The organism is Amycolatopsis sp. lyj-109 (assembly GCF_046548995.1).
Classification (GTDB): domain Bacteria; phylum Actinomycetota; class Actinomycetes; order Mycobacteriales; family Pseudonocardiaceae; genus Amycolatopsis.
This window is the reverse complement of sequence record NZ_JAJPWR010000004.1, coordinates 1-57,671: the sequence shown is the minus strand read 5'-3', so window position 1 is coordinate 57,671 and position 57,671 is coordinate 1. Positions and strand designations below refer to the sequence as shown.

General features: G+C 73.6%; 36 protein-coding genes and 1 pseudogene (1 of these 37 running past the window's edge). 17 read left to right on the top strand and 20 right to left on the bottom strand.

The genetic code is table 11. The features are described 5' to 3' along the window. On the bottom strand, positions 1–1,043 hold the 5' portion of the coding sequence (locus ACLJQF_RS10065; protein WP_410607976.1) for an AI-2E family transporter. 169 nt of this gene lie to the left of the window's left edge; only the first 1,043 of its 1,212 coding nucleotides appear in the window; its start codon is at positions 1,041–1,043; its stop codon lies beyond the left edge, outside the window. 148 nt (positions 1,044–1,191) lie between these two features. Beyond that, positions 1,192–2,291 (bottom strand): annotated as a pseudogene (locus ACLJQF_RS10060) (epoxide hydrolase family protein). A 63-nt stretch (positions 2,292–2,354) separates the two neighbouring features. Between ACLJQF_RS10060 and ACLJQF_RS10055 the strand changes: the two are divergent. Beyond that, positions 2,355–3,305, top strand: a complete 951-nt coding sequence (locus ACLJQF_RS10055; protein WP_410607975.1) for a helix-turn-helix transcriptional regulator — start codon at positions 2,355–2,357, stop codon at positions 3,303–3,305. Between the two features lie 36 nt (positions 3,306–3,341). Here ACLJQF_RS10055 and ACLJQF_RS10050 read toward each other — a convergent pair whose 3' ends face one another. The 4 genes from ACLJQF_RS10050 to ACLJQF_RS10035 form a co-directional block, all read right to left on the bottom strand. After that, positions 3,342–3,830 carry a hypothetical protein gene (locus ACLJQF_RS10050; protein ID WP_410607974.1) on the bottom strand — a complete coding sequence of 163 codons (489 nt, stop codon included), beginning with the start codon at positions 3,828–3,830 and terminating at the stop codon, positions 3,342–3,344. A 9-nt stretch (positions 3,831–3,839) separates the two neighbouring features. Beyond that, positions 3,840–4,496, bottom strand: coding sequence for a DedA family protein (locus ACLJQF_RS10045; RefSeq protein WP_410607973.1), 657 nt, complete (start codon positions 4,494–4,496; stop codon positions 3,840–3,842). A 204-nt stretch (positions 4,497–4,700) separates the two neighbouring features. Further along, positions 4,701–5,081: a bacteriophage spanin2 family protein gene (locus tag ACLJQF_RS10040; protein ID WP_410607972.1), complete on the bottom strand. Its 381-nt coding sequence runs from the start codon at positions 5,079–5,081 to the stop codon at positions 4,701–4,703. Then, positions 5,081–6,016 (bottom strand): TerC family protein, encoded by a 936-nt coding sequence (locus ACLJQF_RS10035; protein WP_410607971.1) that lies wholly within the window; start codon positions 6,014–6,016, stop codon positions 5,081–5,083. The genes ACLJQF_RS10040 and ACLJQF_RS10035 overlap by 1 nt, the downstream gene beginning before the upstream one ends. 185 nt (positions 6,017–6,201) lie before the next feature. On the opposite strand from ACLJQF_RS10035, the gene ACLJQF_RS10030 reads away from it, so the two are divergent. Then, positions 6,202–6,492 carry a helix-turn-helix transcriptional regulator gene (locus ACLJQF_RS10030; protein WP_410607970.1) on the top strand — a complete coding sequence of 97 codons (291 nt, stop codon included), beginning with the start codon at positions 6,202–6,204 and terminating at the stop codon, positions 6,490–6,492. A 14-nt stretch (positions 6,493–6,506) separates the two neighbouring features. Here the strand turns inward: ACLJQF_RS10030 and ACLJQF_RS10025 are convergent, their stop codons facing one another. Continuing rightward, the gene (locus ACLJQF_RS10025) at positions 6,507–9,110 is read right to left on the bottom strand and encodes a hypothetical protein (RefSeq protein ID WP_410607969.1); all 2,604 of its coding nucleotides are present in this window, start codon (positions 9,108–9,110) and stop codon (positions 6,507–6,509) included. Between the two features lie 250 nt (positions 9,111–9,360). On the opposite strand from ACLJQF_RS10025, the gene ACLJQF_RS10020 reads away from it, so the two are divergent. Beyond that, positions 9,361–12,219, top strand: a complete 2,859-nt coding sequence (locus tag ACLJQF_RS10020) for a LuxR C-terminal-related transcriptional regulator (RefSeq protein ID WP_410607968.1) — start codon at positions 9,361–9,363, stop codon at positions 12,217–12,219. Positions 12,220–12,276: 57 nt separating this feature from the next. Here the strand turns inward: ACLJQF_RS10020 and ACLJQF_RS10015 are convergent, their stop codons facing one another. From ACLJQF_RS10015 to ACLJQF_RS10005, 3 genes are read right to left on the bottom strand one after another with little or no spacing between them, the layout of a single operon-like run. Next, the gene (locus ACLJQF_RS10015; RefSeq protein ID WP_410607967.1) at positions 12,277–12,471 is read right to left on the bottom strand and encodes a hypothetical protein; all 195 of its coding nucleotides are present in this window, start codon (positions 12,469–12,471) and stop codon (positions 12,277–12,279) included. Positions 12,472–12,481: 10 nt separating this feature from the next. Continuing rightward, the gene (locus tag ACLJQF_RS10010; protein ID WP_410607966.1) at positions 12,482–13,273 is read right to left on the bottom strand and encodes an ABC transporter permease; all 792 of its coding nucleotides are present in this window, start codon (positions 13,271–13,273) and stop codon (positions 12,482–12,484) included. After that, the gene (locus tag ACLJQF_RS10005; protein ID WP_410607965.1) at positions 13,270–14,205 is read right to left on the bottom strand and encodes an ATP-binding cassette domain-containing protein; all 936 of its coding nucleotides are present in this window, start codon (positions 14,203–14,205) and stop codon (positions 13,270–13,272) included. Before ACLJQF_RS10005 ends, ACLJQF_RS10010 begins: the two co-directional genes overlap by 4 nt. Before the next feature lie 132 nt (positions 14,206–14,337). Between ACLJQF_RS10005 and ACLJQF_RS10000 the strand changes: the two genes are divergently transcribed. The 9 genes from ACLJQF_RS10000 (at position 14,338) to ACLJQF_RS09960 (ending at position 41,538) form a co-directional block, all read left to right on the top strand. After that, the gene (locus ACLJQF_RS10000) at positions 14,338–26,592 is read left to right on the top strand and encodes an amino acid adenylation domain-containing protein (RefSeq protein WP_410607964.1); all 12,255 of its coding nucleotides are present in this window, start codon (positions 14,338–14,340) and stop codon (positions 26,590–26,592) included. Then, on the top strand, positions 26,589–36,707 hold the full coding sequence (locus tag ACLJQF_RS09995) for an amino acid adenylation domain-containing protein (protein ID WP_410607963.1): 10,119 nt from the start codon (positions 26,589–26,591) through the stop codon (positions 36,705–36,707). Before ACLJQF_RS10000 ends, ACLJQF_RS09995 begins: the two co-directional genes overlap by 4 nt. Further along, positions 36,707–36,916, top strand: coding sequence for an MbtH family protein (locus tag ACLJQF_RS09990; protein WP_410607962.1), 210 nt, complete (start codon positions 36,707–36,709; stop codon positions 36,914–36,916). Before ACLJQF_RS09995 ends, ACLJQF_RS09990 begins: the two co-directional genes overlap by 1 nt. A gap of 11 nt (positions 36,917–36,927) precedes the next feature. Further along, positions 36,928–37,179 carry an acyl carrier protein gene (locus ACLJQF_RS09985; protein ID WP_410607961.1) on the top strand — a complete coding sequence of 84 codons (252 nt, stop codon included), beginning with the start codon at positions 36,928–36,930 and terminating at the stop codon, positions 37,177–37,179. After that, complete coding sequence (locus ACLJQF_RS09980; RefSeq protein WP_410607960.1) at positions 37,179–38,402, top strand: beta-ketoacyl-[acyl-carrier-protein] synthase family protein; 1,224 nt, start codon at positions 37,179–37,181, stop codon at positions 38,400–38,402. Before ACLJQF_RS09985 ends, ACLJQF_RS09980 begins: the two co-directional genes overlap by 1 nt. Further along, the gene (locus ACLJQF_RS09975; protein WP_410607959.1) at positions 38,399–39,358 is read left to right on the top strand and encodes a beta-ketoacyl synthase N-terminal-like domain-containing protein; all 960 of its coding nucleotides are present in this window, start codon (positions 38,399–38,401) and stop codon (positions 39,356–39,358) included. Before ACLJQF_RS09980 ends, ACLJQF_RS09975 begins: the two co-directional genes overlap by 4 nt. After that, positions 39,355–40,089 carry a 3-oxoacyl-[acyl-carrier-protein] reductase gene (fabG, locus tag ACLJQF_RS09970; RefSeq protein ID WP_410607958.1) on the top strand — a complete coding sequence of 245 codons (735 nt, stop codon included), beginning with the start codon at positions 39,355–39,357 and terminating at the stop codon, positions 40,087–40,089. The genes ACLJQF_RS09975 and fabG overlap by 4 nt, the downstream gene beginning before the upstream one ends. A gap of 131 nt (positions 40,090–40,220) precedes the next feature. After that, entirely contained in the window at positions 40,221–40,829 is a 609-nt protein-coding gene (locus ACLJQF_RS09965) for a LuxR C-terminal-related transcriptional regulator (RefSeq protein ID WP_410607957.1), read from the top strand. 115 nt (positions 40,830–40,944) lie between these two features. Further along, the gene (locus tag ACLJQF_RS09960) at positions 40,945–41,538 is read left to right on the top strand and encodes a LuxR C-terminal-related transcriptional regulator (protein ID WP_410607956.1); all 594 of its coding nucleotides are present in this window, start codon (positions 40,945–40,947) and stop codon (positions 41,536–41,538) included. A 197-nt stretch (positions 41,539–41,735) separates the two neighbouring features. Here the strand turns inward: ACLJQF_RS09960 and ACLJQF_RS09955 are convergent, their stop codons facing one another. Together ACLJQF_RS09955 and ACLJQF_RS09950 are read right to left on the bottom strand one after the other, a co-directional pair. Continuing rightward, positions 41,736–43,403, bottom strand: coding sequence for a glycoside hydrolase family 13 protein (locus ACLJQF_RS09955; protein WP_410607955.1), 1,668 nt, complete (start codon positions 43,401–43,403; stop codon positions 41,736–41,738). A 100-nt stretch (positions 43,404–43,503) separates the two neighbouring features. Further along, the gene (locus ACLJQF_RS09950) at positions 43,504–43,794 is read right to left on the bottom strand and encodes a hypothetical protein (protein ID WP_410607954.1); all 291 of its coding nucleotides are present in this window, start codon (positions 43,792–43,794) and stop codon (positions 43,504–43,506) included. A gap of 276 nt (positions 43,795–44,070) precedes the next feature. Here ACLJQF_RS09950 and ACLJQF_RS09945 point away from each other — a divergent pair, with 276 nt between their 5' ends. Both ACLJQF_RS09945 and ACLJQF_RS09940 read left to right on the top strand, forming a co-directional pair. After that, positions 44,071–44,343 carry a hypothetical protein gene (locus ACLJQF_RS09945; RefSeq protein ID WP_410607953.1) on the top strand — a complete coding sequence of 91 codons (273 nt, stop codon included), beginning with the start codon at positions 44,071–44,073 and terminating at the stop codon, positions 44,341–44,343. 25 nt (positions 44,344–44,368) lie between these two features. Continuing rightward, on the top strand, positions 44,369–44,650 hold the full coding sequence (locus tag ACLJQF_RS09940; protein ID WP_410607952.1) for a hypothetical protein: 282 nt from the start codon (positions 44,369–44,371) through the stop codon (positions 44,648–44,650). Positions 44,651–44,704: 54 nt separating this feature from the next. On the opposite strand, the gene ACLJQF_RS09935 is transcribed toward ACLJQF_RS09940, so the two are convergent. The 3 genes from ACLJQF_RS09935 to ACLJQF_RS09925 all read right to left on the bottom strand — a co-directional run bounded on the left by ACLJQF_RS09935 (position 44,705) and on the right by ACLJQF_RS09925 (position 46,005). Beyond that, complete coding sequence (locus ACLJQF_RS09935) at positions 44,705–44,986, bottom strand: hypothetical protein (protein WP_410607951.1); 282 nt, start codon at positions 44,984–44,986, stop codon at positions 44,705–44,707. A gap of 197 nt (positions 44,987–45,183) precedes the next feature. Beyond that, on the bottom strand, positions 45,184–45,525 hold the full coding sequence (locus ACLJQF_RS09930; RefSeq protein WP_410607950.1) for a hypothetical protein: 342 nt from the start codon (positions 45,523–45,525) through the stop codon (positions 45,184–45,186). Positions 45,526–45,669: 144 nt separating this feature from the next. Continuing rightward, a complete protein-coding gene (locus ACLJQF_RS09925) occupies positions 45,670–46,005 on the bottom strand; it encodes a winged helix-turn-helix domain-containing protein (RefSeq protein ID WP_410607949.1) in 336 nt (111 codons plus the stop codon). Positions 46,006–46,315: 310 nt separating this feature from the next. Between ACLJQF_RS09925 and ACLJQF_RS09920 the strand changes: the two genes are divergently transcribed. After that, positions 46,316–47,407, top strand: coding sequence for a PucR family transcriptional regulator (locus tag ACLJQF_RS09920; protein ID WP_410607948.1), 1,092 nt, complete (start codon positions 46,316–46,318; stop codon positions 47,405–47,407). Here ACLJQF_RS09920 and ACLJQF_RS09915 read toward each other — a convergent pair. The 4 genes from ACLJQF_RS09915 to ACLJQF_RS09900 all read right to left on the bottom strand — a co-directional run bounded on the left by ACLJQF_RS09915 (position 47,394) and on the right by ACLJQF_RS09900 (position 53,302). After that, positions 47,394–48,800, bottom strand: coding sequence for an amino acid permease (locus tag ACLJQF_RS09915; protein WP_410607947.1), 1,407 nt, complete (start codon positions 48,798–48,800; stop codon positions 47,394–47,396). The two genes, ACLJQF_RS09920 and ACLJQF_RS09915, sit on opposite strands and share 14 nt — an antisense overlap. Positions 48,801–48,879: 79 nt before the next feature. Continuing rightward, positions 48,880–51,078, bottom strand: a complete 2,199-nt coding sequence (locus ACLJQF_RS09910; protein ID WP_410607946.1) for a SulP family inorganic anion transporter — start codon at positions 51,076–51,078, stop codon at positions 48,880–48,882. A gap of 91 nt (positions 51,079–51,169) precedes the next feature. Continuing rightward, entirely contained in the window at positions 51,170–52,204 is a 1,035-nt protein-coding gene (gene sbnB / locus ACLJQF_RS09905) for a 2,3-diaminopropionate biosynthesis protein SbnB (RefSeq protein ID WP_410607945.1), read from the bottom strand. Positions 52,205–52,216: 12 nt separating this feature from the next. Further along, positions 52,217–53,302 carry a PucR family transcriptional regulator gene (locus ACLJQF_RS09900; RefSeq protein WP_410607944.1) on the bottom strand — a complete coding sequence of 362 codons (1,086 nt, stop codon included), beginning with the start codon at positions 53,300–53,302 and terminating at the stop codon, positions 52,217–52,219. A gap of 233 nt (positions 53,303–53,535) precedes the next feature. Between ACLJQF_RS09900 and ACLJQF_RS09895 the strand changes: the two genes are divergently transcribed. Next, the gene (locus ACLJQF_RS09895) at positions 53,536–54,435 is read left to right on the top strand and encodes an aldo/keto reductase (RefSeq protein WP_410607943.1); all 900 of its coding nucleotides are present in this window, start codon (positions 53,536–53,538) and stop codon (positions 54,433–54,435) included. Between the two features lie 17 nt (positions 54,436–54,452). Beyond that, positions 54,453–55,931, top strand: a complete 1,479-nt coding sequence (locus tag ACLJQF_RS09890) for a gluconokinase (protein ID WP_410607942.1) — start codon at positions 54,453–54,455, stop codon at positions 55,929–55,931. A gap of 51 nt (positions 55,932–55,982) precedes the next feature. Here the strand turns inward: ACLJQF_RS09890 and ACLJQF_RS09885 are convergent, their stop codons facing one another. Further along, positions 55,983–57,383, bottom strand: coding sequence for a sensor histidine kinase (locus tag ACLJQF_RS09885; protein WP_410607941.1), 1,401 nt, complete (start codon positions 57,381–57,383; stop codon positions 55,983–55,985). Positions 57,384–57,671 lie beyond the last annotated feature (288 nt).

Sequence of the window (57,671 nt, the reverse complement as noted above, 5' to 3'; positions counted from 1 at the left end):
GTGGACAGACCGACCGAGCCGGCCACGAACCGCGGCTGGACCAGTGACTGCACCACGAAGTTCAGCCCGGCGTACACGACGAGCACCACGAGCAGGTTGCCCCACCCGCCGTCGAGGAGGGCGATGACCGCGGGCGGGGCGACCCCGATCACGAAGCCCACGTTCGGGATGTAGTTGGTGACGAAGGCGAGCAGCCCCCACAGGAGGGCACCCGGGACGCCGAGCAGGGCGAGCGCGGTCGTGTCGAGCGCCGCCACGAGCCCGCCGAAGACGGTCGTCACGACCAGGTACCGCCGGGTGCCCGACGCGAAGCCGCGCAGCGCGGCGGAAATCCACGGCCGGTCCCGCGCGATCCGGCCGAGGCGCTGCCCGGCCCAGGCGGTTTCGGCGCTGAGGAACAGCAGGAGGGCGAAGAGGAAGGCGAGGTTCGTGACGAGGCCGCCGACGCCGGCGAGCAGGGAACCGGCCAGGCCGACGAGTTTCCCGGTGTCGAGGGACGACAGCATCGCGCGCAGTTCGGGCTCCCCGACACCGAACCGGCCGAGGACGGTCAGGCCGTCGTGGAGCAGTTCGTCGACGCGCCCGGTGTAGCGGGGGAGCAGGGTGGACAGCTGCGCGACGGACACCACGAAGACGAGGAAGAAGCCGACCAGGATCGCGTAGACGGTCACGACCAGCACACCGACGGCCAGCCAGCGCGGCAAACCCTTGCGCCGCAACCAGGCCCGCACGGGATCGAGGGTGATGACGACGACCAGGGCGAGGAAGACCGGCCCGGCGAACCAGGCAACGGCCCGCACCCCGCCCAGCACGACCACCGCGGCGGCGGCGCCCAGCAGCACGACGAGCGCGCGGGGCAGCGGGGCACCGCCGGTCCCGGACCCGGTCTCGGGAGGCCACGGAACCGGCGGCGGTTGCGCGCCGCGGCCGAAGCGGTCGGCGAGTCCCCGGAGCGGGTGACGCGCGCGCCGATCCCGGCCCCGGCGCCGCCGGGGCTTGCGGAACCGGTGAGCCGGGACATCGGTGAGCGTGGCACGCACCATGCGAACCTCCGGAGACGAGCGGCGGCCATGCCACGGTGTCGTGGTCCGGGTGTTCCGGCTTCACCCGGTGCGGGGGAAAGCGAGCGTGGACTGCCACCGAGTGTCCTGAATGACTCATTCAGGACCTCCGAGGTCCTGAATGAGTCATTCAAGACGTTCCGGACCGCTCCCGGACGTCGTCCACCAGCAGGTCGGGCGCCTTCATCGCCGCGAAGTGGCCGCCACGCGAGAACTCCGACCAGTGGACGATCGTGTGCAGCGGGAACACCGCGACCCCGGTCGGCACCGGGGACCGCTCGCTCGCGCCCCACGCGCCGGCGTGCGCGGTCTCGTAATAGCAGTTGGCCGACGACCCACCCGTGCCGGTCAGCCAGTAGAGCATCACGTTGGTGAGCAACAGGTCCCGGTCCACCGCGTCCTCCGGCAGCTCGGCCGCCGGGTCGGTCCACTCCTTGAACTTCTCCACGATCCAGGCCAGCTGGGCCACCGGCGAATCGTGCAGCCCGTGCGCCAGCGTCTGCGGCCGGGTCGTCTGCAGCGCCACGTACCCGGCCTGCTCGGTACTCAGGTACTCGAAGTGCTTCAGCCGCGCCTTCTCGGCCTCGGTCGGCTCGACGCCGTCGTCCGGCGGGCCGAACGCGGCGAGCCCGTTCGCGTGCACGCCGACGACCCGGTCCGGGTTGAGCCGGCCGAGTCCCGGGCCGACGACGGCGCCGGTGTCGCCGCCCTGTGCGCCGTAGCGGTCGTAACCGAGCCGGTGCATCAGCTCGGCGAACGCGCGGGTGATCCGGCCGGTGTCCCAGCCCGCCTCGCGGGTCGGCCCGGAGAAGGCCGTGCCGGGGATCGAGGGGATCACGAGGTGGAACGCCTGCCCCGCGCTCGGGTCGGTCAGCGGGCCGATGACGTCCCGGAACTCCACGATCGACCCGGGCCAGCCGTGGACGAGGATCAGCGGCAGGGCGTCCGGCTCGGGGGGGAGCGGACGTGCAGGAAGTGGATGTCCTGCCCGTCGATCTCGGTGACGAACTGGGGGAACGCGTTCAGTTCCCGCTCGTGCCGGCGCCAGTCGTAGCCGTCGCGCCAGTACCCGGCCAGCTCCTTGAGGTAGCTCACCGGCACCCCGCGGCTCCAGCCTGCCCCGGGCAGGTCCGCCGCCCAGCGGGTGCGGGCGAGCCGGCCGCGCAGGTCGTCCAGGCCGGCCTGGGGGACGTCGATGGTGAAGGGCCGGATTTCGTCGTTGTTCTGCATGTCTCCCACCCTGGGAGCCGGTTAGGTCAGGTTCGGTCCTAGGCGACCGGCAGAATGACACTCATGTGGGATACCTCGGCGCGGCTGCTGCGTCTGCTTTCGCTCCTGCAGACCCGGCGGGACTGGTCCGGAGCGGAACTGGCCGAACGCCTCGACATCACCCCGCGGACCGTGCGCCGCGACATCGAACGGCTGCGCGCGCTCGGCTACCCGGTGCTGGCCAGCGCGGGCACCGCCGGCTACCGGCTGGGCGCCGGCGCGGACCTGCCGCCGCTGCTGCTCGACGACGACGAGGCCGTCGCCGTCGCGATGGGCCTGCGCACCGCGGCGGGCGGCTCGATCACCGGGATCGAGGAGACGTCGGTGCGTGCCCTGGCCAAGCTCGAGCAGGTCCTGCCGTCGCGGCTGCGCCACCGGATCAACGCCCTGCGGTCGGCGACGGTGCCGCTGGCGAACACCGGCCCCACCGCCGACCCGGACACCCTGACCGCCATCGCCGCCGCCGTCCGCGACTCGGTGCGGCTGCGGTTCGGCTACCGCGCCCACGACGGCACCGAAAGCGTCCGCACCACCGAGCCGCACCGGTTGGTGCACACCGGGCGGCGCTGGTACCTCATCGGCTGGGACGTCGACCGCGAAGACTGGCGCACCTACCGCGTCGACCGCCTCGAGCCCCGCACGCCCACCGGGCCGCGGTTCACCCCGCGCACCCCGCCCGACCCCGATCTCGGTGGCTACACCTCACGCGCGATCTCGACGTCGGCCTCCCGCTACCAGGGCCGGTTCACCCTGCACGTCAGCGCCGAGACCGCGGCGGAGCGGATCGCGCCCACCACCGCCGCGCTGGAGCCGATCGACGGGCACAGCTGCACCCTGCGCGCCGGCTCCGACTCGCTCGACGAGCTGGCGATCTACGTCGCCGGCAAGGGATTCGACTTCCAGGTGCACGAGCCACCGGAGCTCGTCGACCACGTCCGGGCGCTGGCGGCCCGGCTGGGCCGGGCGGCCGGCTGAGCCGGGGTGGCCGCGGCCGGGGCTGCCCGACCGGCTTCAGTGGGCGAGCAGCTTCACGCCCACGACGGCGAGGGCGATCGCCACCTCGCCGACGAAGAGCAGCAGCTTGGCCGGCCACCGGACGGTGGTGCGCCGCGTCGCGAGCAGGGCCAGCGCGGCGATGGTGAGTACCAGCGACAGGGCGGCGATCCACAGCGCGGTGTCCAGCGGCAGCCAGCCGAGCGCCGCGGCGCCGACGCTGAGTACGGGCAGCAGCGCGGTTTCCAGGACGTGGCCGGTCGCCGCGAGGATGTGGCGGAGGTCGTCGCCGCGCGGGAAGCGGCCGTGCGTGATGCGGTGTGCGCTCACGTCGGCGAACCCGCCGGCCAGGCAGAGGGCGCCCATCGCGGCCCCGATGTCGGCGACGGCTTCGCCCGCGGACGTGCCGGCGGTGTAGTTCAGCAGGAGCAGCACGGTCGACAGGCCGACCAGCGTCGCGTACACGCGTTCCCGCAGGGCGGACACGGGTGCCGCAGGTGCGTTCATGCCCGAACCTTAAACGGGCTTGCGTCCCCGGACCCGGCGGACCACGAACACCCCGATGGCGACGGCGATCGCGGCGAACACGACGTACTGGAAGATCGACGCATACCGCTCGACGACCGGCCAGTGTTCGCCGAGCAGGTAGCCCGCGACGACGAACCCGGTGTTCCAGATCAGGCTCCCGGCCGTGGTGTAGAGCAGGAACCGCCCGAACGGCATGCGCTCGACCCCGGCGGGCAGCGAGACGAGGCTGCGGAAGACGGGGATCATCCGCCCGAAGAATACGGCCTTGCCGCCGTGCCGGGCGAACCAGGCGGCGGTCTTGTCGAAATCGGCGGTCTTGACGAGCGGGATCCGGCCCACGAGCCGGCGCGTGCGGTCGTGCCCGAGCCGCAGCCCGAGCAGGTAGACGACGACGGCACCGGCCACCGACCCGAGGGTGGTCCAGAAGAGGGCGCCGCCGAGGGTGAAGGCACCCCGCCCGGCGGCGAACCCGGCGAGTGGGAGGACGAGTTCGCTGGGGAGGGGCGGAAAGAGGTTGTCCAGCCCGACGACGAGGGCGGCCCCGGGCCCTCCGAGCGACTCCATGAGCCCGACGGCCCACCCGGCCACCCCGGTCAGCTCCCCGGCAGGGGATGCGGTGGGGGACGCGGCGGGGGACGCGGTCATGGAGGCTCCAGGGTGGGTGTCACGGTCGGCGGGGTGCGCGCGGTGCGTGGTCTGCCGCGGCTGTTCCAGCGCCCCAAGGCGGCCTTGGTTGCGTCAGACGCACCGAAGGCCGCCTTGGGTGCGTCTGACGCACCGAAGGCCGCCTTGGGGCGCTTGGGTCGGGGGAGCGTCCTGATATGGCCGGAGAAGGCGAGGGGGCGGGGCTCAGCCGGCGCAGGCCTTGGTCAGCGCCGCCACCTGGTCCGCCTTCTTCCCGACCCAGTCCGCCGGCCGCTTCACCAGGTCGTCCACCGTCGTCTCGCGCATGGTCGTCGCCAAGCCGTTGATCGCGTCGGCCGCCGTGGTGTTCGCCGCCTTCGAGGCCAGCCCCGTCAGCTCGTCCGCGGCCGCGTGGGCCCGGTCGGCCGCGGCCTGGGGGTCGGTCAGGTCCGGGTTTGCGGTGGCGATCCGGACCGCGTCCGCGCAGACCGCCGCCGTCGAGGCCGCGTTGCCCACCTGCCCCGCCGTCTCCGCGACGCCGCAGCCGGTGAGGGCCAGCACCGCGCCGCCGGCCAGCACAGCCGTCGTGAAGCGAGTGAAGTTCATCATGATCCTTTCGAAGAAACGTCAAGCCGGGTACGAGTGCGGAGCAGGCTGGCGGTGACCGCCGTGGCGAGGATCGCCGCGACCACGCCCAGCGAGAGCGGCGTCGGGATCTTCCAGACGTCCAGCAGCAGCATCTTCACGCCGACCCAGACGAGCACCAGCGCCAGCCCGATCTTCAGGTACACGAACCGGTGCATCACGTCGGCGAGCAGGAAGTACATCGCCCGCAGGCCGAGGACCGCGAAGGCGTTCGACGTGAACACCAGGAACGGTTCCTGGGTGACCGCGAAGATCGCCGGGATCGAGTCGACCGCGAAGACGACGTCGGTGACCTCGATCAGCACCAGCACCGCGAGCAGCGGCGTGGCCACCCAGCGGCCGGCCTGCCGGACCAGGAACTTGCCGCCGTGGTCGCCGTCGGTGGACGGGACGATCCGGCGGAAGACCCGCAGCACCACGTTCTGCTCGTAGTCGACCGTCTCGTCCCGGTGCAGCGCCATCCGCACGCCGGTGAGGACCAGGAAAGCGCCGAACACGTAGAGGATCCAGGCGAAGCTCGCGATCAGCACCGAGCCCGCGGCGATGAACGCCGCCCGGAACACCAGTGCACCGAGCACGCCGTAGAACAGGATGCGGTGCTGGTACTCGCGGGGGACCGCGAAGTAGCTGAAGATGATCGCGAACACGAAGACGTTGTCGACGGCCAAGGACTTCTCGATGACGTAGCCGGCGAAGTACTGGCCCGCGAATTCCGCGCCCCAGACCCACCAGACCACGGCGCCGAAGGCGAGCCCGAGCACCACCCACACGCCGGACCAGGCCAGCGCCGACCGGACGCCGACGACGGGTGACTTGCGGTGCGCGGCCAGGTCGATCGCGAGCATGGCCAGGATGACGCCGAGCACGGCGGCCCAGGCCCAGATCGGGACGGTCACGAGATACTCCTCCGGTTCGGTGACGAACCGGAGGTCTCCCCGGTCACCCGAAGGTGACGCCGGCACCGGGCTGCACACGTGCAGCCGTATTGACGATGCCGGACCGGGCGGGTACTCCCCTCCGCTACGTCCAGAATGACGAACTGGACTTCGTCTGTCAAGTTCGGACGGTTAATGTGACGGGTATGGCTTCGTGGACGTTCCTCAGCAACCACGCGCACGTCCTGCTCTGCGTGGCCGCGGATCCCGACCGGACGCTGCACGACATTGCCGAGCGGGTCGGGATCACCGAGCGCGGCGTGCAGCTGATCCTCGCCGACCTGATCGCCGAGGGCTACCTGGAGCGCGAGCGCGTCGGCCGGCGCAACCACTACAAGATCCACCCGGAAGGCCGGTTGCGGCACCCGTTGGAGGCACACCACCGGATCGCCGACCTGGTCGCGGCGCTTGGCATCGAACCCGCGACCCCGGCGTGAACCTGCGTGCAGATTCAGCCGTCGGTGTACTGGCCGTTCAGGATCGCGGTCGCCAGCTCGACGCGTGACCGGTAGCCGGTGCGCTGGAACAGCCGCGACAGCCGGCCTTCGACGCTCTTCTCACCGGTCTGCAGCAGGGTGGCGATCTGCCGATTGCCCAGCCCTTCGGCCACGAGCACCGCGAGCAGCCGCTCGTTTTCGGCGAGCGTCGTCTGCCGTCCGGGCACGTGCACGCCGTGGTGGCGCATGAGGGTGCGCGACCAGGAGCGGCTCATCAGCGCGTCCATTTCGCCGAAGATGGCGTAGGACTCCGAAAGCGCCGACGGCTCGCTCAGGCCGTACCGCACGAACCGTTCGAGGGCGACGGCCTGCTCCAGCGGCTGATCACGCAGCCGCAGCAGGCTCATCGCCCCCTTCGCCGCGACCGGGTCGTCGTGCACCAGCGCGTGCAGGGTGAGGCGGTTGAACTCGGCGCGCTCGGTGCCCATCCGCGCCGCCACTTCGCCCAGCTTCCGCAGGTACTCCGGCAGCCGCCCGGGCCGTTCGGTGCGGACGGCGATGTCGGCCAGCGCGATCCACAGCAGGTCCGTGTGCGCGACCACGCCGTTCTCGCCCGCCTGGCACACCGCCGCATGCAGGATCGACTCCGTCCGCGCGTTCTCGCCGTGCGCCCGCTCGTACAGCGCCTCCGGGATCGCCAGCAGGTGCGGCATCGCCGGTCCACGGGACCGCGCCGTGGCGAGCAGTTCCCGGGCCCGCGAGAGCCGGCCGCGGCACAGCTGGATGGTCGAGGCCAGCTGGAACATGACGGTCTGGCCGGGGTCGCAGCCGCCCGCCGCGCTGGCGGCGATGTGCTTGCGGGCCAGCTCCATGGCCGCGTCGAACTCGCCGTCGCCCACCGCCATGATCATCCGGCTCGGCGTGCTCAGCCGGACCGGGACGTTCAGCAGCTGCCGCGCCTGCCGCAGCTCGCTCAGCGCCACCAGCGCTCCGGCGAGGTGGGCCAGTTCGCCGGACGGCCGTTCCCCGGCCTCGATCCGGCGCCTCAGTTCGGCGACCTCGTGGTCGAACTCCGTCCGGTCGCCCAGCCACAGCCCGACGACGGACCCGAACCGGCGGACGGGCGCCGCGACCCGGGCGGCGCCGGGGTCGGCGCGGATCCGCCGGACCAGTTCGTGCGCCTCGCGCCAGCGGCCGAGCAGGGACAGCGCGAACGCGCGGGCGACCAGGCCTTCGAGGGAGGTGTCCGCGCCGGCGGCGAACTCCGCCAGTTCGTCCCGGCGGCCGGACTCGGAGAGCGCCGTCAGGTGGAGGAATCGGACGTCCGGCCGCTCGTCCCCGGCGTGCGAGCGCACCACCGCTTCGGCGGACTCCAACGCCCGGACGGGCTGGCCGCCGTCGAGGCCGATGCGGGCGTGGAGCAGCAGGATCTCGGTGCGTTCGGCCGGGTCGGTGGTGAGCTCGGCGGCCGCGCGCAGCCACGTCAGTGCCCGTTCGCCGGAGCCGGCCGCCGCGGCGCAGGTGCGTAGTTCCGTGGCCGCCCGGCCGGGGTCGACCAGCCGTCCGGCCTCGGCGAGCCGGTCGGGCAGGTAGCCGGGGTCATCGCAGCGTGCTGTGCCGGACCACAGGGCTTCGACGGCGACCTGGGCGAGCCGCCGCTGCTCGTAGGGGCCCAGGGCCCAGGTCAGCGCGATCGCGACCAGCGGCTGCCGGAACGTCCAGCTGTCCCGGGCCGCGGCGTGGCGCAGCAACCCGGCCCGCGCCAGCTCGCCCAGCTCGTGGCGGGCCTGGGCTTCGGACGTGCCGAGCGCGGCGGCGGCCAGCCGCGCGGCGGCCGGGCCGAGCGGGCCGAGCACGGCGATCGCCTTCGCCGCGGCCCACGCGGTCGCGCCCCGGCGGCGGATCGCCACGACGAGCTCGTCCTGCTCGGACAACCGCGGCGGCTCCAGCTGCCGGGTGGGGTAGGCGTGCCGGTCCACGACGCGGAACATGTCGCGGTCCCGGCCGATCCGCAGGGCCGCCTCGACGACTGCCGGCCAGCCCCGGGTGACCTGCCACAGCTGGTCGTAGAGGTCGGGTTCCGGAATCGCGCCGAGCAGGGCGGTGACGAGCGCGGGCAGCTCGGCGCGGGGGATCGGGCGCAGGTTCACGTGGTGGAGCAGGCCGTCGCGGTGCAGCCGGGTGGCGCTCTCGCGGAACGCCGCGCGGGTGGCGGCGGGGAGCGGGAGCGCGATGGTGCACACGCAGGCGGACTTCGTCGTGGCCAGCTGGCGGACCAGCGTGTCCAGCGATCCGATGCCCTCGGCCGGCAGCAGGTGGACGTCCTTGAGGACGAGCAGCGTGCCGGTGGTGGCGCGCAGCACCGCGGCCGGGGGGACGCGGTCGAGGAGGGCCGCGCCGGAGGCGGAGCCGGCGAACGCGAGGTCGATCACGCGGATCTGGGCGAACCCGGCCGGGTCGGCGGCGAGGTGGTGGCCGAGGTGCGCTACGACCGCCCCGAGGTCGACGCCGGCCGGCCCGGCGAGGACGGTCAGCACCGGATGGCCGGGCGAGCGGAGCGCCTCGACGACTTCGAGGGCGACCCGCTCGGACGGCGGGACGAATCGGTCAGACTGCACGCTTCTCGCTCTGCTGGTTCGGGGTCGGGTCAGATTAACCGCCGGCCGCCGGGACGCCGTCGCTGGCCGGGGAGGCAATCCTGTTGGTAAACAAGGGAAGTCTCGATGATCGACGACATTCGACCCGCCGAAGATCACTCGAACGGGTGACGTTCCACTTCGGACGGGCCAGGCTTCGGCGGTGCGACAGCGTCCCGGACCAGGGTGGCTGGTATCACTCCGACGGGAGGATGTTCCCCCCGGCCGGGTGATGACTGTCCACATGCGTGATCGACTATTTGAGAAACGGTCCCCGAATGGGGTAAATCTCATCCCACTTCGGGCTGGACGGCGTAATGAACGTGGCACACTCTCGTCACCCGAGGGAATGGCGGCCGCGGACTCCGGTCCGGGCCGGTGGGCGGGAAGGAGACGGCCGGTGAACCGGGACTGTGAGGTCTTGCCGGGGCGCGGCGAGGAGCTTGCCGCGCTCGAAACGGCCGTGGGGCGGCCCGTTCTCGTGGTGGTCAGGGGTGCGGCCGGCGCGGGCAAGACGGCGTTGCTCGACGCGGTGCGGCGGAGGTGGCGCGACCGCGGAATGAAAACTATTCACATTCGCTTTTCGGCAGGCGATCCCGACGAATTCGGCGTCCGGGCGGTACTCGCGGCCGTCCGCGACGAATTCGGTCCGCGGTGCGCGGCGAGGGCGGATCATCTCTGCGCGCCCGGCGACACCGATTGTTCATCTTCCGGTTCTGTATTGTTCACCGAGCTGACCCGCGTGTTCGGGGCGCTCCGCCCCGCGGCGGTCTTCTTCGACGACCTCGATGCGGTGCCGAACCCCGGCTTCACGGTGGCGGCGGCGCGGTACGCGGGGTGCACCGTCCTGGCGGCCTGCCGCGCGTCCGTCGAGCCGGCCTTGCTGAGCGCGCTCGCCGACGAGGTCGTCGACCTGCGGCCGCTGACGGACGGCGAGGTCGACGAGCTGCTCGCCGCCGACGGGCCGGTGGATCCGGCGGTGGCCCCGGAGGTGCGGGCGGCGCTGGGATCCCTGAGCGGCAACCCGGGCGCGGTGCTGGCGATCCGGGAGGGACTCCGCCGCGACGGCCGGCTCGTCCCGGTGCGGGGAGTGTCGTGCCTGGCCGGTCCGGCGGCGCCGCTTGCGCTGCCGCCGGACCACGAACTCGTGCGGCAGGTCGTCGAGCTGCCGGCGCCGGCGCCGGAGCTGGTCGCGTTCGCGGGCACCGGCGGGTTCCGGGTGGACGACTTGCTGTCCCTCGCGGAGGCGGCGGACTGGGAGCCGGCGGTCGCCGGCCGGGCCGCGGATCGCCTCGTGGAGACGGGAGTACTGGGCTGCGACGACCGGGGCGCGCTGTTCGTGCCCTGCCCGGCCTTGGCGACCGCGGTGCGGAACGTCGTGGGGGAGCGGCGGGTGCGAGTGCTCCACGCGCGGCTGGCGGGGCATCTGCTGGGTGGGGTGGGGGAGCCCGGGTTCGCTGCCGATCAGGCCGCGCCGGGAAACCCCGGACCGAGCGCCGCCCCGGATGTTCACGCGAACGCGGCCGGGCATCCCCTCCTCGGGACGCGAGACCCCGCGCTCGTCGCGGAGCACATCGCGCTGGCCGGTCCCGAACTGCGGGTCGGGCCCGGCGTCGTTCCGCTGCTCGTGCGGGAGGCGGCCCGCGTGCTGCCGTCCGATGCCGCGTCGGCCGCCCGGTGGTACCGGGCCGCTCTTGCCCACTGTGCCACTCACGATCCCCGCCGCGTTCCCGACCTCACCCGGTTGCTGCTGCGCCTGCTGGTGCGGATCGGCCGCTACGACTGGCTGCGGGAGGTCGTCGCCGAGTCCGTCGACGGCGGGATTTCGGCGGGGTACGAACTCGCCGTCGCCGCCGCACTCGCTGCCCTGCACACCGGTGTTCCGGTGCCACGGGCGGTCGCCGAACGGCTCGCGGCCGAACCGGCGAGCCGAGCGCCGCTCGAATTCGCCGGGCAGTGGTTCGAAGGCCGCGAAGTCATCAGCCTCGACGGGCTGGTGGCCGCCTTCGGAGCCTTCCGGCTCGGGGACGCTCCCGACGCCGCGCCGGTTCGGGACCAGCTCGAGATCTGGGCGGGCCGGCATGATCTCGTCGCCCTGTTCGGCTTCCTCTTCGGTGACGAATACGGCGCTCCGGACGACGGGCCGCTCGCGCTGTACCACCGGGTCATCACGGGCTACCACCGCGGCGCCTGGGCCGAGGTGCTGTCCGCCTGCCGGGCGCTCGAGCTGAATGGGCAGCCGACCACGCCGGGCCACGCTCTGGCGCGCCTGTTCGCCGCGGAAATCCTGTCCTGCGAAGGGGAATCCCGGCTTGCTGCCGGCTGGCTGGCGGCCATCGGCGACTGTCCGTTCCCCGCCATGGCGACCTGGGTCGAGACCGGGCTCCGGTGGCGCAGCGGCCGGCTGCCCGAAGCGATCGAAGCGGGCTGGCTGGGCTACGCCACCGCGGCGGAGGAGGCCGAGCGGGGCAACGTCATCGGGCTGCACTGGCTGCTCGTGCGGCTCGCGATGCTGGAGTCCGAGGCCGGCAACGCCGCGAAGGTGGCCGAGCTGCGGACCCTGACCGGCCGGTGGTACCGGCGCTACGGCGGCCGTCGGCTGAAGATGGCCGACCTGATGGTCGCCGGCCTGGCCGGAAACGATCTCGCGAGCGCGCTCAGCGCCGTCGAAGCCGTGCGCAGCCACGACAACCAGAGCGAGCTGATGCGGGCCTGCCTGATCGCCTCGTCCGTCGCCGACGAGCCGCGGCCGTGGCTGCACGAGGCCTACGACATCGCCCGGCGCCTGGGGGGTGACCTGCTGCGCCTGACGATCAAGGCGCGGATGCGCGAACGCGGCGTGCCCCCGCCCCGCCGGCCCGGTGCCTCGGACGACCTCTCGCCGGTCGAACTGCGCGTCATCGGCCTGATCCGGCAGGGCCTGACGAACCGGCAGATCGCCGGGACGCTGCAGGTCAGCGAAAAGACGGTCGAGAGCCACCTGACGCGGCTGTTCGCGAAAACCGGCTGCCGCTCCCGCCTCGACCTGGCGACGGCCAGCATCGAGGGCCGGCTGACCGTCTCCGGCGCCGACCGCAGCGGCACGGCCTGACCGGCGCACCCGGCTCGCCTGCCCGGGGACACCCGGCCCACGGCAGGAGCATGAGCCTCAGCCGGCCCGCACTCCGAGCAGCTCGCCGACCGACAGGTCCGCCTGCGGTCCCGGCACCGGCGGGCCCACCCGGCCACCGCCGCCGTGGGCGAAGAACTGGTCGCAGATCGCCGAGACCGGGTGTTCCGGTCCGGCGAGCGCCAGCGGCTGCGGGTCGCGTGCGCTGTTCACCGCGGATTCGACGACGTTCACAATGCTCTCCTCAAGGGGTGTTCGCCGCGGCCGAGCGGAAGACCCGCCAGGCCGCCGTGATGACGACGGCCAGCAGGACCGCCATCGTGATCAGGGCCACCGGCACCGCGTGCACGACGGCGATGCTGTGGCCCGTGTCGGCAACCGGGTTGCCCCACAGGCGGCGGCACGCCGTCGACACCGTGCTGACCGGGCTCCACGACGCGATCGCGTGCAGCCAGCCCGGCAGGCCGTCGGGCGGGACGAATGCCGTCGACAGGAACGAGCCCACCACCAGCACCAGACCGGACATCGAACCGACCGTGGGCGCGCTGCGGAACCACAGCCCGGCCAGGATGCCCGTCCAGGACAACAGGAACGCCAGCGCGAGCAGCAGCCCGAACCCGGCCAGGCCGGGCAGGAGTCCGGTGTGGACGCGCCAGCCGAGCAGCCAGCCCACGGCGGAGGCGATGGCGATGCCCGCCGCCGTGAGCAGCAGGTCGCACAGCGACTGGGCGAGCAGCACCGGCACGCGCCCGATCGGCAGGGACCGGAACCGGTCGACCAGGCCGCCGCGCAGGTCGTCGGCCATGGCGATCGCGCTCGTGCCGAAGCTCGCCAGCGCCACCTGGGCGCCGACGCCGGCCATCATGAAATCGAGGTAGCCGGCGCCGCCGGGCATCACGATCGTCTTGTCGAGCAGGTAGCCCATGACGACCACCATCGTCACCGGCGTCAGGGTGACCGCCAGCAGCTCGCCGGGCGACCGGCGCAGCCGCAGCAGCCGGCGGCCGGTGAGGGCGGCCGTTTCGGTGAGCATCATGCGGACTGGTCCTTCCCGGTGAGCGCGAGGAAGACGTCGTCGAGCGACGGACGGCGGACGGCGAAGTCGGCCACCGCCAGCCCGGCCCGGCTCAACGCGGCCGCGGCCGCGGCGACCGTGGCCATGCCGTCGTCGAGGGGGAGCGAGATCCGGCCGGCCGCCGGGTCGGCGTCCGTGGCCGCCGGGCCGAGTGCGGCCACCGCGGACGGGACGTCGGCCGGCTCCGCCAGCGTGATGCCCAGCCATTCGCCACCGACCTTCCGCTTCAGCTCCTCCGGGGTGCCGTCGGCGACGACGGCACCGGAGCCGAGGACCACGACCCGGTCGGCCAGCTGGTCGGCCTCTTCGAGGTACTGGGTGGTCAGGACCACGGTGACGCCGTCGCGGACCTGCGCCCGGATCTCCGCCCACAGCAGCTGCCTGCTCGCCGGGTCCAGCCCGGCGCTCGGCTCGTCGAGGAACACCACCGCGGGCCGGGTGACCAGGCAGCACGCCAGGTCGAGCCGGCGGCGCATCCCGCCCGAGTAGGTGCCCGCCGGCCGGTCCGCGGCCGCGGTGAGGCCGAACCGGTCCAGCAGTTCGGCCGCGCGCGTGCGGGCACCCCGCTTGCCCAGCCGCAGCAGCCGGCCCAGCAGGACCAGGTTCTCGCGGCCGGTGAGCTGCGCGTCGACGGCGGCGTACTGGCCGGCGAGCGCGATCCGGCGCCGGACCTCGTGCGGCTCGCGGACGACGTCGAACCCGGCGACGCGCGCGGACCCGCCGTCGGGCGCCAGCAGGGTCGCGAGGACGCGGACGGTGGTGGTCTTGCCGGCGCCGTTGTGGCCGAGCAGGCCCAGCACGGTTCCGGCGGGCACGTGCAGATCGACGCCGCGCAGGGCCTCGTGGCCGGGATAGCGCTTGCGCAACCGGCAGGTCTCGACGACCGCGTCCACTTCGGACCCCTTTCCTGGCGGATACCCCGATCCTCGCCGGGCCGGCACTGGCATGGCGCCAAGCCCGCTTTTGCGGTTTGCCAGTCGCGCGCTTCCGATACTGGCGGCCCGCCACCGCCCGAAAGGAGTGCCGTGAACCCCGAAACCGCACTTCCGCTGACCGCCGCGCAATCGGAGCTGTGGCGGCGGTGCGCACGCGAACCGGGCAACGCGGTGTTCAACATCGCCGGGTTCTACGACATCTGCGGCCCGCTCGACGCCGGGCGGTGGACCGCCGCGGTGCGGGCCATGGTGCGGGAGGCCGAGTGCCTGCGCGTCGGGTTCGCGGCCGGGGACGGCGAGCCGCGGCAGGTCGTCGTGCCCGCCGAACCCGGCGTCCCGCTCCTGGAGCTGACCCGCGAGGCGGCCGAGGCGTGGATGCGGGCCGACCTCCGCACGCCCTTCGACCTCGCCGCGCCCCTGCTTCCGCGGTGCGCCCTGATCCGGGTCGCGCCCGAGCACCACCTGTTCTACCTGTGCGCGCACCACCTGGTCTCCGACGGCTTCAGCCAGGGCCTGCTGTTCCGGCGCGTCACCGAGCTCTACGACGCCGCGCCCGGCGGGACCGTGCTGCCACCCCTGCGGCTGCTCGTCGACGACGACGTCGCCTACCACGCGGATTCCGCCCGCCACGAGCGCGACCGGCTGATGTGGACGGACCGGTTCCCGCACACCCCCGAGCCGACGGCGCTGTCGGCCCGCCCGCCGGCCCCGGCCACCGACTTCATCCGCGAGTCCGTGCTGCTGCCCGCCGAGGCCACGCGGCAGCTGAAAGCAGCCGCCTGGGACGCCCGGGTGGCGCTGCCCGAGCTGCTCATCGCGGCGACGGCGGCGTACGTGCAGCGGATGGCCGGCACCCCGGACGTCCTGCTGACCCTGCTCACCACCGCCCGCAAGGGCGCGGCGGCGCGGTCCGTGCCCGGCATGGTGGCGAACTCGCTGCCGCTGCCCGTGCCGGTGCGGCCGTCGATGACCCGCCGGGACCTGGTCACCGCGGCGGCGGCGGAGATCCGGCGGACCGTGCGGCACCAGCGCTACCGCGGGCAGCGGGTGCGCGACCAGCTGGGCCTGTCCGGCGAGCCGCGCCCGTTCGGGCCGACCGTGAACATCCTGGGCCTCGGTGCGGAACGCTCCTTCGGCGGCTGCCGCGCGACCGCGCACGAGCTGTCCACCGGGCCCGTCGACGACATCGAGTTCATCGCGGGCGAAACCCCGGCCGGGGAGCTCGCGGTCAACGTCAACGCCAACCCGGCGCTGTACCGCCAGGACGAGCTCGCCGCGCACGCCACGCGGTTCGTGGCCTTCCTGGCCGACCTCGCCGCCCTGGGCCCGGACGAACCCCTCGCCCGCCTCGATGCCGGGCCGGTGACCGGGCACCCGGCCGGGGCGCGCCACGAGGTGAGCAGTGCGGACGAGCTGCTGGGCCGCATCGACGACCTCGCCCTCGTCGCGCCGGAAACCGTCGCGGTGACCGACGACGACGGCACGTGGTCCTACGGCGAACTCCGGGACTTCGCGGCCGCCGTGGGCACCGGGCTCGCCGGGGCGGGCCTGCGCCGCGGCGGCGTGGCCGGGGTCTTCGCCGGGCCCGGCCGCGAGTTCACCGGGACGGTCCTCGGCGTCTGGAGTGCCGGCGGCGCCTACGTGCCGGTCGACCCGGAAGCCCCGGCCGAGCGGACCGCCGGAATGCTCGCCGACTGCGGCGCCCGGTGGCTGGTGACCACGGAACGCCTGCGCGCGCGGGCGGAGGCGCTCGCCGCTTCGGTGCCCGGCCTGCGTGTGGTGACCGAGCGCGGCCCGGCCGGCGATTTCCCGCTGGTGACCAGGACCGTCGACGACGCCGCCTACGTGCTGTTCACGTCCGGCTCGACCGGGCGGCCCAAGGGCGTGATCGTGGCCGACGGCGGCCTGCTGAACCACCTGCAGGCCAAGGTCGACGTCCTCGATCTGTCCGCTGTGGACAGTGTGCTGCAGAACGCCCCGCTGACGTTCGACATCTCGGTGTGGCAGATGTTCGCGCCGCTGCTGGTGGGCGGCCGGGTGCGGGTCGTGGGGGCCGAGCTGCGGGCCGACCCGGGCGCGTTGTTCGATCTGGTCGCCGGCGAGGGGCTTTCGGTGGCCGAGGTCGTCCCGTCCGTGCTGCGCACCGCGCTCGACGCCCGGGACGCGGACCTGCCGGACCTGCGCCGGCTGGTCGTGACCGGCGAGGCGTTCCCGCCGGACCTGCGCGACCGCTGGCTCGCCCGCTTCCCGCACGCCGGCCTGGTGAACGCCTACGGCCCGACGGAGTGCTCCGACGACGTCACGCACGCCGTCCTGAGTGCAGGCGGCCCGGGTGGCCCGGTGCCGATCGGGCTGCCCGTCCGCAACACCGGGCTGTACGTGCTCGGCCCCGAGCTGCGCCCGGTCCCGCCGGGGGTGGCCGGTGAGCTGTACGTCGGCGGCGCCGGCGTCGCCCGCGGGTATGCCGGCCGGTCCGGTCCGACGGCCGAGCGGTTCGTGGCGGACCCCTTCGGGCCGCCGGGGACGCGGATGTACCGCACGGGCGACCGGGTGCGCTGGACCGGCGAACTCGAGTACCTCGGCCGCACCGACGACCAGGTGAAGGTCCGCGGCGTGCGGATCGAGCCGGGCGAGGTCGAAGCCGCTCTTCGTGCGCTGGACGGCGTCCGCGACGCCGCCGTGGCGCTGCGGCGCGACCCGGCGGGGCAGGCGGCGCTGGCCGGCTACGTCGTCCCGGTGGCCGCGTTCGACGTGGCCGCGGCCCGGGCGGCGCTGGCCCGGAGCCTGCCCGCGGCCCTGGTGCCCGCGGTGCTCACCGTCATGGACCGCGTGCCGGTGGACCGCAACGGCAAGATCGACCGGCGGGCGCTGCCGGAGCCGGTCTGGCCGGTCCGCGGCGACCAGCCGCGGACCCCGCGGGAGGAAATCCTCTGCGGGCTCTTCGCCGACGTTCTCGGGCAGCCCGCGATCGGGATCCGCGACAGCTTCTTCGCGCTCGGCGGGCACTCGCTGACGGCGACCCGGCTGGTCGGCCGGATCCGCGCGGTGTTCGGGGCCGAACTGCCGGTCTCGGCGGTGTTCGAGCACCCGACGGTGGCGGGCCTGGCCGAGACGTTCGGCACGGGCACGCCGTCGCGCCCCGCCCTGCGCGCGGTGGACCGGCCGGACCGGGTCCCGCTGTCGTTCGCGCAGCAGCGCCTGTGGTTCCTCGACCAGCTCGGCGAAGCGGGGTCGGCCTACCACGTGCCGACGCTGCTGCGGCTGTCCGAGGCGGTCGACGCGCCGGCCGTGCGGACCGCGCTGGGGGACGTCGTCGCCCGGCACGAAAGCCTGCGCACGGTGTTCCCGGTCGACGGCGGTTCGCCGTACCAGCACGTCTTCGCCCCGGCGGCGGCCCGCGAGCGACTGCCGTTCGACACCGTGCCGGTCGAGGCGGCCGAGCTCGGCGCCGCCGTTTCGGCGTTCCTGCACCGGCCGTTCGACCTGGCCGCGGACCTGCCGCTGCGGGCCCGGCTGTTCCGCCTGCCGGCCGGGGACCACGCATTGCTGCTGGTCGTCCACCACATCGCCGGGGACGCGTGGTCGTGGGCGCCGGTCGCCCACGACCTGGTGACGGCGTACCGGGCCCGGGCCGCCGGGACGGCCCCGGACCTGCCGGACCTCGCCGTCCAGTACCCGGACTTCACGCTGTGGCAGCGGGAAATGCTGGGCTCGGAATCCGATCCGGACAGCCCGGTGCGGCGGCAGCTGGACTTCTGGCGCGCCGCCCTCGCCGGGGTGCCCGACGAGCTGGCCCTGCCGTTCGACCGGCCCCGCCCGCCGGCGCTGTCCCTGGCCGGCGGGCGCGTGCCGCTGGACATCGACGCCGCGACCCACGCCGAGCTGGTCCGGCTCGCCCGGGACGCCGGGGCGACGGTGTTCATGGTCCTGCAGGCCGCCCTCGCCGTGCTGCTGGCGAAACTCGGCGGCGGCACCGACGTCCCGATCGGCACCGCGGTCGCCGGCCGGCCCGATCCGGCGCTCGACGACCTGGCCGGGTTCTTCGTCAACACGCTGGTCCTGCGCACCGACGTCGCGGGCGATCCGTCGTTCGAGGAGCTGCTGGGCCGGGTCCGGGAGCTCGACCTGGCCGCGTTCGCGCACCAGGACGTCCCGTTCGAACTGGTCGTGGACGCGCTGAACCCGGTGCGGTCGCTCTCGCGCAACCCGCTCTTCCAGGTCATGCTCGTCGCCCAGACCGAGCCGGCCCTGCCCGGGGTGGTGGTCGAGCGGGTGGTGACCGGGACCGCCAAGTTCGACCTGCTCGTGGAGTACCAGGAGCGCTACGACGCCGGGGTGCCCGCGGGCATCGAAGCCTCGATCGAGTACAGCGCGGATCTGTTCGACCACGCCACCGCGAGCGGGATCGCCGCACGGTTGGGGCGGGTGCTGGCGGCCGTCCTGGCGAGCCCCGGTCAGCGCGTCGGCGCGCTCGACGTTCTCGACCCGCGCGAGCGGGAACTCGTCCTGCGCGGCTGGAACGCGACGAGTCACCCGGTTCCGGCGGTGACCGTGCCCGGCCTGGTCGCCGCGCAGGCCGTGGCGACGCCGGACGCGACCGCGGTCGTCTTCGAGGGCGAGCGCGTCGGCTACGCCGACCTGACCGCGCGGGCCGACCGGCTGGCCGGCCTGCTGGCGGCGGCCGGCGCCGGTCCGGAGACGGTGGTCGCGGTGCTGCTGCCGCGGTCGGCGGACCTGGTCGTCGCGCTGCTGGCGATCCTGCGCTCCGGCGCGGCCTTCCTGCCGATCGACCCGGAGTACCCGGCCGACCGCGTCGCGCACCTGCTCGCCGACGCGGCGCCGGCCGTCGTGGTCGGCACCACGAGCCTGTCGGGCCTGCTCCCATCCACAGTGGACTCGAAGGTGCTCTGGTTCGACGGCTCGGCGTTGCCGGGGGAGCCGGGAACCCCGCCGCCCGTCGGCGTGCCCGGCTCGGGCGCGGCCTACCTGCTCTACACGTCGGGCTCGACCGGCAAGCCCAAGGGCGTCCTGGTGTCGCACGCGGCGCTGGCGAACCGGCTGCTCTGGATGCGGGACGCCTACGGTCTGTCCTCTTCGGACCGGTTCCTGCAGAAGACCTCGTGCGGCTTCGACGTCTCCGTCTGGGAGTTCTTCCTGCCGCTGATCACCGGGGCGACGCTGGTCGTCGCCCGGCCCGGCGGGCACCGCGATCCCGCCTACCTGGCCGGGGTGATCCGCCGCGAAGGCGTCACCGACGTCCACTTCGTCCCGTCGATGCTGCGGGAGTTCCTGCCCGAGGCCGCCGGCACCGCCCTCCGCCGCGTGTACACCAGCGGCGAGGCGCTTTCCGTGGCGCTGCGCGACGAATTCCACCGGACCCTGGACGCCGGGCTGCGCAACCTCTACGGGCCGACCGAAGCCGCGATCGACGTCACTGCGTGGACGTCGCCGCCGGGCGAGGTGGCCACCGTCCCCATCGGACGTCCGGTGTGGAACACACAGGCGTACGTGCTCGACGAGCGGCTGCGGCCGGTCCCGCCGGGCGTGGCCGGCGAGCTGTACCTCGGCGGCGTCCAGCTGGCCCGCGGCTACCACGGGCGCCCGGACCTCACCGCGGAGCGGTTCGTGGCCTGCCCCTTCGGCGAGCCGGGCGCGCGGATGTACCGCACCGGCGACCGCGCCCGCTGGCGCGACGGCGAGCTGGAGTACCACGGCCGCACCGACCACCAGGTCAAGATCCGCGGCGTCCGCGTCGAGCCGGCCGAGGTCGAGGCGGTGCTGCGCACGCACGACGGTGTCGCCGACGCCGTGGTCGTGGCCGGTGACCAGCGGCTCGTCGCCTACGTCGTGGGGGAGGCCGATCCCGGGGCGCTGCGGGCGCACGCCGCCGGGGCGCTCCCGCACGCCATGGTGCCCGCCGCGTTCGTCGTCCTGGATCGCTTTCCCCTGACCCCGCACGGGAAACTGGACCGGGCCGCGCTGCCCGAGCCCCCGGCGACGCCGCCCGGCCGCCCGCCCCGCACGGCGCGGGAAGCAGCGTTGTGCGAGGCGTTCGCCGAAGTCCTCGGCGTGCCCGCGGTCGGGGCCGACGACGACTTCTTCCGGCTCGGCGGGCACTCGCTGACCGCGACCCGGCTGGTCACCCGGATCGGCGCGAAGCTGGGGGCCGAGCTGACGATCCGGGACGTGTTCGACGCACCCACCCCGGCCGACCTGGCCGCGCTGCTGCCCGGCGGGGAACCGCTGACCGGTGCGGAGCGGCACCGGGTGCTGGTCGAGTGGAGTGGTGCCGCGGTTGCCGCGGAGCTCGCGCTGCCGCCCGGCGAGCGGCAGGTGCCGGCCGGGGGCACCGCGGCCTTCGCCGGGACCATGACCCTGCCCGGGCTGTGGCGGGAGCAGGTCCGGCAGTGGGGTGAGCGCATCGCCGTCACCAGCGGTGCGGCCGAACTGAGCTACCGCGCGCTCGACGCGCGGGCCAACCGGCTCGCCCGGCTGCTGATCGCCGAAGGCGCCGGTCCCGAGCGGCTGGTCGCCCTCGCCCTGCCGCGCTCGGCCGATCAGGTGGCCGCCGTCCTGGCCGTGCTCAAGACCGGCGCGGCCTACCTGCCCGTGGACGTCGATCACCCGGCCGGGCACCAGGACCACGTGCTGGCGGACGCGCGGCCCGCGCTGGTCGTCACCACCACGGCCGTCGCGCCGGACGGCCCGTGCCTGCTGCTCGACGACCCGGAGGTGCAGGCCCGCCTGGCCGCGCTCGAGCCCACCGACCCCGAGGTCGACATCCGCGCGGAGAACCTCGCCTACGCCATCTACACGTCCGGGTCGACCGGACGTGCCAAGGGCGTGCTGGTCACCCACGGCAGCGTCACGGCGCTCTTCCGCGCCACCGCGGGCCGGTTCGCGTTCGGCCCGGACCAGGTGTGGAGCTTCTGCCACTCCTACGCCTTCGACTTCTCCGTCTGGGAGCTGTGGGGTGCGCTGCTGCACGGCGGCCGGGTCGTCGTGGTGCCGCGCGAGACCGCGCGCTCGCCCTGGGACCTGCGGAAGCTGCTGGCCGCCGAACGGGTCACCGTGCTCAGCCAGACGCCGTCGGCCTTCCTGCAGCTCGCCGCCTGCGACACCGATGAGGAACTTTCCCTGCGCACGGTGGTTCTCGGCGGCGAAGCGCTGCAAGCGGGCAAGCTGGCCGCCTGGTACCGCCGGTTCGCGGCCGACGCTCCGCGGCTGGTCAACATGTACGGGATCACCGAAGGGACCGTCCACGCCACCTACCGCGCCCTGGACGCGGCGGCGACCGGGAGCCCGGTCGGCGGCCCGCTGCCCGGCGTGCGGGGGTACGTGCTCGACGACCGGCTCGAACCCCTCGGCGCCGGCACCACCGGCGAGCTGTACCTGGCCGGGCCGGGCCTGGCCCGCGGCTACCTGAACCGGCCCGCGCTCAGCGCCGGGCGGTTCGTCGCCTGCCCGTTCGGGCCCGCGGGTGACCGGATGTACCGAACCGGGGACCTCGTCCGCTGGACCCACGACGGCGAGCTGGAGTTCACCGGCCGGGCCGACGACCAGGTGCAGATCCGCGGCTTCCGCGTCGAGCCGGGCGAAACCGAGACCGTGCTGGCCGGGCACGACGCGATCGGCGAGGTCACCGTCGTGGCCCGGCCCGATGGCCGCGGGGAAACCTGCCTGGTCGCCTATGTCGTCCCGGCCGGCGGGCAGCCGCTCGACGCCGGGCAGCTGCGGACCTGGGCCGGGCACCGCCTGCCGGAGCCCCTGGTGCCCGCCGCGTTCGTCGTACTCGGCGCGCTGCCGCTGACCGGCAACGGCAAGGTGGACCGGACGGCCCTGCCCGCGCCGGAGTTCACCGCGGGCAGCGGGCTCGCCCCGCGGTCACCCGCCGAGGAACGGCTCTGCCGCCTGTTCGCCGAGGTGCTCGGCACCGGGCGCGTGTCGGCCGACGACGGCTTCTTCAGCCTCGGCGGGCATTCGCTGCTCGCCGCGTCGCTGGTGCGGAAGGTGCGGGCCGAGTTCGGCGTCGAGCTGGGGGTGCGGGAGCTGTTCGAGGCGCCCACGCCGGCCGAGCTGGCGGCGGTGGTCGCGCGGGCCGCCCGTACCCCGGCCCGGCCTCTCGAGCCGGGCGCGCGGCCGGAGCGGTTGCCGCTGTCGCCGTCGCAGGAACGGATGTGGGCCGAGCAGCGGATCACGGGCCGGTCCGCGGCCTACCACATCGCGGCCGACATCCGGCTGTCCGGCGAGCTGGACCGCGGCGCGCTGCACGCCGCGCTCCGGGACGTCGTCGTCCGGCACGAAAGCCTGCGCACGGTCATCACCGAGACGGACGGCGTGCCGCACCAGGTGGTCCTCGACGCCGTCCCGGAGCTGCCGGTGGTGGCGCTCGCGGAAGCCGGGCCGGACCGCGAGACGGCGGACTTCGCGGCCCGGCCGTTCGACCTCGGCCGGGACCTCCCGATCCGGGCCCGGTTGTCCGCCTTGTCCGGCACCGAGCACGTGCTGCACCTCGTCGTGCACCACCTCGCCGCGGACGGCTGGTCGCTCGCCCCGCTGGCCAGGGACCTCTCCCACGCCTACACCGCCCGGGCGCGAGGTGAGTGTCCTCAGTGGACTCCGCTGCCCGTGCAGTACGCGGATTACGCGCTCTGGCAACGCACCCGGGACCCGAGTGCGGAGTTCTGGCGGGCAGCGCTCGACGGGCTCCCGGAAGAGCTCGACCTGCCGGCCGACCGGCCGCGGCCCGCCGAGCCCACCCGGCGCGGTGACGTCGTGGCGTTCCGGGTCGAGCCGGCGCTGTACGACGCCGTCACGGCGCTGGCCGCGGCGAGCGGGACGACCGCGTTCATGGTCGTCCACGCCGCCTTGGCCTTGCTGCTGGCCAAGCACGGCGCGGGCACCGACATCCCGATCGCCACACCGGTGGCGGGCCGGGCCGACGGCGGCCTCGACGACCTCGTCGGCCTGTTCGCGAACACGCTCCTGCTGCGGACGGACCTCTCGGGGAACCCCACGTTCCGCGAGCTGCTCGCGAGGGTGCGCGAGGCCGACCTCGCCGCCCTGGCCCACCAGGAGCTGCCGTCCGCGGCCCGGTTCCAGGTGCTGCTCGCGTTCCAGAACGCCCCCGAGCCGCGGCTGGACCTGCCCGGGCTGACGGCGACCGCGGTACCGGTCGCCTCCGGCACGGCGAAGTGCGACCTCGCGTTCTCCTTCACCCCCGGCGGTGGCGGCCTGCAGGGCTACCTGGAGTTCGACACCGACCTCTTCGACCGCGCCACCGCGCAGGCACTGGCCGATCGGCTCCTCCGCCTCCTCACGGCGGTGACGGCCCGGCCCGACGCGATCGCCGGAACCGTCGACCTCGCCGAGGCCACCGGCGCCGACGGCGACCGCCGGGCCCTGCCCGCGTGCACCGTGCCGGGCGTGTTCGAGTACCAGGCGCGGTCGGACGGCGGGCGGCTCGCGGTGCTCGGCGACGGCGTCGAAACCGGCTACGCCGAACTGGACGAGCGGGCGAACCGCCTGGCTCACGGGCTCATCGCCGCGGGCGCCGGACCCGAGCGGGTGGTGGCCCTGCTGCTGCCGCCGTCGACCGGGCTGGTCGTCGCGGTGCTGGCGGTCCTCAAGGCCGGCGCGGCCGTGCTCACCGTCGACCCGGCCTACCCGGACGAGCGGATCGCGCACCTGCTGCGGGATGCCGAGCCGGTGCTCGTCCTGACCCCCGACGTCCTCGACGACTTCGAAGCGCGGCCGGCCTCGTCGCGGGCCCCGGCCGACGAAGACCGGCTCGCGCCGCTGACGCCGGACAACGCCGCCTACGTCGTCTACACCTCGGGCTCGACCGGGACGCCGAAGGGCGTGGTCGTCCAGCACCGGAACGTGATCGCGCTGGCGGCCGACCACCACCGGCGGTTCGGCCTCGGCCCCGGCACGCGCGTGCTGCAGTTCGCGCCGCTCGGCTTCGACGCCGCACTCGGCGAGCTCTTCGCGACCCTGCTCACCGGTTCGGCGCTGATCATGCCGTCGGCCGCCGAACGCGTCGCCGGCGAACCCCTCACCCGGCTCGTCGAGGACACGCGCGCGGACTTCGTCGTCCTGCCGCCGGCCGTGCTGGCCACCGTGCCCCGGCTGCCGGACGGGATCACGCTGGTCGTCGCCGGCGAGGAGTGCCCGGCGGAGCTCGCCGGCCGCTGGGCGCCGGGCCGCCGGATGGTGAACGCCTACGGGCCCACGGAAACGACGGTCACCGTCACCAGCACCGGCCCGCTCGTGCCGGGGACCGCGGTGACCATCGGCCGTCCCCTGGACAACAGCACCGCCCGCGTCCTGGACCCCTGGCTGCGGCCGGTGCCGCCCGGGGTGATCGGCGAGCTCTACCTGGGCGGTGCCCAGGTCGCCCGCGGCTACCGCGACCCGGCGCAGACCGCGGCCCGGTTCGTCGCCGACCCGTTCGGCCCGCCCGGGGCCCGGCTCTACCGCAGCGGCGACCTCGCCGCGTGGACCGGCGACGGCGAGCTGCGCTTCCTCGGCCGCGCCGACCGGCAGGCGAAGATCCGCGGCTTCCGCGTCGAGCCGGGCGAGGTCGAGCACGCGCTCACCGCGCACGACGGCGTCACGCAGGCCGCCGTGATCGTGCGGTCCGGGCGGCTGCTGGCCTACGTCACCGGGGACGTCGATCCGGTGGCGGTGCGCACTGGGGTGGCCGCCCGGCTGCCCGGGCACCTGGTGCCCACGGCGGTCACCGTGCTGGCGGAGCTGCCGCGGACCCCGCACGGGAAGCTGGACCGCGACGCGCTGCCCGACCCGGTGTTCGCCACCGGGACCGGAGCCGGGGAAACCGACGCGGAACGGGCGTTGTGCGCTGTCCTCGCCGACGTTCTCGGGCTGGCGTCCGTCGGCGCCGGCGACAGCTTCTTCGACCTCGGCGGCGACAGCATCACCGCGTTGCAGGTGGTCGCGCGGGCTCGCCGGGCCGGCTGGGCGCTGACCCCCCGGGACGTCCTGCTCGCCCGCACCGCGCGCGGGATGGCCGAGGCCGCCGTCCCCGCCGCTGCGTTGCCGCGGGTGGACGGCACCGGCCGCGTCGGGCTCACCCCGATCGTGGCGTGGCTGCGTGACCACGGCGGCCCGGTCGCCGGGTTCAACCAGGCGATGGTGTTCGGCACGCCCGCCGGTGCCTCTGCGGAGCGCCTGCGTGCCGTGCTGCAGGTCCTCGTCGACCACCACGACGCCCTGCGGCTGCGGTTGACCGGCGACTGGGAGCTGCACGTCCGTCCACAGGGGACGGTGCCGGTCGGCGTGCGCCGCGTCGCCGGGGCTCCCCTCGACGTCGAACGGTACGGGGCCGCGGCCCGGGCGGAGCTGGACCCGTGGGACGGCGAGGTGCTGCGCGCGGTCTGGTTCGACGGCGGTGCCGGGCCGGGGAAGCTGCTGCTGGTGCTGCACCACCTCGTCGTGGACGGCGTCTCGTGGCGGATCCTGCGGGAAGACCTGGAGGCGGCCTGGCACGGCCGCGAGCTGCAGCCCGTCGGGACGCCGCTGCGGCAGTGGGCGGAACTGCTCGCCGCGGCGAAACCGGACGAGGCGGCGTACTGGCACTCGGTCCACAGTGGACCGGATGGGGGGCTCGGGGACCGGCCGCTCGACCCGGCCCGGGACACGGTGGCGAGCGCCCGCCGGCTGCGGCTCGAACTGACGGCGGAGCAGACGGCCGCGGTGCTGGCCCACCCCCACGCGGACGTCCGGGAGCTCCTGCTGACCGCGCTCGCCGAGGCGCTCGGGCGGCCGCAGCTGGTGGCGCTGGAAGGCCACGGCCGGGAGCAGGTGGTCGAGGGGGCCGACCTGTCCCGGACGGTCGGCTGGTTCACCAGCGTGTACCCCGTCCGGCTCGAGCCCGGTGGCCTGCGCCGCACGAAGGAGCTGCTGCGCGCGGTGCCGGGCAACGGAATCGGCTACGGCATCCTTCGCCACCTCGACCCGGAGTCCGGCCTGGCGGGGCTGCCGGTGCCGCAGGTCGGCTTCAACTACCTCGGCCGGTTCGCCGCGACCGCGGGGGAGTGGGCTGCCGAGCCCGCTCCGGTGCCGGAAGCCGACCCGGACATGCCGCTCGCACACGCACTGACGATCAACGCGGCGGTCGAGGGCGACCGCCTGGCGGCGGAGTGGATCTGGGCCCCGGCCCTGCCCGGCGGCGGCGAGCTCGCCCACCGCTGGCTGACGGCGCTGGAAGCGCTGCTCACGGCGGAGCCGGAGGCCGGACCGGCCGAACTCACCTTGACCTCGCTCGGCGACGAGGAGCTCGACGAGCTCGCCGCCGGACTCGCATGGGAGGAATCGCTGTGACAACCCGCGGACTGCAGGACATCCTGCCGCTCACCCCGTTGCAGGAGGGCCTCCTCTACCACGCCGCCCTGGGTGGGGGCGACGTCTACCACGTCCAGCTGGTCGTCGACCTGGAAGGCGACCTCGATCCGGCCGCCCTGTGCGGCGCCGGGCAAGCCCTGCTCGACCGGCATGCCGCCCTCCGCGCCTGCTTCCGGCGCCGCCGGTCCGGTGAACCCGTGCAGGTCGTCCCGGCTCGCGCCCGGCTTCCGTGGCGCGAGCTCGACCTGCGCGGCCGCGAGAGCGAAGCGGCGGCCGTCGTCGACGAGGAGCGCGTCCGGCCCTTCGACGTCGAGAACCCGCCGCTCCTGCGGTTCCTGCTCATCCGGCTGGCCGACCGGCGGTACCGGTTCGTCTCCACCAACCACCACGTCCTCACCGACGGCTGGTCCATGCCCCTGATCCTGCGAGACCTCTTCGCCCTCTACGCCGGCCGGCCGGTCCCACCGGTGCCCGACCACCGCGCCTACCTGAAGTGGCTCGACGCACAGGACCGGCCCGCCGCCGAACGAGCCTGGCGGGCGGCTCTCGACGGCCTCGCCGAGCCCACCTTCGTCGCCGGACCCGGGAAGCTCCGCGAGCCGACCCTGCCCGAAGCGCTGGTCATCGACGTCCCGGAGCGGCTGACCACGGACGTCACCGCGTGGGCCCGGACCCGGGGAATCACGCTCAACACCGTCCTGCAGGGCTGCTGGGCGATCGCCCTCGGCGGGCTCACCGGCCGCGCCGACGTCGTGTTCGGGGCGGTCAGCGCCGGCCGCCCGCCGGAAGTCGCCGGCGTCGAGGACATGGTCGGGCTGTTCATCAACACCCTGCCCGTCCGCGTCCGGCTCGACCCGGCCGCGACCCTCGCCGGCACGCTGGCCCGGCTGCAGCGCGAACAGCTCGACCTCCTGCCGCACCAGCACCTCGCGCTCTGGGAAGTCCAGCAGCAGGCCGGCCTCGGCGAGTTGTTCGACGTGGCCTTCGTCTTCGAGAGCTACCCCCTGGCCTCCGACGACCTCGACGGCGAGATCGCCGGCTTGCGCGTGAGCGCCGCCGAAGCCCGGGACGCCACCCACTACGCGCTGAGCCTCACCGTGGTGCCCGACCGGTGCCTGCGGCTGCGGCTGGAACACCGTGCCGACGTCGTCGACCCGGACCTCGCGCGCCGGACGGCGGACCGGCTCCTCGACCTGCTCCGGGCCGTGGTCACCGAACCGGACCGGCCGCTGGCCCGGCTCGCGCCGCTGTCCCCGGCCGACCGGGACGCCGTGCTGGCCGAGGGCCGCGGACCGCGGCACCGGCCGAGCCCGCCGGTGGCCGACCTGGTCGAGGCCCAGGCCCGCCGCACGCCGGACGCGGTCGCCGTCGAGCACGACGGCGTCGCGTTCACCTACGGCGAGCTGAACGCGCGGGCCAACCGGCTGGCGCACCGGCTGATCGCCGCCGGGGCCGGACCGGAGGCGGTGGTCGCCGTCGTGCTGCCGCGCTCGGCCGGGCTCGTCGTCGCCGCGCTCGCCGTCGCCAAGTCCGGCGCGGCCTACTTCCCGATCGACCCCGAGTACCCCGCGGACCGCGTCGCCGAGCTGATCGCCGACACCGAACCGGTCGCCGTGCTGCGGGACGTCGAAGCGGCGGACCGGCCGGACACCGACCCGGCGCGGGACGTGCGGCCCGAGCACCCGGCCTACGTGATCACGACGTCCGGCTCGACCGGCCGGCCCAAGGGCGTCGTCGTGCCGGTGCGGGCGCTGGCCAACGCCATCGCCGACGTCGTCCGCACCTGCGGGCACGCGCCGGGGGACCGGGTGCTGGCGGTCGCGGCGCCGACGTTCGACATCTCCCTCGAAGAGCTGTTCGCGCCGCTCGTCGCCGGGGCCACGCTGGTCGTCGCCGGCCGGGACACCGTCCGGGACCCGGTCGCGCTGACCCGCCTGATCCGCGCGGCCCGCATCACGCTGATGGACGCCGGACCCGCGCTGTGGCACTACGTTCTCGAAGAGGACGCCGCCGCGCTCGCCGGGCTGCGGGCGATCGTCGGCGGCGAGGCGGTCGGCGCCGAGCTGGCGAACCGGCTGCGCGCGGCGACCCGCGGCGTCGTCAACTTCTACGGCCCCACCGAAACCACGATCAACGCCACCGGGTTCCGCATCGACGGGCCACGCGAAGACGCGCCGCCGATCGGACGGCCGATCTCGAACACCGACGCCTACGTCCTCGACGCCGCCCTCCGGCCGGTGCCGCCCGGGGTCACCGGCGAGCTGTACCTGTCCGGTGTGCAGGTCGCGCGCGGCTACCTGCGCCGCCCGGGCCGCACCGCCGAGCGGTTCGTCGCCGATCCCTTCGGCCCGCCCGGGACCCGGATGTACCGCACCGGCGACCGCGTCCGGTGGCGAGCGGGGCACCTGGAGTTCCGCGGCCGCGCCGACGAGCAGGTCAAGATCCGCGGCTTCCGCATCGAACCCGGCGAGATCGAGGCCGTGCTCGCCGGCCGCACCGGTGTCACCGGCGTGGTCGTGCTCGCCCGCGACGACGACGGCGACCGACGGCTGGTCGCCTACGTGACCGGGACCGCGGACCCGGACGAGCTGCGGGCGCGGGTCGCCGCCCGGCTGCCCGAGCACTGCGTGCCGTCGGCGTTCGTCGTCCTGGACGCGTTCCCGCTCACCCCGAACGGCAAGGTGGACCGCCGCGCGCTGCCCGCGCCGGACTTCTCCGGCCTGCGCCCCCGCCGCGCGCGGACCGCGCTGGAGGAGATCCTCTGCGGCCTGGTCGCGGAGGTGCTCAAGGTGCCGTCCGTCGGTACCGCGGACGATTTCTTCCACCTCGGCGGGCATTCGGTGCTCGCCACCCGGCTGGCCGGGCGGATCCGCTCGGTCCTCGGGACCGACCTCGGCGTCCGCGCGATCTTCGAGGCCCCGACCGTCGCGGAACTCGCCGTCCGGCTGGGCGAGGGATCCGCGGCCCGGCCCGCGCTGACGGCGCTGCCCCGGCCCGGCCGGGACCTGCCGCTGTCGTCGGTCCAGGAACGGTTCTGGTTCCTGGACCGGATCGCCGGGCCCGAGGCGTCCCTCGAGATGCCGCCGCTGGCGATCCGGCTGCGCGGCGCGCTCGACGTCGAGGCGTTCGCCGCCGCGCTCGGCGACGTCGTCGAGCGGCACGAGTCCCTGCGCACGCTCTACCCGGTCGTCGGCGGCGAACCGCGGCAACGAATCCTGGCCGCGGCGGAAGCCCGCGAGCTGGCCCGCTTGGACGTCCGCGGGTCCGGGGACATCGCCTCGGTGAACAAGCGCTTCGACACCGCCACCGAACTGCCGCTGCGCGCGGTGCTGTTCGCCGAAGCGCCCGACGAGCACGTGTTCGTCCTGGTGCTGCACCAGATCGCCGTGGACGGCTGGTCGCTCGTCCCGCTGGCCCGCGACTTCGCCGACGCCTACCACGCCCGGCTGTCGGGTGACGCTCCCCGGTGGACGCCGCTACCGGTGCAGTACGCGGATTACGCGTTGTGGCACCGATCGATCCTCGGCGAAGAGTCCGATCCGGACAGTGGGATCACGCGCCAGCTGGACTTCTGGAAGTCCGCTTTGGACGGTCTGCCGGAGGAACTGGCGCTGCCTGCCGACCGGCCGCGGCCCGCCACGCCGTCCTACCGCGGCCACGGCTTCGACTTCGAGATCGACGCGGCCATCCACCGCACGCTGATCGACGTCGGCCGCCAGACCGGCACCACGGCGTTCATGGTCGTGCAGGCCGCGCTCGCCGTGCTGCTGGGCAAGCTCGGCGCGGGCCCGGACATCCCGCTCGGCACCGCCGTCGCCGGCCGCACCGACGAAGCACTCGATGACGTCGTCGGCAACTTCGTCAACGTGCTCGTCCTGCGCACCGACCTCGGCGGCGACCCGACGTTCCGGGAGCTGCTGGCCCGCGTCCGGCGCACCGACCTGGCCGCGTTCGGCCACCAGGACGTGCCGTTCCAGCGGGTCGTCGACGCGCTCAACCCGGTACGCTCGCCCGCCCGGCACCCGCTGTTCCAGGTCATGCTCGAATTCGAAAACCTCGACGAGGCGCGGTTCGAGTTCGCCGGCCTGAACGCCGGGTTCGAGCAGCAGGCCCTGGAGGCGATGGACTACGACCTGATGTTCATCATGCGGGAGCAGCACGCCGAAGACGGTGCCCCCGCGGGCATCCGGGCCTTCCTGGAAGCCGCCGCCGACCTGTTCGACGCCGAGACCGCCCGGGCGATCGCGCGGCGGCTCGTCCGGCTGCTCGGCGACCTCGCCGCGGCCCCGGACCGCCCGCTCAGCGCGTTCACCGTGCTCGACCCGGCCGAGCGGCACCTGGTCCTGACCACGTGGAACGACACCGCCCGCGACGACGAATTCGTCGACGTACCCACGCGGGTGCGGGCCTTCGCGCGCACGACACCCGACGCGGAGGCGATCGCCGACGACGACGGCAGCTGGACCTACCGCGAGCTGTGGGCGTTCGCCTCGGGCGTGGCCGCGAGCCTGCCCGGGCGCGGCGCGGTCGTCGGCATCCTCGGCGACGCCGGCCGCGAGTTCACCGGCTCGGTGCTCGGGGTCTGGGCCGCGGGTGGCGCGTACGTGCCGGTGGACCCGCAGGCGCCGGTCGAGCGGATCGCCGGCATGCTCACCGACGCGGGGGCCACCTGGCTGCTGGCGCCCGCCTCGGACGCCCGGGCCGCCGAGATCGCCGTGGCGGTGCCCGGCCTGCGCGTGGTCACCGGGCGCGGGAGCACGCCCGGCTTCACGCCGGTGCCGCGTCGCGCCGACGACGCCGCGTACGTGCTGTTCACCTCGGGCTCGACCGGACGGCCCAAGGGTGTGGTGGTCTGCGACGGCGGGATGGTCAACCACCTGCTCGCCAAGATCGAGGATCTCGGCCTGACCGCGGCAAGCACGGTGCTGCAGAACGCCCCGCTGACGTTCGACATCTCGGTGTGGCAGATGTTCGCACCCCTGCTGGCCGGCGGCGCGGTGCGGGTCGTGGGCGCCGACCTGCGGGCGGACCCGCGACGGCTGTTCGACGTCGTCGATGCGGACGGCGTGTCCGTCGTCGAGGTGGTCCCGTCGCTGCTGCGCACGGCCCTGGACGAGTGGGACCCGCGCGTCGAACTGGCCGACCTGCGCTGGCTGGTGGTCACCGGCGAGGCGTTCCCGCCCGGCCTGCGCGACCGCTGGCTCGCCCGGTTCCCGGACATCGGCCTGGTCAACGCCTACGGCCCGACCGAGTGCTCGGACGACGTCACGCACGCGTTCCTCGGCCACGGCGGCGCCGTCCCGATCGGCGGGCCGCTGCGCAACACCCGGCTCTACGTCCTGGGGCCGGACCTGCGGCCCGTGCCGCCGGGCGTCGCGGGCGAGCTGTACGTCGGCGGCGCGGGCGTCGCGCGGGGGTACGCCGGACGGCCCGGCGGCACCGCCGAGCGGTTCGTGGCCTGCCCCTTCGGCGGGCCGGGCGCCCGGATGTACCGCACCGGCGACCGGGTCCGCTGGAACCGCGACGGCGAGCTGGAGTACCTCGGCCGGGCCGACGACCAGGTCAAGGTGCGGGGCGTGCGGATCGAGCTGGGCGAGGTCGAGGCCGCGCTGCAGGCACTGGACGGAGTCCGCGACGCGGTGGCGGCGGTGCGCCCGGATCCGGCGGGGCAGCCGAGTCTCGTGGGGTACGTGGTGCCGGAGGACGGGTTTGCCGGGGTGCGGCCCGATCCCGCGCCGCAGCAGTCTCTCGCCGGGTCCGCGCTTCCGGAGGACCGCTTCGACCTGGCCGCGGCCCGGGCGGCCCTGGCCGGCAAGCTGCCGGCCGCACTCGTGCCCGCGGTCCTCGTCCCGCTGTCCGCGCTGCCGGTGGACCGGAACGGCAAGATCGCCCGGCGCGCGCTGCCCGAGCCGGGGTGGCCGGTGGCCGCCCGGTCCGGCGCCGAGCCGAAGACACCCCGCGAGGAAATCCTCTGCGGGCTCTTCGCCAACGTCCTCGGCCAGCCCGGGATCGGCGTCCACGACAGCTTCTTCGACTTCGGCGGCCACTCGCTGCTGGCCACCCGGCTGATCGGCCGGGTGCGGGCGGCGTTCGGCGTCGACCTGCCGGTCTCGGCCGTGTTCGAGGCCCCGACCGCCGCCGGGCTCGGGCGCGCGATCGGCGCCGCGAAAACCCCGGTCCGGCCGGCCCTGAAGACGGGGGGCCGGCCCGAGCGGATCCCGCTGTCCTTCGCTCAGCAGCGCCTGTGGTTCCTCGGCCAGCTCGGCGAAGGCGGCTCGGCCTACCACATCCCGACCGTGGTCCGGCTCACCGGCGACGTCGACGCCGACGCGGTGCGGGCCGCGCTGGCCGACGTCATCGTGCGCCACGAGAGCCTCCGCACGGTCTTCCCCGTGCACGACGGCTCCCCGTACCAGCACGTCCTCGAGCCGGACGAAGCCGTCGCCCGCCTACGCTTCGATGTCGTCCGGGACACCGCCGGGGACGTCGCGGTGGAGCAGTTCACCAGCGAGGAGTTCAACCTCGCGGAGGACCTGCCACTGCGCGTCCGCCTGGGCGTCGTGAGTGGTAATTCGGGTTCTAACCCTAATTACCACTCACGACGAGCCGCGGCAGACCCGGGCGGGGACGAGTCCGTCCTGGTCCTCGTGCTGCACCACATCGCCGGGGACGCGTGGTCGTTCGGCCCGCTCTCCGCCGACCTCACCACGGCCTACCGCGCGCGAGCGGCCGGAACGGCGCCGCGCTGGGCCGAGCTGCCCGTGCAGTACGCCGATTTCGCGGTGTGGCAGCGAGAAGTACTCGGCGAAGTGTCCGATCCGGACAGTGTGGTCAGCGAGCAGCTCGCCTTCTGGCGCGAAGCCCTCGAAGGCGCGCCGGACGAACTGGCGCTGCCGTTCGACCGCCCGCGCCCGCCCGCGCTGTCCCTGCGCGGCGACCGCGTGCCCCTGGAACTCGACGCCGGAACGCACCGCGGGCTGGCCGAGCTGGCCCGCCGCACCGGGACGACCGTCTTCATGACCGTGCAGGCCGCCCTCGCCGTCACGCTGGCGAAGCTCGGGGCCGGTGCGGACATCCCGATCGGCACCGCGGTCGCCGGTCGCACCGAGCGCGCGCTGGAAGACCTGGTCGGCTTCTTCGTCAACACCCTGGTCCTGCGCACCGACGTCTCGGGCGAGGTGTCCTTCGAGGATCTGCTCGGCCGGGTCCGGGACACCGACCTGGCCGCGTTCGCCCACCAGGACGTGCCGTTCGAGCTGGTCGTCGACGCGCTCAACCCGGCCCGGTCGCTGGCGCGGAACCCGCTGTTCCAGGTCATGCTCGTGGCCCGGAACCTGCCGGCCGACGGCGACGAGCCCGCGGGGCCGGCCGCGGTCGTCGAAACCGTGGACACCGGCACCGCGAAGTTCGACCTGCTCTTCGACTACGCCGAGCAGTATGACCGCGGCGCTCCGGCCGGACTGGCGGGCTCGCTGGAGTACAGCACCGACCTGTTCGACCGCGCCACCGCCGAGCGGATCACCGCCTGGCTGACCCGGGTGCTGCGGACCGCCGTCGCCGATCCGGCCCGCCCGGTCGGCGCGTTCGAACTGACCGACGCCGGCGAACGCGACCGGGTCGTGCGCGAGTGGAACGCCACCGCGCACCCGACGCCGCCGGTGACCGTGCCGGAGCTGGTCGGCGCCCAGGCGGTCGCGACACCCGGGACGATCGCCGCGATCGACGAGGACGTGCAGGTCACCTACCGGGAGCTGGCCGTCCGGGTCGACCGGCTCGCCGGCGCACTGGCGAGCCGGGGCGCCGGGCCGGAAACCGTGGTGGCGATCGCGCTGCCGCGGTCGGTGGACCTGGTCGTCGCACTGCTCGCGGTGCTGCGCACCGGCGCGGCGTTCCTGCCGATCGACCCGGACTACCCGGCCGAGCGCGTCGCCCACCTCCTCGAGGACGCCCGGCCGGTGTTCGTGCTCGACGACGTCCGGCTCGACGGGGAGGCGAGCTTCCCCGGGCCGGTCTCGGGGGACAGCGCGGCGTACGTGATGTACACGTCGGGCTCGACGGGCAAGCCGAAGGGCGTGGTCGTCTCGCACGCGGCACTCGCCAACCGGCTGCTGTGGATGCGGGACACCTTCGGGCGGCCGGACCGGGTGCTGCAGAAGACCTCCTGCGGGTTCGACGTGGCGTTGTGGGAGTTCTTCTGGCCGCTGATCTCCGGCGGGACGCTCGTCCTGGCCCGGCCCGACGGCCACCGCGACCCGCGCTACCTCGCCGATGCCATCCGGCGCCACGGCATCACCGACGTCCACTTCGTCCCGTCGATGCTGCGGGAATTCCTGCCCGAGGCCGCCGGCCTCACCGGGCTGCGCCGCGTGTTCTGCAGCGGCGAGGCCCTGACCCCGGCATTGCGGGACCGGCTGCACGCGACCCTGGACGTCGAACTGCACAACCTCTACGGCCCGACCGAGGCCGCGATCGAGGTCACCGCGTGGACCTCGCCCCCGGGGCCGGTCGCCACCGTCCCCATCGGACGTCCACTGTGGAACACGCAGGTCCACGTGCTCGACCGGTGGCTGCGGCCGGTGCCGCCCGGCGTGGCCGGTGAGCTGTACCTCGCGGGCACGCAGCTGGCCCGCGGCTACCAGGGCAAGCCGGGGCTTTCGGCCGAGCGATTCGTCGCGAACCCGTTCGGGGCACCCGGCGCCCGGATGTACCGCACCGGCGACCGCGCCCGCTGGAACCACGACGGCGAGGTCGAGTACCTCGGCCGGGTCGACCACCAGGTGAAGGTGCGCGGCGTGCGCGTCGAACCGGGGGAGATCGAGGCCGTGCTGCGGGGCCACGACGGCGTCTCGGACGTGGTCGTGCTCGCGCGTCCGCTCGCCGCGGGCGACTACCGGCTCGTCGCCTACGTCATCGGGGACGCCGGTGCCGACGCGCTGCGGGCGTACACGGCCGAACGGCTGCCGCGGTACATGGTGCCGTCGGCCTTCGTGGCGCTCGCCGCGTTCCCGCTGACGGCCAGCGGGAAGCTGGACCGGGCCGCCTTGCCCGCACCGGAGGTTGCGGGCAGCGGCCGGGAACCGCGCACCGAGCGGGAACGCGCGTTGTGCGCGTTGTTCGCGGAAGTGCTGGAGCTGCCGTCGGTGGGCGTGGACGACGACTTCTTCCACCTCGGCGGGCATTCGCTCACCGCGACCCGGCTGGTCAGCCGGATCCGGGCGGCGCTGGGCGCCGACCTCGGCGTCCGGTCCCTGTTCGAACGGCCCACCCCGGCCGGGCTGGCCGAGCGCCTCGGCCACGCCGGAATCCGCGACAGCGCGTTCGACCCGGTGCTGCCACTGCGGACCGGCGGGGACCGGCCACCGCTGTTCTGCGTGCACCCGGTGGGCGCGCTGAGCTGGTCCTACGTCGGGCTGGTGGCGCACCTCGACCCCCGGCGGCCGCTCTACGGCCTCCAGGCCCGCGGCCTCGCCGAGGACGAGCCGCTGCCGGGTTCGGTCGAGGAGATGGCGGCGGACTACCTCGGCCGGATCCGGGAGCTCCAGCCGGCCGGGCCCTACCACCTGCTGGGCTGGTCGTTCGGCGGGCTCGTCGCCCACCACATCGCCGTGCTGCTGCGGGAAGCGGGCGAAGAAGTCGCCCTCTTGGCCGGCTTGGACAGCCGGCCCCGCGCTCGCGACGACGAAGCGGTGGGGGAGCAGGAGATCTACTCGACCATTCTGGACGCGGTCGGCGTCACCTCGGACGGCGGTGAGCTGACCGCGGGGGAGGTGGCCGCGCTCGTCGCGGGTTCCGGGCTGCCGCCGGACTTCGGCGAGGACCACCTGCGGCGGCTGGTGGCGGTGTGGCGCAACAACGACGAGCTGTCCCGGAAGTTCGTGCCCGGGCACTACGCCGGACGGCTGCTGCACTTCGCCGCGGCGGACGCCGCCGACGACCCGGCCGCGGTCTGGGGTCCGCACGCCGAGGCCGTCGACGTGCACGAAATCGCGTGCGCGCACGCCGAGATGACCCGGCCCGGACCGCTGAAGCACATTGGCGAAATTCTCGACGCGGTGCTGGTTGACTCGGCGCAGGATTTCCGAGAGGAGCAGTGATGAGCAACCCCTTCGACGACGCCGACGGCACGTTCCTGGTGCTGGTCAACGACGAGCGCCAGCACTCCCTGTGGCCCGCTTTCGCCGAGGTGCCCGCGGGCTGGACCGTGGTCCTGCGCGAGGCGAGCCGCGAGGCCGCGCTGGCCTACGTCGAAGAGAACTGGACCGACATGCGGCCGGCGAGCCTGGCCCGCGCCATGGGCGAATAGGAGTTCCGCGAATGACCGAGGTGCAGGTCGAGCTCTACGACGAGCTCAGGGAACTGGTGTGCGACGTGCTCGAGCTGGAGACCGACGAGCTCACCGGCACGAGCTCGTTCGTCGACGATCACGGTGTCGACTCGCTGTCGCTGATCGAGCTGGTCGCGCAGTGCGAGAAACGCTACCGCGTCCAGATCGCCGAGTCGCAGCTGAAGACCATGCTCACCCTCGACGGCGTCTACCGCGTCGTCACCGAGGCGGAAGCGCTCTGATGGACCGCCGAGTGGTGGTCACCGGGCTCGGCGTGGTGTCGAGCATCGGCATCGGCCGCGCCGAGTTCGCCGGCGCGCTGCGCGCCGGCCGCAGCGGTGCCCGGCCGATCAGCGTGTTCGACACCGAGGGCTTCGAGCACACGATGGGCTGCGAGGTCGCGGGCTTCGACCCGCGGCCCTGGATCCACCGGCTCGATCCGGCGGAACTCGGCCGGGCGAGCCGGTTCGCGATCGCCGCGTCCCGGATGGCCGTGCAGGACGCCGGCCTGACCGAAGCCGTGCTGCGCGCCCGGCGCGGGATGATCTGCGTCGGCACCACCGACGGCGAGGCCCACGACCTCGACCGGCTGGTGGAGACCGAGCTCGCGCACGGCCCGGCGGCGATGGACCCGGTGCGGGCCCGGCGCTCGGCCGCGACCCGCCTGTCCGCCGGGATCGCGCACGACCTCGCTCTGTCCGATGTGGAGGCGACCACGGTGGCCACCGCCTGCTCGGCGGGCAACTACGCCATCGGCGCCGGCTTCGACGCCGTCCGGGCGGGCGAAGCCGAGTACGCCCTGTGCGGCGGCGCGGACGCCATGTGCCGCAAGACGTTCGCCGGGTTCTCCCGGCTCGGCACGGTCGCGCCGGACTGCTGCCGTCCGTTCGACTCCGGGCGCAAGGGCATCCTCACCGGCGAAGGCGCCGGGGTGATCGTGCTCGAGACGGCGGAGTCCGCGCTGCGCCGCGGCGCCCCGATCTACGCCGAAGTGCTCGGGTACGCGCTCAACTGCGACGCCAGTCATCCGGTCGCGCCGGACCGGGAGAGCATCAGGGAATGCATCGAACTGGCGTTGCGCGACGCGCGCGTCGCGCCGGACGAGGTGGACCTGATCTCCGCGCACGGCACCGGCACCCCGGCCAACGACGTCACCGAGACCGCGGCGATCCGCGACGTCTACGGGGACCGGCCGCCGCCGACGGTGTCGTTCAAGTCGATGCTCGGCCACACGATGGGCGCGGCGAGCGCGCTGGCGGCGATCGCCTGCGGGCTCGGCATCACCCACCGGTTCATCCCGCCGACCATCAACCACCGCGAGACCGACCCGGACTGCGCCATCGATTGCGTGCCCAACCAGGCGGTCGAGGCCGACTTGCGGATCGTGCAGAACAACGGCCTGGCCTTCGGCGGCAACAACGCCGTGGTCGTCCTCGGCCGGTTCGACGAGGCGGGGCTCCGGTGAACCCGGTGATCACGGCGTGGACGGCGGTTTCGCCGTTCGGCCTCTCCCGGGAATCCTTCGTGGCCGGCTTGCTGGCCGGGGTGGCGGCGCCGGTGACTGACGGCGCCGTGCACAAGGCGGCCGTCGTGCCCGGCTTCGACGTCCGGGAGCTGCTGGGCCGCAAGGGCACCCGGTCGATGGACCGGCTCACCGGGCTCGCCGTGTGGGCCGTCGGCGGGCTGACCGGAGACCGGCCGGCTTCGCGTGGCGACCGCACCGGGCTCGTGCTCGGGACGATGGGCAGTCTGCAGTCCACGATGGACTTCACCCGGCCGTCCTTCGTGGAGGCGAAGCCGTACTTCGTCGACCCGGGGCAGATGCCCAATTCGATCATGAACGCCGCCGCCGGCCGCTGCGCGATCCGCCACGACCTGACCGGGCCCAACGTGACGCTGGCCGGCGGGCGGGTGGCCGGTCTCTCGGCGCTGGCCTACGCCGTCCGCCTGCTGCGGACCGGGCGGGCGTCGAGCGTGCTCACCGGCGCCGTCGAGGAGTACTCCGACGCCCGGTCCTGGATCGAGGCCCACAGCGGTGTCGACGGCGTGCTCGGCGAGGGTTGTGTGATGCTGCGGGTCGAGCCGGCGGGACCGCGTCCGGCGCTGGCCGAGGTGCTCGCCGTCCGGTCGCGGATCGCCCGTCCGGACGAGGTCGAGGCGGCCCGGGAGTCCCTTATGGACAGTGTGCTCGCCGAGGCGGGCGTGGCTTCCGAAGACGTCGGGTTCGTGTCGTGGTCCGGCGTTGCGGGGCACCCCGACCCGCTGGCCGAGCTGATCGGCGACACCGGTGCCGCGACGGCGATGTTCCAGGTGGCCGAGGTGCTGGCGGCCGGGGAACCGGGCGAGCCGGTGATCGTCGGCTCGGTCGACCGGGACGGGGCGGTGGCGTGCGCGCTGCTGCGGCTGGGGAGCGCGCGGTGACCGGGGTGGCGCTGGTCAGCGGCGGTTCGCGGGGCATCGGCCGGGCGGTCGTCCGGCGCCTGGCCCGCGACGGCTTCGACGTGAGTTTCTGCTACCGGGCCGACGAGGACGCCGCGCGCGAAGCCGAAAAGGAACTGGCCGAGCTGGGCGTGCGCGTGCTCGCCGAGCGGGTCGACGTCGGTGACGCCGACGCGGTCCGCGCCTGGATCGCGCGCACCGAGCGGGAGCTCGGCCCGGTCGCGGCCGCGGTGACGTCCGCGGGCATCACCCGGGACCGGCCCCTGGTCCGGATGGCCGACGAGGACTGGGAAGCCGTGCTCGGGACCAACCTCGGCGGCGTCTACCACGTGTGCCGCTCGGTGGTGTTCGGGATGATGAAGCGCAAGGCGGGCACCGTGGTCGCGGTCAGCTCGATCGCCGGGGTGCACGGCAGCGCGGGGCAGACGAACTACAGCGCGTCGAAGGCCGGCACGATCGGGTTCTGCAAGGCACTGGCGAAGGAGGTCGGGCGCTACGGCGTGCGCGTCAACGCGGTGGCGCCGGGGTTCATCGACACCGACATGGTCGCGGTGCTCGACGAGCGGACCCGCGAGCGGGCGCTGGCCGACGTCCCGCTGGGGCGCTTCGGCGCGCCCGAGGAGGTGGCGGACCTGGTCGGGTTCCTGGTGTCCGGCCAGGCGGCGTACATCACCGGGTCGGTCCTGCACGTCGACGGTGGGCTCATCCGGTGACGCCGTTCCGCGATCGGCGGACGCCGGTTCCGGCCGAGCCTGAAGTGCCTTCGCCCGCGGCTGGTCCCGTGCTTAGCGTGGGGCAGGCTCCGCACTTCGGTGGAGCCACGGGCGACGGAACGGTGGTCAGCATGAGCGAGGCGGCACTGCGCCGGGGCAAGCGGCTTCCGGAGGTCGCGGAGCCGGGGACCGGGCTGGCCGAGCTCGGCCGCGACCTGGTGGTCCGGCAGGTGAACGGCGCCTTCGCGGACCTGTTCGGCACCACGCCGGACGACGTGATCGGCACGGCGTTCTGCGGCTGGTTCCTGCCGGCGGTCCAGGAGACCGTGCGGCGCGGGCTGGCGGAGCTGGCCCCCGGTGATCGATTCGGCGAGCGGCTCGTCGGGTTGGGCCCGGGTCCGTTCCTCGCCGACGTGACGGGCCACATCCTCGACGACGACGGTGCGGTGTGCCTGGTGCTGCTGGTGCGTCCGGTGCCGTCCGCCGAGGCCTTCGCGCCGGTGCGGCTCGCTGCCCTGGACGCGCAGATCCTGGAAGGCCTGGCGGCGGGAGAGCCGGCGGTGCACATCGCGATGCGGCTGTACCTGAGCCGTCAGGCAGTCGACTACCGGATCGGCGCGATGCTGCGGAAGCTGGGGGCGCCGAGCCGGGCGGCGCTGGTGTCGAGGGCCTATGCGGCCGGGGTGTTGCAGCCGGCGCAGTGGCCACCGCGGGTCGAGCCGCACCTCCGCGAGGACTGAGTGGTCACCACGGGGCCTCCGCATCGTGGCACGGCCGCTCGCGTGGATCGCGGGTACCCCGGCGACCGCCCCGGCTAGTTGGATGAGGTCATCCGAGCACTACGGGGTGGGTGACATGAGCGAACGGTGGCACGTCGCGTGCGTCGACGGCAACTTCCGCGTGCTGACGGCCGAGGACGGGTTCGGCGAGCTGTTCGGCGCGTCGGCGTTCGAGCTGCGGCACCGGGGGATCTTCGAGTTCCTGCACCCGGACTTCGCCGAAGGAGCCCGGTGCGCGCTGACCGCGCTCGCGACCGGCGCCCGGCACGAAGCGACCGAACGCGTGGTGCTCCTCGGCCCGACCGGCGCGGCGGTGTCCGCCGAGCTGACCGCACTGGCGCGGGGAGGATCGCGGCGAATCGTCGTGGCAATCCGGCCCGACGCGGTCCGGCCGCAGCGGGCCCGGCAGCCGATGGTGACGCCGCTGGAGGCTCTGGTCCTGGAGGGGCTCGCGGCCGGCGTGCCGACGACGGAGCTGGCCCGGAGCGCGCACCTGAGCCGTCAGGGCGTGGAGTACCACGTCGGGGCCCTGGTCCGGCGGTTCGCGGTGCCCAACCGCACGGCCCTGGTGGCCAAGGCCCACGCGGCGGCCCTGTACGCGGCGGGGGCCTGGCCGCCCCGTGTGGATCCGCGGCTGGTGGACGGGCCACGCAGGGCAGTCGGCTCCTGAACAGCCCTGCCGCACATTGTCGTGAGTGGTAAAGCGGGTTCTGGCGTTGTCAGTGGAGCCAACTCACCGCCCGGAACGGCCAACTCACGCACCGGAACGGCCAACTCGCCGGTGGTGTGGGTGAGTTGGCCGTTCCGGTTGGTGAGTTGGCCGTTCCGGCCGGCGTCATCTGGCGCGAGGAAGTGCCCTTCAGCGCGTCAGATGAGACCAACGGCCCCTTCAGCCTTCCCGGCGAACCAGGCCGCCGAATCGGCTGCCACGCCCGGTGATCCGGCGCTGGTGAGCACGAGCTCGCCCCAGGCGTCCGGGGCCGGGTAGGGCGTGCTTCCCGTGTTGACCACGCACACCAGATCCCCGCGCCGGAACGCGAACACCGCGTCCTCCCCCGTCTCCAGCCACTGCAGCGGGCCCGGTCGCCCGAGCCCCAGCTCCCGCCGCGCTCGCACCGCACGGCGGTACAGCTGCAGCGTCGAGGTGTCGTCCTTCTCCTGGATGTCGACGGCGTACCGGCCGAACCACGCCGGCTGCGGCAGCCACGGCGCCCCCGTGCCGAACCCGAACGCCGGCGCGTCCGCGGCCCACGGCAGCGGGACGCGACAGCCGTCGCGGCCCTTCTCGAGGCCTCCCGTGCGGTGGAACACCGGGTCCTGGCGGGCTTCGTCGGGAAGGTCCTGGACCTCCGGCAGCCCGAGTTCTTCACCCTGGTAAAGGAACACCGAGCCCGGCAGCGCCAGCAGCAGGAGCAGCGCCGCGCGGGCCCGGCGGTCGCCGAGCTCGGCGTCGACTTCGCCGCGGGGGCGCATCAGGGCCGCGAAGGCGTCGTTGCTCGCCGGGGCGGGCTCCGGACGGACGATGCCGTAGCGTGTCACCGCGCGGTGGACGTCGTGGTTGGCCAGTGTCCACGCCGCCGGGGCGCCGTGGACCTCCGTGCGGGCCGTGGCGCGCTCGACCGCCCCGCGCAGGGCGCCGGCCTCCCACGGCTGGACGAGCAGGTCGAACGAAAACGCCTGGTGCAGCTCGTCCGGGCGCAGGTAGCGGTCCAGGTCGGCCGGGTCCGGCACCCAGATCTCGCCGACCAGCAGCAGGTCACGGTCCGGGCCGTAGCCGGCCGCCAGCGCGTGCCACCGCCGGAAGATGTCGTGGACCTCGGGCTGGTTCCAGCTGTAGGCGTTGTAGCCGCCCTCGGCCGGGTCCCAGTCGCGCAGGGCCGCGTCCTTGATCAGGCCGTGGCAGACGTCGATGCGGAAGCCGTCCACGCCGCGGTCGAACCAGAACCGCAGGACGTCGTCGAAGTACGCCAGCACTTCCGCGTTGCGCCAGTCGAAGTCCGGCTGCTCGCGGGTGAACAGGTGCAGGTACCACTGCCCGGGTGTGCCGTCGGGTTCGGTGACCCGGGTCCACGCGGGACCGCCGAAGACCGACTGCCAGTTGTTGGGCGGCTCGTCGCCCCGGCCGTCGCGGAAGACGAACCGCGCTCGCTCGGGGGAGCCGGGGCCCGCGGCCAGGGCCGCGGTGAACCAGGGGTGCTGCTCGGAACAGTGGTTGGGCACCAGGTCCATCAGGATCCGCAGGCCGCGGCCGTGGGCCTCGGCGACCAGGCGGTCGAACGTCTCGAGGGTGCCGTACTCCGGGTTGACGCCGCGGTAGTCGGCGATGTCGTAGCCGTGGTCCGCCTGCGGCGAGGGGTAGCAGGGGTTGAGCCAGATCGCGTCGGCGCCGAGCCCGGCGATGTGGCCGAGCCGCCGGATCACCCCGCCGAGGTCACCGACGCCGTCGCCGTCGCTGTCGGCGAAGGAACGGATGTAGAGCTGGTACACCACCGCGTCGTCCCAGAACGAGCGCGGGCGGGAGGAGGTCGACGACACCCCCGGATCTTCGCACGGCCGGTACCGGCCCGCGGGCGGTACCCGGCGGCGGACGACGTGCGGCGGTGGGTCCCGCGGTCGCCGGCGGGACCCACCGGTGTCACAGCGTGCCGAGCACGGCGCTGCGGGCGCCGAGCAGCTCGACGGCCGACATGCGGTCCGGCGAGGCCGGGCCTTCGGCCATCGGGTACCCGGTCTCGTCGAACCCGGTCCGGAAAGCGTGCCGGGTCGCCCGCACGACGTAGGTGAAGGCCGTGACGCCGACGTACACCGTGTCGAACTCCGCGGCGCAGGCCAGCGGCAGGACGGCGTCCGGGACTTCGAGTGGGATGAGCGCGCCGGCTTTGCGGGAGAAGTGCTCGGCCGCGGCAGTTTCGACAACAGTTGTCATGATGCCCGCTTCTTCCTGTTCGGTGGCGAAAACCCGGCCCCTGGAACGGATCCGGGTAGTGCCATGATGACGATCGCCGTCCCCCAGGCAACCGAACCGGCGGGTTGCGGCCGGATGTCCCCGAATTTTCGGGAAATCGCGCACCGGCGCCCTCGATCGCCCGCCTGACCGGGGAATTCTCCGTCAATCGGTGGATGTCACGTTGACAACGCGCCGCTTATCGTGACCGAGGGCCGCGCAGTGACGCGGGCCGTGGTACGGAGCAGAGGAGAAGAGATGGAAGTGATCGTGTCCTTGCAGGACCCGGCGACGCCGGGACTGGAGCCTCTTTCCTTTGGTGCGCAGGCGGTGGACCCCACCGCCTGCACGTGGGCGATCGCGGCGGCGACCTTCGCCGGGGCCGTCGTGGGGGCCGGTGTGGGGTGGGCGAACTGCCACTACCACGGTTGCGTGCAGCAGAGCGACGAGCTCGAAGTTCCGGAGGGCGTGTCGGGTCTGCCCGTCGGGGAACTGCTCGGAATGCGCGACCAGGCTGCCGGCCGGGCCTGACCGAACCGAACCCATGGAGGATCAGATGAGTGGATTTTCTCCGGCCTCGCTCCCCGGGGTGCTCGAGCCACTGGAGTACGGCGGCCGTGAGGTGGCCATCGCGTGCACGCCCGCCGCGGTCGACCTCGCGGCGGTCGGGCTGGGAGCCGCCGGTATCGGCTACTTCGCCGCGAAGGCGTTCTACCACAAGCACGCCGGCAACTTCGACGACCGCGAGGAACTCCTCGACGCCGGATCGGCGCACGACAAGCTGCTGTCCTCTTCGGACCTGCTGTCGGTGCGGGTGAAGGAACTCACCCGTAGCTGAGCAAAAGAAGGCGGGCGCACGCGGTGGCGTGCGCCCGCCTTCTGCTGTCCGGCCTCAGCCCGCGGCCCGGAATTCCGGTGCGCTGAGGGCGTTCCGGCCCGCCTCGGTGACCACGGCGGGCACCAGCTCGCCCGCCCGGCCCGGCCGGCTGTGCGCGATCAGGCCGAGCCGGCCGAGGGCGCGGGCCGTCGCCTGGTCGCAGCAGGGGATTCCGTCGACGTAGAGGTCGGGTTCGCAGCTGAGGGACAGCTGCGCGCGCCCGTCACGGACGGCCTTGAGCATGTTCACGGCGCGGCGGGTGAGCGTGCCGTCCTCGGGGCGGGGTTCCTGGTTCATCGTCGGTCCCGATCTGTTCGCCGGAATGATCAGGAAACGGTAGATCGCCGTGGTGCGGGTCACCATGCGCGGATGGGGAAACGCGGATCCGGCACCGGCGGAACCGCGGCCGTGTCCCCCCGGCGTCGCCACGGGCGCCCGGGAACGGAACGGGGCCCGCGGAGAATCTCCGCGGGCCCCGTCCAGCCGGTTCCTGGTCAGCCGAGGACGTTGATCACGTCCGCCTTGATCAGGCCGAGGATCGAGTCCAGGGTGACGACCTGGACCTTCGCGTCCTTCTTCAGGTCGCCGATGATCTTCGTCAGCGGGGTCCACTCGACGACGACCTTGCGGCCCGAGCCGTCCAGGACGATGGTGACGTACTTGCCGTGGACGGCCACGACCTTGCCGGTCAGGGTCACGCTGCCGAGGCCCGGCACCGTGACGTCGGCCGGCGCCGTCGCGGTGGTGGCACCCGCCGTGCCGGTCGCGCCGAGCAGGCCCGCGCACACCAGCGCGGTCGCGGCGACGGCGGTCGTGATCTTCGTCAGAGTACGCATCTTCATTTCCCACGCGGCCTTTCGGGTTCGAGCGAACCGCCGGTCGGTTTCGCTCGTGTCGCGAAGATTAGGGCAGATCGAAGGCCGTGCTGTATCCGCGAATTCCGAAGGACGGTACCGCGTTTCCCTTGCCCTGCCGGGGAATCAGGGCAACGCGGTCCGGCCGGCGAGGCGGTAGCCGGAGCCGTGTGCGGTGCGGATCAGCACGTGGTGGCGGTCGCCGAGCTTCCGGCGCAGCCGGCCGACGTAGAACCGCACCTTCTGGCCGTCGCCGGGACCGCCGAGCGCGCGTTCGAGCAGCCAGTTCGGGCTGACCCGGTTCGGGTTGAGCATGAGCACCCGCAGTAGCCGGAACTCGGTCGGCGTCAAGTGGACCGCTTCCCCGCGGAGGCGCACCTGGCCGGTCCGCAGGTTCAGTTCGAGCCCTTGGACGCGCACCACCGGTTCCGGTGACGGAGTGCGCTCGATCACGTCGGTCATGATTCCTCGAATGGGGTCAGTGGGGATTCTCCGGCGCAGAGTGTTTATGACGGAAAGACGGCGGACAAGGGACAAGCGGCTGCGCATTCCGCTGAATTCTCCTTCGGCGAATGCGTTCCGACCTGGGGAAGATCCGATATGTCCGGTTTGTTCCCGGGTTGTTGAGGGATTCCCCTGCAAGCGTTGCTTCATGCCAATCTCCGTCGATACGCTCACCGTGCGTGACGACTTGGGAATGGGTAGTTGCCGAAGCGGGCAACGCCGGATCGACCGGAACTGGGTGAGAGACGTCGGAACGGGTGGGTATCGCATGACGGTGCTGGACGAACGGCCGAATCGCCGGACGCAGCCACAGGACGGCCACGGCATTGCGGTGCCCACGGACGATCTGCTCGACGGCGTGACGCCGGCGGCGGCCCGGTCCGTGGCGACGGCGTTGCTGGGCGAGGTGGCCGACGTCTACCGCCGGGTCGTCGAAGAGGACGTCACGGTCACCCCCGCCCAGCGCGCCCGCGTCCGGGTCGCCGGGGAGGCGTTCGCGGAGGCGGGCGGGGCTCCCGGCGTGGCTGCCGACCTGCTCGGCCGGTTCGCGGCTCAGGTGGCCGACTCCGTCGCGCGGCACCGGCCGGACCGGGTGGTCCCCGTGGTGCAGGCCGCGCACCTGCTGGTCCAGGACCTGCTCGCGGGGATCGCCCGGCCGGTGCCGGCCGCCCCCGCGCGGGACGCCCGCGGTGCCCTCGTGCGGCGCCTCGTCCGGCAGGAGCGGCTCGACCCGGCCGAGCTCGCCGGCCTGGAGGACGCCTACTTCGTCGTCGCGGCCCGGTTCCCGCAGCCGGTGCCGTCCGACCGGCTGGCCGCGGTGCTCGACGAGCACCATGAAGACGGGGTGCTGGGCGCGCCGGCCGGTGACGGTGTCGTCGTGCTCGTGCCCCGCCGGCTCGAGCGGCGGATCGCCCCGTTGCTCGCCGCGCTGACCGGCCGGTTCGGCCAGGAGCCGTGGACGACGACCGTGCCCGCCGGCCGCGCGACGCTCGCCGCCGGCTGCAAAGAAGCCTCCGACATCCTGGCGCTGGCCGCGGCGACGGGCCGCCCGGCCGGGCCGTACCGCCTCGACGACGTCCTGCTGGAGTTCGCCGTGCTGCGGGACCCGGTGACGTCGGCGCGGCTGCGGGCGCTGATCGCCCCGCTGGCGGGCAACGAGATCCTCTACGGCACGCTCGAAGCGCTGATCCACGCCGACTTCAACCGGACCGTCGCCGCGCGCGGGCTGTTCATCCACCGGTCTACTTTGGACTATCGGATCCGGCGGATCGAGGAGGTCACCGGGCAGAACCCGCTCACCGGCCGCGGGGCGTACGTGCTGGCCGCGGCGATGGTGGTGCACGCGGTCAGCCGTTCCTGAAACCGGCGCGGCGCCGCGACACGAGCCGCCAGCCCACACCGAGCACCACCACGAGCACCGGGATCGTGCCCACGGCGATCAGGCTGCTGCCGCCGGAGAATCCCATCAGGACCACGACGAGCCCGAGGAACCCGACGGTGGCCCAGGTGGTGTAGGGGGCGCCGGGCAGCCGGAACGACGGCCGCTCCAGCTCGCCCCGCAGTGCCCGGCGACGCAACCGCTCCTGGGCGATCATGATCATCGCCCAGGTGGTGACCACCCCCAGTGAGGCGATCTCGGTGGCGACGTCGAACGCGTCGTCGGGGACCACGACGTTCAGCACCACCCCGAGCAGGCACACCCCGCAGGTCATGGCGATGGCGCCGACCGGGATCCGCCGGCGGCTCATCCGCGCCGTGAACTGCGGCGCTTCGCCGCGGTCGGCGAGCGCGCGCAGGATCCGGCCGGTGGCGTAGATCCCCGAGTTCGCCGACGACATCGCGGCGGTCAGCACGACCAGGTTCATCACGTCGCCGACCCAGGGCACGCCGAGGCGGGAGAAGACCGTGACGAAGGGGCTGACGCCCGCCTGGTAGTCCGACCACGGCATGAGCACGGCCAGCAGCAGGATCGAACCGACGTAGAACACTGCGATGCGCCAGATGACGCTGTTCACCGCGCGCGGGATGGACTTGCGGGGCTCGGCGGCCTCGCCGGCGGCCACCCCGACCAGCTCGATGGCGGCGTAGGCGAAGACCACGCTCTGCAGGGCCAGGAACGGCATGGCGAAACCGTGCGGGAAGAACCCGCCGTGGTCGACGAGGTTCGCCACCGACGCGGGCGCCGAACCGAGGTGCGCCCCGTAGATCAGCAGGCCGATGCCGACGACCAGGAAGACGATGATGGCCAGCACCTTGATGGTGGAGAACCAGAACTCCAGCTCGCCGAACAGCTTCACCGACACGAGGTTCGCCGAGAGCACCCCGGCCAGCGACAGCAGCGCACCGGCCCAGACCGGCAACCCGGGAAACCACTTCTGCAGGTAGTGCCCGATGGCGGTGGTCTCGGCGACGGCGACCATCGCCCAGTTGAGCCAGTACATCCAGCCCGTCACGAACCCGGCCCACGGGCCGATGAACTCCCGGGAATAGGTGACGAAACTGCCCGCGCTCGGCCGGTGCAGCACCAGCTCGGCGAGTGCGCGCATGACGAACATGGCCACGACGCCGCAGACGAGGTAGGAGAGCAGCAGCGCGGGCCCGGTGGCGGCGAGCTTGCCGCCCGCCCCGAGGAACAGCCCGACGCCGATCGCCCCGCCGATCCCGATCATCTGGATCTGCCGGTTGCCGAGGGTCTTGTGATACCCCTCGGCGTCGGTCTCCGGGGTTTCGCCCGTTTTGACAGGAGAATTCATGTCCGTCCCTTGTGGTGGGTGCCGCGAAAGTGTTTCCCGGAACGGAATTGTGAACGGGATCTCCGGCGTTCGAGCCGCCTCATCCGCGATTTGCGCGATGTGCGGATCCGCCGTGCTCGGACCCGCTGCCCGCTCGCGTGCCCACCGGGCGGAAGTCCCGCGCGGCCGGATCGCAGAGGTGGACCTGGGCGCGGCCGACGTCGAAGTACATCCCGGTCAGCTGCAGCTTCCCGGCCCGTTCCGCCTCGGCGACGAGCGGGTATTCGCGCAGGTGCGCCAGCTGCTGCAGCACGTTCTGCAGGGCCAGGCGGTCGCCTTCGCGCGCGGGAAGTTCCCCGTCGAGCGTGACCGGACCGGACCGCCGCGCGCTCGGTTCGGCGTGCGCCAGCCAGTCGGTGAGCGGCCCGGGCGGCGGTCCGCCGGCGAGCGCGGCCATGGCCCCGCAGGACGAGTGCCCGCAGACGACGATTTCGGTGACGGCGAGGACCCCGACGGCGTAGGCGATCGACGCGTTCATCGACGGGTCCGCCTGGCCGGGTGGGACCAGGTTGCCGATGTTGCGGATGGTGAACAGATCCCCGGGGCCGCTGGTGGTGATCAGGTTCGGCACGATCCGGGAATCGCCGCAGGTGATGAACAGCGTGCCGGGCCGCTGGCCGTCGGCCAGGCCGGACAGCGTGTCGCGCAGCAGCGGTGCGGTGCGGCGCTGGAACTCGGCGGCGCCGCGGCGGGTGGGCTGGGCGGTGACCTCGGCGGCCTGCCACTCGGACCAGGGTGCCAGCCAGCGCGGCACGAAGCCGGCGCCGGCGCGACGGCTGCGGGTCGGCCGGCCCTGTTTGCCGTTGGCGAACCAGGGGTGGCCGATCTCGTCGACTTCGACCGTGCCGCCCGCGGCCTCGTGGGCGTGCTGCCACGTGTGCAGGCTCTCGAAGGAGGCGTGGTCGAGGTAGTCGACGACCAGGTCGAGCCGGACCCGCGCGCCGGCCGGGACGGTGGCGAGCACGCGGCTCAGCCGGGGCACGGAGAGGAAGGTGAGCACGCCTTCGACGACGACGTGCCAGACCTCGCCGTCGGGTTCGGCGTGGATGCCCGACCAGAGCGTGCGCCGCAGCATGAGCACCAGGGACAGCGCGATGCCCGCGAGGACGCCGGTGAGCAGGTCGAACACCACGACCCCGGCCAGCGTGAGCAGGTAGACCGGCAGGTCGCCGTGGGTGAGGACCTGCTTGAGGTGGCCGGGGTTCACCAGCTTGACCCCGACGTGGACGAGGAGGCCGGCGAGGGCGGCGAGCGGGATGTCCTGGATCAGCCCGGCGAACGCGACGACCGCCACCAGCACCCACACCCCGTGCAGGATCGCCGAGGCCCGGCTCTGCGCGCCGGCGGCGACGTTGGTGGAACTGCGGACGATCACGCCGGTGACCGGCAGGCCGCCCAGCGCCCCGGACACCATGTTCGCCGCGCCCTGGCCGACGAGCTCCCGGTTCAGGTCCGCGCGCGGACCGGTGTGCAGCCGGTCCACCGCGACCGCCGACAGCAGGCTTTCCACCGACGCGATCACCGCGATGGTGAGCACCGCGACGGCGAACGCGCCCCAGCCGCCGCCGGGCAGCTGCGGGGTGAAGCGGATGTTCAGCAGGTCCGCGGGTAGCTGCACCCGGGGCAGGGTCATCCCGGCGAGCACGGACACCAGGGTGGCGACGGAAATGGCGGCCAGCGGGCCGGGAATCCGTTGCACCGCCTGGGGAAGGCGTGGCCACAGCAGCAGGATCGCGATGGCGAGCAGCCCGATCGCGGTGGCGGCGTCGTGGCGGGCGACGATCTGGCCGGGCAGCTCGGCGAGGTTCTCCAGCGCCGAGGACTGCGGCTTGCCGCCGAGGATGACGTGCACCTGCCCGAGCACGATCGTCACGCCGATCCCGGCCAGCATGCCGTGCACGATCGCCGGCGAGATGGCCAGCGCGGCCCGCGCGACCCGGGAGACGCCGAGCAGGATCTGCACCGCACCGGCGGCCACGGTGATCGCGCAGGTGACGGCCCACCCGAACGTCTGGATGGTTTCGGCCATCACCACGGTCAGCCCGGCGGCGGGCCCGCTCACCTGCAGCGCGGAACCCCCGAGGGCGCCGGCGACGATCCCGCCCACCACGGCGGCGATCAGCCCGGCGACCACCGGGGCACCGGACGCCAGCGCGATGCCCAGCGAAAGGGGTACGGCGACGAGGAAAACGACCAGCGAGGCCGGTAGGTCGTGGCGGAGTCGTTGCATGATCACCATGCAACCGGAGACGCGGGCGCTTTGTCCTCCCCTGTACCGCTTTTCCGAGGAATATCCGCATTTTTCGCAGGAATGCCGCCGCGGCGGAAATTCAGCCGTAGCGGGTCACATCGGCGAAGAAGCCCGGAATCGGCGTCAGGGCGCCGTCGGCGGCGAGCCGGTCGTAGACGTGCTTGCCGACGGCCAGGTCGAGGATGCCGAGCCCGAACGGCGAGAACACCAGTGGCCGGTCCGCGGGCAGGTCGACCGCGCCCGTCATGACGTCGAACAGCGTGCCGTGCAGGAATTCGCGGTGGCCGGCCCGCTGCTCGGCCAGGTGGACGGAAGTGTCCGCCTTCAGGCAGTGCTCGACGTCGTCGACGACGTTGGCCGAACCGAGCACGATCTCCGGGTCGAGGTCGCGCAGGGAAACGTTCAGCACCAAGGGGTTGTGCGTGAACCACGACGGATCCGTCACGTGCGGAACGCCCGCCACCGTGGCGAACACGACCAGGTCCGACGCCTTGATCAGCGCCTCGGCACTCTCATGCCGGACCACCTTCGCCGGCGTGCCTGTGCGGGCGAGGTAGCCCGCGAAGCCGTCGGCCGACGACGCGGACAGATCGTGCAGCCCGATTTCGCCGAACTCCCAGGCGTTCGCGGTGAGGTAGGTGTGGATGTACCGCGCGATCAGCCCGGTGCCGAAGAACCCGACGCGCGAAGGCCGTCCGCGGTCGCGGGTCAGCAGGTCCGCGGCCAGCGCGGCCGAGGCCGCTGTCCGGGACGCGCTGACGACCGAAGCCTCCATGACCGCGAACGGGTAGCCGGTGCGCCGGTCGTTGAGGATCAGCACGGCGGACGCTCGCGGGATGCCGGCCCCGACGTTCCCCGGAACGCTGGCGATCCACTTGAGACCGTCCACAGCGGACTCGCCGCCGAGGGACGCGGGCAGCGCGATGATGCGGTCGGCCGGGCGGTCCGGGAACCGCAGGAAGTACGACGGCGGGTTCACCGTGTCGCCGGCGCCGTGCGTGCGGTAGGCCCGCTCGATGACGGCGGTGACCGTCCGCTCGTCGCCGTCGAGCACCCGGCGCACCTCGGTGCCGGTGATGACGGTGAACGGCGGGATCGGAGGAGTTCCTGACAAGTCCGGTCCTTCCTAGGCGGCGCTGCGGCGGAGCTCGGCCAGGCGGTGCATGGCCGAAGCGGTGGCCAGCAGGCGCAGCCCGCGGACCGTGCACGGCGAGTGCCCGGTGAGCTGGGCGATCCGCTGCAGCCGGTAGTCCACGGTGCTGCGGTGCACGATCAGCCGCTCCGCCGCCCGGCCGCGGTTGCCGTCCTCGGCCAGTAGCACCTGCAGCGTCTCCCACAGCACCGGCTGGGCCAGCAGCGGCTGGATCACCTTCAGCAGCGCGTTGGACACCACCGGCTCGTGCGCGGCGGCGAACTCGAGCAGCACGTCGTCGAGGACGTGCACCGCGGGCGCGAACTCCAGCGACGTCGCCTCGGCGAGGATGTCGTCCGCCACCGAACGGCACGCGGAGACGCTGCGGGTGCCGGGCCAGACCAGGGCGGCGCGGGCGGATCCGCCGAGCGCGTCCAGTACCCGCTCGGCGCGCCGGACGGCGTCCGCCTTGTCCCGCGCGGGAAGCAGGGCGTGGCCGCCGCCGTCGGCGAGCAGCGTCAGGGTGTCCTCGCCCGCGTGGGTGCGGAAGGCCTCGTCCACGACGGCCGGGTCGAGCTCGCCGGTGGCCAGCGCGACGACGGCATAGGCCTGGTCGGTGGCCGGGACCACCGCGCCGCTCAGCAGCAGCTCGGCCTGCCGGCGCCGGGTCGGTTCCTCGTGCTCCGGTGCGGTCGTGCCGGCCTCGGCGAAACCGCGCGTCAGCTCGACCAGGATCCGGTTGCCCAGCTCGCTGATCCGCTGGGCGGCGAGGCAGCGCGTACCGCTGTCGCGCAGGTCCGGCCGGTTCAGCGCCTTGTCCACGAGGTCCGCGGTGAGCTTCTGCACCGCGTCCAGCAGCCGTTCGAGGCCGCGCCCGGACTCGGCCCACGTGTGGCCGACCCGGCGCGCCGACAGCACGTCGAGCACGAAGCCGTCCGACAGCACGTCGGAGAACAGCGGGAGCACATGCCGCACCACGGTTTTGCGTGGCGTCTGCACGTCGGCTCCCGGACTCGGCGCCGGGTGGACCCGCGAGGGGAACGGCCCGGCGGCCACGGGGGAAATTGTCTTGTTCGTCATCATCCGGCCTCACCCTTGTCGTCTCAGCCGGTGACCGGACTCCTCCGGCCGGTCTTCGGCTTCCCTGACCCCGTGACATCTTCACCGGATCGGGTGGGTGGTTAGCTCAAAGTTTCCTCAGATTCGGGTTTTCCCTCGTCAGCGGTCCGGGACCGCGCGGCGCGCGGAAAGCGGTTCCGCATTGTGCGGATTCCGGGGCCGGAACGCCCGTGCCAGACTCGGGACAGGCGCGAATGCTCGGATGGGACGGTGCCGTGATCTGCCTCGGGACGATGAACTTCGGGACGGCGACCGACCGCGCCACCGCGTTCCGGCTACTGGACGCCTTCACCGGATCGGGCGGCAGCGCCGTCGACACGGCGAACTGCTACGCCAGCTGGGACGGCACCGGCGACGAGAGCGAACTCACGATCGGGGCGTGGCTCCGCGACCGGGGCGCCCGGGACCGGATCCGGCTCGCCACCAAGGTCGGCGGCCGTCCCGTGCCCGGCGGTGCCTTGATGGACTTCGAAGGGCTTTCGCCGCCGGCCATCCGGTCGGCGGTCGAGGACAGCCTGCGCCGCCTGGGCACCGACCACGTCGACGTCTGCTTCGCCCACCTCATGGACCCGGCCGTCCCGCTGGAGGACGTGCTCGGCGCGTTCGAAGAACTGGTCGAGGCCGGGAAGATCCGCGAAATCGGGCTGAGCAACCACGATCTCGAACCCGTGCGGCGCGCGGGCACCCGGATCACCTGGCTCCAGCAGCGGCACAGCTACCTGCAGCCGTTCCCGGGTGCCCCGTTCGGCCCGCAGAAGATCCTGACTCCGGAAATGGCCGGGTACGCGCGCGGTGCCGGCCTGGCCGTGCAGGGGTATTCGCCGCTGCTGTCCGGTGCCTACACCCGGCCGGACCGCGCGTTCTGGCCGCACTACGACCACCCGGGCACCGAGCCCCGGCTCGTCGCGCTGCGCAAGGTGGCCGGCGACCTCGGGGTGTCCGGGAACCAGGTGGTGCTGGCCTGGATGCTCGCCGGCACGCCGTCCGTCGAGCCGGTGATCGGGGTGAGCTCCGAAGCGCAGCTCGCCGAGTGCCTCGCCGCCACCGAGATCGTCCTGAGCGGCGAGCACCTGCGCTGCCTCGAAGCCGCTTGAACGGAGGCCGGGGCACGATGACGCGCGGGGATGTGGTCCTAGGGGTCGAGATCGGGGCGGCGGTGATCACCGTCGCCGTCCTCGGCGACGACCTCGGCCTGCGCGAAACCATCGCGTGGCCGCTACCGCGGACCACCCACCACCCGATCGACCCGGTGCAGGACCCGTGGCTGGTGCTGGACACCCTGGCCTCGGCGGTCCGCGAGGCCGCCGGGATCTGCGAGGTCTTCGGCAACCCCGTGCGGGGCCTGTCGCTCACCTCACGGATGCCCGCCCTGCTCGCGCTGGACGCCGGGTGCATGCCGCTCACCCCGGTGCTCAACGCCACCGACGGCCGGTCGGTCGGCACCACCCGCCGGATCGTCGCCGAACAGGGGACCGCGTTGCACCGCCTGACCGGCGTGCCGCTCACCCCGGCGTCCCCGGTGGCCAAGCTCGCCTGGTTCGCCGGCCACGACCCCGGGCTGTTCGGGCAGGTGGCCCACTGGACCGGGCTGAAGGGCTTCCTGCTGTCCCGGCTCACCGGGCAGCTGGTGACCGACGTTTCGACGTCGTCGGCCGCCGGCTGGGTGGAAGCGGCCACCCTGGACTGGGCGCAGCCTGCCCTCGACGTCGCCGGCGTCCGCCGCGAGCAGCTGCCCGCCCTCGTCGAGCCGACCGACGTGCTGCGGCTGACGGCCGCGGCGGGCGAGCTGCTCGGCCTGCCGGCCGGCACCCCCGTGGTCGTCGGCGTGTCCGGGGCGGCCACCGCTCAGGTCGGCGTCGGGGCGATGGCCCCCGGGTGCGCCGCGCTGTCGATGGGGGCGTCGGCGGACCTGTGTGTGATCGAAGACCGGTCGGTGGTCCCGGAGTCGGAGCTGGTGTCGTGCCACGCGTTCGTCGACGGGTTGTGGATCTCGCGGGGGACGTTCAGCAACGGTGACGCGGTGGCGCGCTGGGCGGCGGAGTCGTTCGGCGGCGTTGACATCGATGTCCTGCTGGCCGAGGCGGAGCTGGTGCCGATCGGCGCGGAAGGCCTGATCGGGATTCCGCAACCGGCGGCCGACGCGACGTCGTGGGGCAACCCGGACTTCCACGCCGCCCTGGTCGGCCTGCGGGTCGAACACGGCCGGGCGGCGATGACCCGGGCGATGGCCGAAGGTGTCGCGCGCGAACTGGCCACGGTGCGCGACGCGCTCGGGCCGGGGACCGCCCCCATCACGCGGGTGCGCGCGGGCGGTTCGGCCCTGCGGTCGCCGCTGTGGGGTTCACTGCTGGCGGCCGCGCTCGACGTGCCCCTGGAGGTCGTGGGGACGGACGAGGCCCCGGCACTGGGCGCGGCGCTGATGGTGTGGCGCGGCCTCGGCCTGCTGACGTGCCTGTGCGAACGCCCCGACGTCCGGCTGCCCGCCCGCGAGGTCCTCCCGGACCCGCTGGCGACCGCGCACTTCGCCGCGACACGCCGGCTGGGGGAGCAGCTCACCCAGCTGCTGACCCAGCTCCGGACGGCTTCGTGAGAAAGTTCGTGAAGGCCACCTTGAGGAACTTCAAGTTCCTCAAGGTGGCCTTCACGAACTACGCGAGTCGACGGCGACGGCGGGCAGCCGGACCCGCACCCAGCAGCCGCTGTCGGTCGGCATCACGCGGATCGTGCCGTCGTGGTGGTGCACCAGCTCGGCCACGATGCTCAAGCCGAGCCCGCTGCCGGTCGAGCGGTGCGGGCCGGCGCGGAAGAACGGCTCGAAGACCCGCTCGCGCAGGGCGGGATCGATGCCGGGACCGTCGTCGATGATGTCGATCATGTGTTCCACGCCCGTGGTCGACAGCCAGACCTGCGCCTTGGTCCCCTTCGGCGTGTGGGCCCGGATGTTGGCGAGCAGGTTGGTCACCGTCTGCCGCAGCCGGAACGCGTCCCCGACGACCAGGTACGTCCGGTGCGGATCGATGTCGTGCCGCAGCTCCCACTCCGGGGCGGCCGCCTGCGCGTCGTGCACCGCGTCGATGCACAGCGGGCCGAGGTCGACCGGTTCCGCTTCGGACGGACGGCCCCGGTCGAGCTCCGCGAGCAGCAGCAGTTCGTCGATGAGCGCGGTCATCCGTTTCGTCTCCCCGTACACCCGGCGCATGGCGGCGTGGAACTCCGCCCGCTCGTCGAGCGCGCCGAGCTGGGCCAGCTGGGCGTAGCCGGAAATCGCCGACAGCGGCGTGCGCAGCTCGTGCCCGGCCGCCGCGACGAACCGGCGCAACCGGAGTTCGGCGCGCTCGCGCCGGTCGAACGAGTCCTGCAACCGGGACACCATGGTGTTGAACGACCGGGTGAGGCTGTACGCCTCGTACGTCGAGTCGGCGACCTCGGCCCGCTGGGACAGGTCGCCGCCGGCGATGGACCGGGCGGTCCCGACGACCGACTCCAGCGGCCGCAGCCACCGCTTGCTCAGCTGTAGCAGGACGAGTGCGAGCACGGTCAGCACGATCAGCACGACCAGGGACCCGGCGAACACGATCCGGCGGGCGATCTGGTCGTAGTCCTCTGTGGACACCGCGCCGACGAGGTAGCGGCCGTCCGGCAGCTCTTCGGCCACGGCGAGGTACGTCGAGCCGGGCAGCGCGACGATCGCGTGGCCGGCGGCCATGGTCTGCAGCAGGTGCGCGGGCGGGGTCGGCACCTTCGCCGGTCGCGCGCCCCAGTACTGCTCGAGCTGCCCCGACGCGGTGACGATCATGGCCGCGCAGACGCCGCGCTGCGCGGGCCTCGACGCCGGTGTGCGGGCGTCGGGCGGGAGGGCCAGGTACTCGGAAAGCTCGGTCAGGTAGTCGGTGGCCTGCCGTTCCAGGCGGGTCCGCATGAACGAGTGCACGCCGACGATCGTGACCACCAGCGCGGCGGCAAGGCCGATCGAAGTCGCGGTCAGCACGGTCACCACGAGCTTGGTGCGCAATGACCGCGGCGGCCGCTCGGCTGTCGTCACGGCGGACCCTTCCATCATGGAGCGAGGTGTCCAGTGTAGACGTTCGCCCGACCGGGTGATCCACTCCGCGAAGTGCGGATGTTCTTCCGCGGATCGCCGGGTGCGATGTCCGGGTTCACGATTTCCGCGAAATCGGTTGCCGATATGTTCGGAATATCGAGCCCGGATCCACCGATTTGATTTTTGGTGATCTTGAGGCTGGGTTGTTGATCTTGTTGTGGGTGGTGGGCGTGCTGGGTCGTGCTGGCTGGTCCAGCACGTCCACGGTGAGGTCTCCGGTCGTCGGGG

Coding starts and splice junctions, on each gene's coding strand:
- ACLJQF_RS10055 (WP_410607975.1), top strand. CDS start 2,355: ATGTGGGATACCTCGGCGCGGCTGCTGCGTCTGCTTTCGCTCCTGCAG.
- ACLJQF_RS10050 (WP_410607974.1), bottom strand. CDS start 3,830: ATGAACGCACCTGCGGCACCCGTGTCCGCCCTGCGGGAACGCGTGTAC.
- ACLJQF_RS10045 (WP_410607973.1), bottom strand. CDS start 4,496: ATGACCGCGTCCCCCGCCGCGTCCCCCACCGCATCCCCTGCCGGGGAG.
- ACLJQF_RS10040 (WP_410607972.1), bottom strand. CDS start 5,081: ATGAACTTCACTCGCTTCACGACGGCTGTGCTGGCCGGCGGCGCGGTG.
- ACLJQF_RS10030 (WP_410607970.1), top strand. CDS start 6,202: ATGGCTTCGTGGACGTTCCTCAGCAACCACGCGCACGTCCTGCTCTGC.
- ACLJQF_RS10020 (WP_410607968.1), top strand. CDS start 9,361: ATGACTGTCCACATGCGTGATCGACTATTTGAGAAACGGTCCCCGAAT.
- ACLJQF_RS10010 (WP_410607966.1), bottom strand. CDS start 13,273: ATGATGCTCACCGAAACGGCCGCCCTCACCGGCCGCCGGCTGCTGCGG.
- ACLJQF_RS09990 (WP_410607962.1), top strand. CDS start 36,707: ATGAGCAACCCCTTCGACGACGCCGACGGCACGTTCCTGGTGCTGGTC.
- ACLJQF_RS09985 (WP_410607961.1), top strand. CDS start 36,928: ATGACCGAGGTGCAGGTCGAGCTCTACGACGAGCTCAGGGAACTGGTG.
- ACLJQF_RS09980 (WP_410607960.1), top strand. CDS start 37,179: ATGGACCGCCGAGTGGTGGTCACCGGGCTCGGCGTGGTGTCGAGCATC.
- ACLJQF_RS09965 (WP_410607957.1), top strand. CDS start 40,221: ATGAGCGAGGCGGCACTGCGCCGGGGCAAGCGGCTTCCGGAGGTCGCG.
- ACLJQF_RS09960 (WP_410607956.1), top strand. CDS start 40,945: ATGAGCGAACGGTGGCACGTCGCGTGCGTCGACGGCAACTTCCGCGTG.
- ACLJQF_RS09950 (WP_410607954.1), bottom strand. CDS start 43,794: ATGACAACTGTTGTCGAAACTGCCGCGGCCGAGCACTTCTCCCGCAAA.
- ACLJQF_RS09945 (WP_410607953.1), top strand. CDS start 44,071: ATGGAAGTGATCGTGTCCTTGCAGGACCCGGCGACGCCGGGACTGGAG.
- ACLJQF_RS09940 (WP_410607952.1), top strand. CDS start 44,369: ATGAGTGGATTTTCTCCGGCCTCGCTCCCCGGGGTGCTCGAGCCACTG.
- ACLJQF_RS09935 (WP_410607951.1), bottom strand. CDS start 44,986: ATGAACCAGGAACCCCGCCCCGAGGACGGCACGCTCACCCGCCGCGCC.
- ACLJQF_RS09930 (WP_410607950.1), bottom strand. CDS start 45,525: ATGCGTACTCTGACGAAGATCACGACCGCCGTCGCCGCGACCGCGCTG.
- ACLJQF_RS09925 (WP_410607949.1), bottom strand. CDS start 46,005: ATGACCGACGTGATCGAGCGCACTCCGTCACCGGAACCGGTGGTGCGC.
- ACLJQF_RS09920 (WP_410607948.1), top strand. CDS start 46,316: ATGACGGTGCTGGACGAACGGCCGAATCGCCGGACGCAGCCACAGGAC.
- ACLJQF_RS09915 (WP_410607947.1), bottom strand. CDS start 48,800: ATGAATTCTCCTGTCAAAACGGGCGAAACCCCGGAGACCGACGCCGAG.
- ACLJQF_RS09910 (WP_410607946.1), bottom strand. CDS start 51,078: ATGGTGATCATGCAACGACTCCGCCACGACCTACCGGCCTCGCTGGTC.
- ACLJQF_RS09900 (WP_410607944.1), bottom strand. CDS start 53,302: ATGACGAACAAGACAATTTCCCCCGTGGCCGCCGGGCCGTTCCCCTCG.
- ACLJQF_RS09895 (WP_410607943.1), top strand. CDS start 53,536: ATGCTCGGATGGGACGGTGCCGTGATCTGCCTCGGGACGATGAACTTC.
- ACLJQF_RS09890 (WP_410607942.1), top strand. CDS start 54,453: ATGACGCGCGGGGATGTGGTCCTAGGGGTCGAGATCGGGGCGGCGGTG.